Annotated in this window: 48 protein-coding genes (2 of these 48 cut by a window edge); 13 read left to right on the top strand and 35 right to left on the bottom strand. The window is 64.3% G+C overall.

Annotated features, from left to right (window positions below; genetic code table 11):
• From BM279_RS14395 to cysG, 4 genes are all read left to right on the top strand, one after another.
• Positions 1-385, top strand: partial view of a replication-associated recombination protein A gene (locus tag BM279_RS14395; RefSeq protein WP_093504743.1) — the final stretch only. Its footprint begins 941 nt before the window's first position; 385 of the gene's 1,326 nt are visible here — the last part of the coding sequence; the start codon falls outside the window, past its left edge; its stop codon occupies positions 383-385.
• Positions 382-756: a fluoride efflux transporter CrcB gene (crcB, locus tag BM279_RS14390; protein WP_093504741.1), complete on the top strand. Its 375-nt coding sequence runs from the start codon at positions 382-384 to the stop codon at positions 754-756. Before BM279_RS14395 ends, crcB begins: the two co-directional genes overlap by 4 nt.
• A 16-nt stretch (positions 757-772) precedes the next feature.
• The gene (gene serS, locus BM279_RS14385; protein ID WP_093504739.1) at positions 773-2,050 is read left to right on the top strand and encodes a serine--tRNA ligase; all 1,278 of its coding nucleotides are present in this window, start codon (positions 773-775) and stop codon (positions 2,048-2,050) included.
• Between the two features lie 171 nt (positions 2,051-2,221).
• Positions 2,222-3,619 (top strand): siroheme synthase CysG, encoded by a 1,398-nt coding sequence (gene cysG, locus BM279_RS14380; protein WP_093504737.1) that lies wholly within the window; start codon positions 2,222-2,224, stop codon positions 3,617-3,619.
• Between the two features lie 128 nt (positions 3,620-3,747).
• Here cysG and BM279_RS14375 read toward each other — a convergent pair whose 3' ends face one another.
• The 7 genes from BM279_RS14375 to BM279_RS14345 form a co-directional block, all read right to left on the bottom strand.
• Positions 3,748-4,749 (bottom strand): TRAP transporter substrate-binding protein, encoded by a 1,002-nt coding sequence (locus tag BM279_RS14375; protein WP_093504734.1) that lies wholly within the window; start codon positions 4,747-4,749, stop codon positions 3,748-3,750.
• Positions 4,750-4,917: 168 nt separating this feature from the next.
• Positions 4,918-6,204, bottom strand: a complete 1,287-nt coding sequence (locus BM279_RS14370; protein ID WP_093504732.1) for a glycosyltransferase — start codon at positions 6,202-6,204, stop codon at positions 4,918-4,920.
• Between the two features lie 5 nt (positions 6,205-6,209).
• Positions 6,210-6,707 (bottom strand): disulfide bond formation protein B, encoded by a 498-nt coding sequence (locus BM279_RS14365; protein ID WP_093504730.1) that lies wholly within the window; start codon positions 6,705-6,707, stop codon positions 6,210-6,212.
• Positions 6,708-7,019: 312 nt separating this feature from the next.
• On the bottom strand, positions 7,020-8,432 hold the full coding sequence (locus tag BM279_RS14360; protein WP_093504728.1) for an efflux transporter outer membrane subunit: 1,413 nt from the start codon (positions 8,430-8,432) through the stop codon (positions 7,020-7,022).
• On the bottom strand, positions 8,429-11,605 hold the full coding sequence (locus BM279_RS14355; protein WP_093504725.1) for an efflux RND transporter permease subunit: 3,177 nt from the start codon (positions 11,603-11,605) through the stop codon (positions 8,429-8,431). The genes BM279_RS14360 and BM279_RS14355 overlap by 4 nt, the downstream gene beginning before the upstream one ends.
• 100 nt (positions 11,606-11,705) lie before the next feature.
• Complete coding sequence (mexE, locus tag BM279_RS14350) at positions 11,706-12,926, bottom strand: multidrug efflux RND transporter periplasmic adaptor subunit MexE (protein WP_093504723.1); 1,221 nt, start codon at positions 12,924-12,926, stop codon at positions 11,706-11,708.
• A gap of 179 nt (positions 12,927-13,105) precedes the next feature.
• On the bottom strand, positions 13,106-14,023 hold the full coding sequence (locus tag BM279_RS14345) for a LysR family transcriptional regulator (RefSeq protein ID WP_093504721.1): 918 nt from the start codon (positions 14,021-14,023) through the stop codon (positions 13,106-13,108).
• 241 nt (positions 14,024-14,264) lie between these two features.
• On the opposite strand from BM279_RS14345, the gene BM279_RS14340 reads away from it, so the two are divergent.
• Entirely contained in the window at positions 14,265-15,281 is a 1,017-nt protein-coding gene (locus tag BM279_RS14340) for a zinc-dependent alcohol dehydrogenase family protein (protein ID WP_093504719.1), read from the top strand.
• Between the two features lie 114 nt (positions 15,282-15,395).
• On the opposite strand, the gene gntR is transcribed toward BM279_RS14340, so the two are convergent.
• Positions 15,396-16,421: an HTH-type transcriptional regulator GntR gene (gntR, locus tag BM279_RS14335; protein ID WP_093504717.1), complete on the bottom strand. Its 1,026-nt coding sequence runs from the start codon at positions 16,419-16,421 to the stop codon at positions 15,396-15,398.
• Positions 16,422-16,643: 222 nt separating this feature from the next.
• Here gntR and BM279_RS14330 point away from each other — a divergent pair, with 222 nt between their 5' ends.
• Entirely contained in the window at positions 16,644-17,138 is a 495-nt protein-coding gene (locus BM279_RS14330; protein WP_208604540.1) for a gluconokinase, read from the top strand.
• A gap of 118 nt (positions 17,139-17,256) precedes the next feature.
• A complete protein-coding gene (locus BM279_RS14325; protein ID WP_093504712.1) occupies positions 17,257-18,633 on the top strand; it encodes a GntP family permease in 1,377 nt (458 codons plus the stop codon).
• Positions 18,634-19,164: 531 nt separating this feature from the next.
• Here the strand turns inward: BM279_RS14325 and BM279_RS14320 are convergent.
• The gene (locus BM279_RS14320) at positions 19,165-20,073 is read right to left on the bottom strand and encodes a bifunctional GNAT family N-acetyltransferase/nucleoside diphosphate kinase regulator (protein WP_093504710.1); all 909 of its coding nucleotides are present in this window, start codon (positions 20,071-20,073) and stop codon (positions 19,165-19,167) included.
• Between the two features lie 248 nt (positions 20,074-20,321).
• Here BM279_RS14320 and BM279_RS14315 point away from each other — a divergent pair, with 248 nt between their 5' ends.
• On the top strand, positions 20,322-21,428 hold the full coding sequence (locus BM279_RS14315; protein WP_093504708.1) for a YheT family hydrolase: 1,107 nt from the start codon (positions 20,322-20,324) through the stop codon (positions 21,426-21,428).
• 45 nt (positions 21,429-21,473) lie between these two features.
• Here the strand turns inward: BM279_RS14315 and BM279_RS14310 are convergent, their stop codons facing one another.
• From BM279_RS14310 to BM279_RS14290, 5 genes are read right to left on the bottom strand one after another with little or no spacing between them, the layout of a single operon-like run.
• The gene (locus BM279_RS14310; protein WP_093504706.1) at positions 21,474-22,235 is read right to left on the bottom strand and encodes an amino acid ABC transporter ATP-binding protein; all 762 of its coding nucleotides are present in this window, start codon (positions 22,233-22,235) and stop codon (positions 21,474-21,476) included.
• Positions 22,232-23,134 carry an amino acid ABC transporter permease gene (locus tag BM279_RS14305; RefSeq protein ID WP_093504704.1) on the bottom strand — a complete coding sequence of 301 codons (903 nt, stop codon included), beginning with the start codon at positions 23,132-23,134 and terminating at the stop codon, positions 22,232-22,234. Before BM279_RS14305 ends, BM279_RS14310 begins: the two co-directional genes overlap by 4 nt.
• Positions 23,131-24,027, bottom strand: coding sequence for an ABC transporter substrate-binding protein (locus BM279_RS14300; RefSeq protein WP_093504702.1), 897 nt, complete (start codon positions 24,025-24,027; stop codon positions 23,131-23,133). The genes BM279_RS14305 and BM279_RS14300 overlap by 4 nt, the downstream gene beginning before the upstream one ends.
• A 4-nt stretch (positions 24,028-24,031) precedes the next feature.
• On the bottom strand, positions 24,032-25,381 hold the full coding sequence (locus BM279_RS14295) for an LLM class flavin-dependent oxidoreductase (protein ID WP_093504700.1): 1,350 nt from the start codon (positions 25,379-25,381) through the stop codon (positions 24,032-24,034).
• Positions 25,382-25,390: 9 nt separating this feature from the next.
• Positions 25,391-26,701: an MmgE/PrpD family protein gene (locus BM279_RS14290; RefSeq protein ID WP_093504698.1), complete on the bottom strand. Its 1,311-nt coding sequence runs from the start codon at positions 26,699-26,701 to the stop codon at positions 25,391-25,393.
• Between the two features lie 615 nt (positions 26,702-27,316).
• On the opposite strand from BM279_RS14290, the gene BM279_RS14285 reads away from it, so the two are divergent.
• Positions 27,317-28,666 (top strand): sigma-54 dependent transcriptional regulator, encoded by a 1,350-nt coding sequence (locus BM279_RS14285; RefSeq protein WP_093504696.1) that lies wholly within the window; start codon positions 27,317-27,319, stop codon positions 28,664-28,666.
• A gap of 14 nt (positions 28,667-28,680) precedes the next feature.
• On the opposite strand, the gene BM279_RS14280 is transcribed toward BM279_RS14285, so the two are convergent.
• The 7 genes from BM279_RS14280 to xth form a co-directional block, all read right to left on the bottom strand.
• Entirely contained in the window at positions 28,681-29,934 is a 1,254-nt protein-coding gene (locus tag BM279_RS14280; RefSeq protein ID WP_093504694.1) for a hypothetical protein, read from the bottom strand.
• Positions 29,935-29,966: 32 nt separating this feature from the next.
• Entirely contained in the window at positions 29,967-30,695 is a 729-nt protein-coding gene (locus BM279_RS14275) for a hypothetical protein (RefSeq protein ID WP_093504692.1), read from the bottom strand.
• 17 nt (positions 30,696-30,712) lie between these two features.
• A complete protein-coding gene (locus BM279_RS14270) occupies positions 30,713-31,408 on the bottom strand; it encodes a C39 family peptidase (protein WP_093504690.1) in 696 nt (231 codons plus the stop codon).
• Positions 31,409-31,466: 58 nt separating this feature from the next.
• On the bottom strand, positions 31,467-32,282 hold the full coding sequence (locus BM279_RS14265) for a hypothetical protein (RefSeq protein ID WP_093504688.1): 816 nt from the start codon (positions 32,280-32,282) through the stop codon (positions 31,467-31,469).
• Positions 32,283-32,328: 46 nt separating this feature from the next.
• Positions 32,329-32,889 (bottom strand): adhesin, encoded by a 561-nt coding sequence (locus BM279_RS14260; protein ID WP_244154165.1) that lies wholly within the window; start codon positions 32,887-32,889, stop codon positions 32,329-32,331.
• 1 nt (position 32,890) lies between these two features.
• The gene (locus BM279_RS14255) at positions 32,891-33,307 is read right to left on the bottom strand and encodes a hypothetical protein (RefSeq protein ID WP_093504686.1); all 417 of its coding nucleotides are present in this window, start codon (positions 33,305-33,307) and stop codon (positions 32,891-32,893) included.
• A 340-nt stretch (positions 33,308-33,647) separates the two neighbouring features.
• On the bottom strand, positions 33,648-34,448 hold the full coding sequence (xth, locus tag BM279_RS14250; protein ID WP_093504684.1) for an exodeoxyribonuclease III: 801 nt from the start codon (positions 34,446-34,448) through the stop codon (positions 33,648-33,650).
• Between the two features lie 231 nt (positions 34,449-34,679).
• Between xth and BM279_RS14245 the strand changes: the two genes are divergently transcribed.
• The 4 genes from BM279_RS14245 (at position 34,680) to BM279_RS14230 (ending at position 39,546) form a co-directional block, all read left to right on the top strand.
• Positions 34,680-36,056, top strand: a complete 1,377-nt coding sequence (locus BM279_RS14245) for an aspartate aminotransferase family protein (RefSeq protein WP_093504682.1) — start codon at positions 34,680-34,682, stop codon at positions 36,054-36,056.
• Positions 36,057-36,083: 27 nt separating this feature from the next.
• Positions 36,084-37,538 carry an aldehyde dehydrogenase family protein gene (locus BM279_RS14240; RefSeq protein ID WP_093504680.1) on the top strand — a complete coding sequence of 485 codons (1,455 nt, stop codon included), beginning with the start codon at positions 36,084-36,086 and terminating at the stop codon, positions 37,536-37,538.
• A gap of 79 nt (positions 37,539-37,617) precedes the next feature.
• Positions 37,618-38,181 (top strand): cytochrome b, encoded by a 564-nt coding sequence (locus BM279_RS14235; protein ID WP_093504678.1) that lies wholly within the window; start codon positions 37,618-37,620, stop codon positions 38,179-38,181.
• Between the two features lie 156 nt (positions 38,182-38,337).
• Positions 38,338-39,546 (top strand): N-acetylmuramoyl-L-alanine amidase, encoded by a 1,209-nt coding sequence (locus BM279_RS14230; protein ID WP_093504676.1) that lies wholly within the window; start codon positions 38,338-38,340, stop codon positions 39,544-39,546.
• Positions 39,547-39,674: 128 nt separating this feature from the next.
• On the opposite strand, the gene BM279_RS14225 is transcribed toward BM279_RS14230, so the two are convergent.
• From BM279_RS14225 to BM279_RS14160, 14 genes are all read right to left on the bottom strand, one after another.
• The gene (locus BM279_RS14225; RefSeq protein ID WP_093504674.1) at positions 39,675-40,286 is read right to left on the bottom strand and encodes an RraA family protein; all 612 of its coding nucleotides are present in this window, start codon (positions 40,284-40,286) and stop codon (positions 39,675-39,677) included.
• On the bottom strand, positions 40,283-41,053 hold the full coding sequence (locus BM279_RS14220; protein WP_093504671.1) for an IucA/IucC family C-terminal-domain containing protein: 771 nt from the start codon (positions 41,051-41,053) through the stop codon (positions 40,283-40,285). The genes BM279_RS14225 and BM279_RS14220 overlap by 4 nt, the downstream gene beginning before the upstream one ends.
• Positions 41,050-41,841, bottom strand: a complete 792-nt coding sequence (locus tag BM279_RS14215; protein ID WP_013791471.1) for an ABC transporter ATP-binding protein — start codon at positions 41,839-41,841, stop codon at positions 41,050-41,052. The genes BM279_RS14220 and BM279_RS14215 overlap by 4 nt, the downstream gene beginning before the upstream one ends.
• 10 nt (positions 41,842-41,851) lie before the next feature.
• Positions 41,852-42,883 (bottom strand): FecCD family ABC transporter permease, encoded by a 1,032-nt coding sequence (locus tag BM279_RS14210; protein ID WP_093504669.1) that lies wholly within the window; start codon positions 42,881-42,883, stop codon positions 41,852-41,854.
• A complete protein-coding gene (locus tag BM279_RS14205) occupies positions 42,876-43,865 on the bottom strand; it encodes a FecCD family ABC transporter permease (protein WP_093504667.1) in 990 nt (329 codons plus the stop codon). Before BM279_RS14205 ends, BM279_RS14210 begins: the two co-directional genes overlap by 8 nt.
• Positions 43,862-44,773 carry an ABC transporter substrate-binding protein gene (locus BM279_RS14200; RefSeq protein ID WP_093504665.1) on the bottom strand — a complete coding sequence of 304 codons (912 nt, stop codon included), beginning with the start codon at positions 44,771-44,773 and terminating at the stop codon, positions 43,862-43,864. Before BM279_RS14200 ends, BM279_RS14205 begins: the two co-directional genes overlap by 4 nt.
• Positions 44,763-46,634: an IucA/IucC family protein gene (locus tag BM279_RS14195; RefSeq protein ID WP_093504663.1), complete on the bottom strand. Its 1,872-nt coding sequence runs from the start codon at positions 46,632-46,634 to the stop codon at positions 44,763-44,765. The genes BM279_RS14200 and BM279_RS14195 overlap by 11 nt, the downstream gene beginning before the upstream one ends.
• Positions 46,635-46,638: 4 nt before the next feature.
• A complete protein-coding gene (locus BM279_RS14190; protein WP_093504661.1) occupies positions 46,639-47,412 on the bottom strand; it encodes an HpcH/HpaI aldolase family protein in 774 nt (257 codons plus the stop codon).
• Entirely contained in the window at positions 47,406-49,271 is a 1,866-nt protein-coding gene (locus tag BM279_RS14185) for an IucA/IucC family protein (protein WP_093504659.1), read from the bottom strand. The genes BM279_RS14190 and BM279_RS14185 overlap by 7 nt, the downstream gene beginning before the upstream one ends.
• An 11-nt stretch (positions 49,272-49,282) precedes the next feature.
• Positions 49,283-50,710: a DHA2 family efflux MFS transporter permease subunit gene (locus tag BM279_RS14180; RefSeq protein WP_093504657.1), complete on the bottom strand. Its 1,428-nt coding sequence runs from the start codon at positions 50,708-50,710 to the stop codon at positions 49,283-49,285.
• Positions 50,710-51,909 carry a type III PLP-dependent enzyme gene (locus BM279_RS14175; protein ID WP_093504655.1) on the bottom strand — a complete coding sequence of 400 codons (1,200 nt, stop codon included), beginning with the start codon at positions 51,907-51,909 and terminating at the stop codon, positions 50,710-50,712. Before BM279_RS14175 ends, BM279_RS14180 begins: the two co-directional genes overlap by 1 nt.
• On the bottom strand, positions 51,902-53,662 hold the full coding sequence (locus BM279_RS14170; RefSeq protein ID WP_093505104.1) for an IucA/IucC family protein: 1,761 nt from the start codon (positions 53,660-53,662) through the stop codon (positions 51,902-51,904). The genes BM279_RS14175 and BM279_RS14170 overlap by 8 nt, the downstream gene beginning before the upstream one ends.
• Positions 53,663-53,747: 85 nt before the next feature.
• Positions 53,748-55,133 carry a diaminobutyrate--2-oxoglutarate transaminase gene (locus BM279_RS14165; protein WP_093504653.1) on the bottom strand — a complete coding sequence of 462 codons (1,386 nt, stop codon included), beginning with the start codon at positions 55,131-55,133 and terminating at the stop codon, positions 53,748-53,750.
• Between the two features lie 215 nt (positions 55,134-55,348).
• Positions 55,349-57,671: the 3' portion of a TonB-dependent receptor gene (locus BM279_RS14160; RefSeq protein ID WP_093504651.1), read on the bottom strand. The gene runs 119 nt beyond the window's last position; the window shows 2,323 of its 2,442 coding nt (coding positions 120-2,442); its start codon lies beyond the right edge, outside the window; it ends in the stop codon at positions 55,349-55,351.

Raw genomic sequence — 57,671 nt, 5'->3', positions numbered from 1 at the left:
GGAACGACTGGGCAGCCCCGAGGGCGAATTGGCCGTGGCCCAGGCCATCGTCTATCTCGCCTGCGCGCCGAAGAGCAACGCCGTGTACATGGCCTTCAAGGCCGCCAAGCGTGATATCGCCGAGAACGGCTCGCGGGAAGTACCGCTGCACCTGCGCAACGCGCCGACCAAACTGATGAAGGAACTTGGTTACGGCGAGGAATATCGCTACGCCCACGACGAGCCCGATGCTTATGCGGCTGGCGAGGACTACTTCCCCGAGGACCTTGAGCCACGACGTTACTACGAGCCAGTGCCGCGCGGTTTGGAGTTGAAGATACGCGACAAGCTGGCCCACCTGGCCAACCAGGATGCTCACAGCCCCAGGCAGCGGAGAAAGTCATGATCACGACCATACTAGCGGTAGCAGCCGGCGGCGCGCTGGGTACACTGGCGCGTTTTTTCACCGGCAACTGGGTCACGGCCAACTGGCCGCAGCACTTTTATGGCGCCACCTTAATCGTCAACCTCGTCGGCTGCCTGCTGATCGGGGTACTCTACGGTCTGTTCCTGATGCGCCCCGAAGTGCCGCTGCCCGTGCGGGCAGGGTTGATCGTCGGCGTGCTGGGCGGTTTCACCACATTTTCTTCGTTTTCCCTGGACACCCTGCGCCTGCTGGAAGGCAGCCAGGCGCCACTGGCCCTGGCCTATGTGGCAGTAAGTGTCTTGGGCGGCCTGCTCGCCACCTGGGCAGGCCTTTCGTTAACCAAACTCTGATCGACGAGAACCTGAAATGCTCGATTCCAAACTGGTGCGCAGCCAACTGCACGATATTGCCCAGCGTCTGGCCACCCGTGGCTATGAACTGGACGTGACCCGCGTCGAAGCCCTCGAGGCGCAGCGCAAGTCCGTTCAGACCCGCACCGAGCAACTGCAGGCCGAGCGCAACAGTCGATCCAAGTCCATTGGCCAGGCCAAGCAGCGCGGTGAAGACATCGCGCCGCTGCTGGCCGACGTCGACCGCATGGGCAGCGAGCTGGAAGAAGGCAAACACGAGCTGGACGCCATTCAGGTCGAGCTCGACAACCTGCTGCTGAGCATTCCCAACCTGCCGCACGAGTCGGTGCCGGTGGGCGCCGATGAAGACGACAACGTCGAGGTGCGTCGCTGGGGTACGCCGCGGGCCTTCGATTTCGAGATCAAGGACCATGTCGCCCTCGGCGAGCAGCACGGCTGGCTGGATTTCGAAACCGCTGCCAAGCTGTCCGGCGCGCGCTTCGCTTTGCTGCGTGGTCCGATCGCCCGTCTGCACCGCGCCCTGGCGCAGTTCATGATCAACCTGCACACCGCCGAACACGGTTACGAAGAGGCCTACACGCCGTATCTCGTACAGGCGCCGGCGCTGCAGGGTACCGGCCAGCTGCCGAAGTTCGAGGAAGACCTGTTCAAGATCAGCCGTGAAGGCGAAGCAGACTTCTACCTCATCCCGACCGCCGAAGTGTCGCTGACCAACATCGTGGCCGGCGAGATCGTCGACGCCAAGCAGCTGCCGATCAAGTTCGTCGCCCATACGCCGTGCTTCCGCAGCGAGGCCGGTGCGTCGGGTCGCGACACCCGCGGGATGATTCGCCAACACCAGTTCGACAAGGTCGAGATGGTTCACGTGGTCGAGCCTGGCAAGTCTTTCGATGCGCTGGAAGAGCTGACCGGCCACGCCGAGAAAGTGCTGCAGCTGCTCGAGCTGCCATACCGCGTCCTCGCGCTGTGCACCGGCGACATGGGTTTCAGCGCCACCAAGACCTACGACCTGGAAGTCTGGGTGCCGAGCCAGGACAAGTACCGCGAGATCTCCTCGTGCTCCAACTGTGGCGACTTCCAGGCACGCCGCATGCAGGCGCGTTACCGCAACCCGGAAACCGGCAAGCCCGAGCTGCTGCACACCCTCAACGGCTCCGGCCTGGCGGTGGGCCGCACCCTGGTGGCCGTGCTGGAGAACTACCAGCAGGCCGACGGCACCATCCGCGTGCCGGACGTGCTGAAGCCGTACATGGGTGGCATCGAGGTCATCTGAAGCGGGTCTGCGAGAAGGCTTGGGCGCTCCTGGGCGCCCGGGCATTGCAGCGGTGGGCTAATAGAGTGTCTCTACGCGCCCCCGGCCCACCTTACGAATCAGGCCCCGAGCTTCGTCTCGGGGTCGCCATTTTCAATGTCGCTGCCGTGAGCGACTGAAGCGGGACTCGCTATGGACTTCCTTCCCCTGTTCCACAAATTGCAGAACCGTCGCGTGCTGGTGGTCGGCGGCGGCGAAATCGCCCTGCGCAAGGCGCGGCTGCTGGCCGATGCCGGTGGTACGCTGCGGGTAGTTTCGCCCGACGTGGTCAGCGAGCTGCGCGAGCTGGTCGCGCAAGGAGCAGGGGAGCTACTGCTGCGTGGCTATGAGGCAGGCGACCTGCAAGGCGTGTCGCTGGTCATCGCGGCGACCGATGATGTGCCGCTCAATGCGCAGATTTCCGAGCAGGCCCAGGCCCTCGGTATTCCGGTCAATGTGGTCGATGCACCGGCGCTGTGCAGCGTGATCTTCCCGGCCATCGTCGACCGTTCGCCGCTGATCGTCGCGGTCAGCAGCGGTGGCGACGCGCCGGTACTGGCCCGCCTGATTCGCGCCAAGATCGAGACCTGGATCCCTGCCACCTACGGCCAGTTGGCCGGGTTGGCGAAAATCTTCCGTGCCCAGGTCAAGAGCCTGTTCCCGGACGTGCAGCAGCGCCGCGTGTTCTGGGAAGACGTATTCCAGGGCCCGGTGGCCGAGAGCGCATTCGCCGGCAAGCTCGGTGAAGCCCGCCGCCTGCTCGAAGACAAGATCAACGGCGCGGCGCCCCAGGCGCTGGGCGAGGTGTACCTGGTCGGCGCCGGCCCCGGCGATCCCGATCTGTTGACCTTCCGCGCCCTGCGCCTGATGCAGCAGGCTGACGTAGTGCTCTACGACCGCTTGGTCGCTCCGGCCATCGTCGAGCTGTGCCGCCGTGACGCCGAACGCATCTACGTGGGCAAGCGCCGCGCCGATCACGCCGTGCCTCAGGAACAGATCAACCAGCGCTTGATCGACCTGGCCAAGGCCGGCAAGCGCGTGCTGCGCCTCAAGGGCGGCGATCCGTTCATCTTCGGCCGTGGTGGCGAGGAGATCGAACAACTGGCCGCCCATGGCATTCCCTTCCAGGTAGTGCCGGGCATTACCGCCGCCAGTGGTTGCTCGGCCTATGCTGGTATCCCGTTGACACACCGTGACCACGCCCAGTCCGTGCGTTTCGTCACCGGGCACCTCAAGGACGGCAGTGCCGATCTGCCCTGGCAGGAGCTGGTGGCCTCGAGCCAGACGCTGGTGTTCTATATGGGCCTTGTGGGCCTGCCGACCATCTGCCGGCAGCTGGTTACCCACGGGCGTGCGGCGAGTACGCCGGCAGCACTGATCCAGCAGGGCACCACGGAAAATCAGCGTGTTTTCACCGGCACGCTGGCCAACCTGCCGGATCTGGTGGCGCAGCATGAAGTGCATGCGCCGACGCTGGTGATCGTCGGCGAAGTGGTGCTGCTTCGCGAAAAGCTGGCCTGGTTCGAAGGCGCTCAGCACGCAGCCCAGTAGTCGTGTTCTCGTAGCGCAGCGATACCCGAGAGAGGTTATGGCCGATAGCTCACCAAGCGACAAAGAACTAAAAACGACTAAAACGAAAGAGGCCCGCATCACGCGGGCCTCTTTCGTTTGTGGAGCGATCAGTCGTGACGCTTGCGGTTCACCACCTGAGCCGCCTTGATCACGTCGCTGCCGATCTCACCCTCGAACTGCTGCCACACCGGGCGCATCGCCTCGCGCCAGGCCTGACGCTGCTCTGGGGTAAGGGTAATGATCTGGCTCTTGCCGGAGGCTTCGATGCGGCGACGGTCGGCCAGGTTGGCTTCCTCGGCCTGGCGGTTTACCGCGTAGGTGACCTCGTCGATGATCGCTTCCAGCTCGGTGCGGATCTGGTGCGGAATGGCATACCAGAAGCGTGCGTTGCTGATCAGCATGTAGTCGAGCACGCCATGGTTGGTTTCCGTGATGAACGGCTGAACCTCATGCAGACGCTGGCTGTAGAGGTTCGACCAGGGGTTTTCCGCGCCCTGTACCTGGCCGCTCTGCAAGCCTTTGTAGACCTCGGCGAAGGGCATCTTCACCGCGGTAGCCCCCAGTTGGGCGAACTGGGCATCGAGCACCTTGGAATTCTGGATACGGAATTTCAGGCCAGCGGCGTCACCGGGCAGGCGCAGGGCCTTGGTCGCCGACATCTGCTTCATGCCGTTGTGCCAATAGGCAAGGCCGACGATGTTCTTGTCTTCCATCGAGCGCAGTAGCTGGCGGCCCTTGGCGCGCTTCTGGAAGCGGTTGACGGCTTCCAGGTCATCAAACATGAACGGCAGGTCAAACACCTGCAGCTGCTTGGTGTACTGGTCGAACTTGGCCAGCGACGGAGCCAGCATCTGCACCTCGTTGTTGCGAAGCGCTTCCAGTTCGTTGGCATCGCCATACAGTGATGAGTTGGGGTAGACCTCGACGCGTACCTTGCCGTCCAGGCGTTCGTCGACCAGGCGCTGGAACATCAGGGCGCCCTGGCCCTTGGGCGTGTCGTCCGCCACCACATGGGAAAGCTTGATCACCAGCGTGCTTTCCTGGGCAACGGCGGCGTAAGAGGTGAGCGTCAGGGCGCAGGCGGCCGCGACAGCTAGCTTTTTCAGCATGGGGGTGACCTTATTCTTGTCGACTGTTGTCAGGTCGGGCGCTGGTTGGCGGCAACGCCCGCAGGATCCGTAATGGATTGTAGGCGAAGTCTACTGCAGTCATGGCGTCAGATATGTGACGGCCTTCCTAGCTGGGGCAGGACAACCGGCAAAATGCCACCCTAGTGGTCAACTTCCGCGAGCGTTCTTGGCGGCGATCCACTGGGACATGTACTGAGTGCTCTTGTGCTGGTGGTGACGCAGCATGGCGCCCACGAAGTTCAGCTGGCGGTGCTGCTCGCGGTTGTCCATGAGCTGTTCGAGCCTGGCCAGCAGTTCGGCGGCGAGCCGCGGGCGATCGAAACGCTGAGCCAGCAGAGGGGCGGCGTGAGCGCGGGCTTGCGACCAGGCAGCTGGATCCTCATGGAGCTGCACGGCTGCATCGGCAAACCTCTGGGCATCGTCTGCAACAGCGCCTGGCCAGGGCTGCTCGCCGTGCATGCCTTCGCTGCCGATGGCGGTGGTTATGCTCGGTGTACCGCAGGTCATGGCATCAGCCAGCTTGCCCTTGATGCCCGCCCCGAAACGTAGAGGCGCCAGGCAGACCCGAGCCTGGGCCATCACCCGATGCGCGTCGTCCACCCAGCCCAGCACATGAAAGCCCTGCCTGGGGTTGTGCAGCGCCGTGGCCTTGGGCGGCGGATAAGCGCCGTACACGTGCAGTTGCGCCTGGGGCAGGCGCGCGCGAATCAGCGGCCACAGGGCGTTCTTGAGCCACAACACGGCGTCCCAATTGGGCGCATGGCGGAAATTGCCGATGCTCAGAAAATGCGCGCGTTCGGCAAAAGACAGGTCGACCAGCGCGGGCGGGATCAGCATCAGTGCGCAGTCATGTAGCAGGCTCGCCGACACGCCAAACTGTTCCTGCAGCAGCTGCATCTCGAATTCGGAAATCATCAGCGTCAGGTCACAGCGGTAGATCGACGCAACCTCGCGCTGGGCCATATCGGTGCCGGCCATAGCGGCATACAATTGCTGCGCTGAGGCCTGCACCGGACCGACCTGTTGGCGCTGCGCTTCGCTGTCGCAAGCCTGCTGACTGGCCTTGAGCAAGGCGTGACGGGCATCGCGAAGGCAGTGCAGGTCGCTGGTATCGAGCACGCGCAGGGCGTCTGGCCAGGCGCGCTCTACCCGCCAGCCGAACTGTTCTTCGGTGAAGAAACGGTCGAACAGCACCAGATCCGGCTGCAGGCTCGCCACGTAGCGATCGAAGCTGTCGCAGTTCAGGGCGACGGTGACTTCCTCGATTTCCAGCTCGGCGAGATCAGCGCGGTGTGTGGACAGCGCCGCGGCACTGGCGAATATGACCTGCCAGCCCTGGCTGCGAAACACCCCGAGCAATTCCAGCATGCGGCTGCCGGCCGCGGACGAGCGCGGCTCCGGCCACACATAGCCGATCACCAAAACCTTGCGCATGGGCTTCAGCGTTTACCGCGAATGCTGCGCCACAGGGTGGTCAGCACCAACGCAAACAGCGCGGCGATGCTGGCGAGCGTCCATACGGTGAAAGGCAGGCCGAGAATCTTGTAATCGTTCATGCCGCACACGCCGCCGCTCATGAACACGCCCGGCCAGTACTCGTGCAACGGCAGCACTTGGTAATAGAACGGGAAGGGCGAGCAGCTGAAGCTTTCCATGATGCCCACTTCGATCAGGGTGACATGGGCGTTGTCGATCAGCGCCATGCCGCTGGCGGCCAGCAGCAGCGGCCACAGCAGCACCGTCAGCCAGGTCTGGCGCGCCGCCGAGGCGGCGCTCAGCAGCAAGGCGATTGCGGCGGTCAGGCACAGCCACAGGCGGATCTGCACGCACAGGGTGCAGGGTTCCCAGCCGAATACATGCTGGGCAATCAGGGCACCGGCGAGCATCAGGACGCTGGCCAGGGCGATCAGCAGCAACAGCGGGGCGGGGCGGGACATGAAATTCTCCAGGAGGGAAGGCCTACGGCGACAAGGTGCCGTTTGTACCGGAAGGCAGCGTGCCGGGCAATCGAGGATTCCGATGCAAACCATCATTTTTGCAGGCATGTATAGGGGGCAGTTGAAGACCATGCCTGACCACTATCTGTGGGAGCGTGCGGGGACGCCCAGTCCATGCGCGGGAAATCACGGGCATGGCCCGTTCCCACAACAACAGTGCGCGCGCTTTCACGCATCCAAAAAAATCCCCACGCAGAGGGGCGTCCGCGTGGGGCAGGGGGCCGGCGATGCGGCCGGGAGGGAATGGGGTACTCAGGTGGCCGGCTGCCAGCCGCCGCCCAGGGCCTTGTAGATGGCAACGATACCCTGGTAAAGCTCGACCTCGGCCTGGGCCTGGCTGTCTTCAGCCGCCAGGCGTTCACGTTCGGCGTCGAGCAGCACCAGGAAATCCGCCGTACCTTCGCGGTACTGCAACGCGGCTTGGGCGGCAGCGGCGCGGCTGGCCTCGGACTGGCGCACCAACGACAGCAAGCGCTGCTGGCGTTTGCCGTAGTCGCTGAAGGCGTTCTCCGATTCTTCCAGGGCCAGCAGCACCTGCTGCTCGTAGCTTGCCAGGGCGCCGTCCGCATCCGCTTCGGCGCCGCGCAGGCGGGCCCTGACGCTGCCCAGGTCGAACGCGGCCCAGCTGATGGTCGGTGCCACGCCCCAGGCGCGCGCTGCCGAGGAGCCGAGTTGCGAGCCGCGCCCGGCGGTAAAGCCGAGGAAGCCGGACAGGCTGACCCGCGGGAACAGGTCCGCCGTGGCCACGCCGACCTGAGCAGTGGCTGCCGCCAGCTCGCGTTCGGCGGCGCGTACGTCCGGCCGGCGGCGCAGCAGCTCGCCCGGATCACCGATCGGCAGCGCCTTGGCGATGGCCGGCAACGGACGCGGCGCCAGGTCCACGCTGAGTTGCTCCGGACGTTGGCCGAGCAGGGTGGCGATGCGGTTGCGCGCCCGTACCTGCTGCGCCTGCAGTTGCGGAATCGTCGCTTCGGTAGCGGCCAGGCGGGCGTCGGAGCGCAGTACGTCCAGCTCGCTGCCCATGCCGACTTCACGGCGACGCTCGATGATGTCCCGCGACGACTGCTGGTTCTGCAGATCGGAGCGGGCGATGCTTTCGCGCAACTGGGCGCCACGCAAGGTGCCGTAGGCGTCGACCAGCTCGGCGATCAGGCTGACCTGCAGTTGCTGGTAGTCGGCCTGAGCCACCTCGACCTGCGCCTCGCTGGCTTCCAGCTGCCGCTGGATGCGCCCGAACAGGTCGAGTTCCCAGGCCATGTCCAGGCCCAGGTCATAACGCTCGGCATTGACCCGCTGCTCGGTCACACCGGGCTGCTGGGCCTTGCCGATCTCGCTGCTGACTCGGCTGGTCACGGTGGGCAGGCGGTCGTTGGCGACGTCGTCGCGAATCGACCGGGCGGCGCGCAGGCGGGCGTAGGCCACGCGCAGCTCGCGGTTGTCCTGCAGCGACTGCTCGACCAGCTGGTTGAGGGTCGGGTCATCGAACTGCTGCCACCACTGCGCCTCGAAGCGGGCGGTGTCATAGCGGCCCTGGGCCGCTTGCGCCGACACCACGGTGGCGTCCTGCGGCGCCTGGTAGTCCGGGCCGACCGCGCAGGCGCTGATGGCCAACGCCAGGGCGGTGATCAGCAGCGTACGTGGCACGAGGTGAGTCATCGAATTCATGCTTGGGTCTCCTGCAGACGGGCCTGTTGTTTACGCGCCTGGCGCTTTTCCACGAAGCCGCGAATCAGCACATAGAACACCGGGGTGAGCAGCAAGCCGAAGAAGGTCACGCCAAGCATGCCGCTGAACACCGCAACACCCATGGCGTGGCGCATTTCCGCACCAGCGCCGCTGGAGATGACCAGGGGCACCACACCCATGATGAAGGCGAAGCTGGTCATCAGGATCGGCCGCAAGCGCAGGCGGCAGGCTTCCAGCACCGCGGCGACGCGATCCAGGCCGCGCTCCTGCTGCTCCTTGGCGAACTCGACGATCAGGATCGCGTTCTTGCACGCCAGGCCGACCAGTACGATCAGGCCGATTTGAGTGAAGATGTTGTTGTCACCGCCGGACAGGATCACCCCGGTGATGGCCGACAGCAGCACAGTCGGTACGATCAGGATCACCGCCAGCGGCAGGCTCCAGCTTTCGTACTGGGCGGCCAGCACCAGGAAGGCCAGCAGTACGCAAAGCGGGAACACGAACAGCGCGGTATTGCCAGCGAGGATCTGCTGGTAGGTCAGCTCGGTCCACTCGTAGCTCATGCCGTTGGGCAGTTCTTCCTTGAGCAGCTTGGCCATCGCCGCTTCGGCCTGGCCGGAGCTGTAGCCGGGTGCTGCCGCACCGTTGATCTCCGCGGTGATGAAACCGTTGTAGTGCATCACCCGGTCGGGGCCGGAGGTGTCGCTGACCTTGACGAAGGTCGACAGCGGGATCATCTCGCCACGGTTGTTGCGCACCTTCAGCTGGCCGATCTGCTCGGCATCCAGGCGGAAGCGCTGGTCGGCCTGCACGTTGACTTGGTAGGTACGGCCAAAACGGTTGAAGTCGTTGGCGTACAGCGAGCCGAGGTAGACCTGCATGGTGTCGAAGATGTCATCGATGGCCACGCCGTGGGTCTTGGCTTTCTCGCGGTCGAGGTTGGCTTCCACCTGGGGCACGTTGACCTGGTAGCTGGTGAACAATCCGGCCAGCTCCGATACGTTACGGCTCTTGGCGATGATGTTCTGGGTCTGCTTGTACAGTTCTTCGTACCCCAGGCTGCCACGGTCCTGCAGTTGCACGCGGAAGCCGCCAATGGTGCCCAGGCCCATCACCGGCGGTGGCGGGAAGATGGCGATGTAGGCTTCCTGAATGCTGGAGAACTGGCCGTTGAGGTCGGCGGCAATCGCGTTGGCGCTCAGCGAGGCGTCCTTGCGCTGGTCGAAGTCCTTGAGGGTAACGAACACGATGCCGCTGTTCGGGCTGTTGGTGAAGCCGTTGATCGACAGACCCGGGAACGACACGGTGTTTTCCACGCCGGGGTGCTTGGCGGCGATGTCCGACATGCGCTTGATCACCGCTTCGCTGCGATCCAGGCTGGCGGCGTCCGGCAACTGGGCGAAGGCCACCAGGTACTGCTTGTCCTGGGGCGGCACGAAGCCGGTCGGTGTGCTGGAAAAGCCCAGGTAGGTCAGCCCCATCAGCCCCGCGTAGATGATCAGCGCGATGCCGCTGCCGCGCACCACACGGCGCACGGTGCCGACGTAGCCATGGCTGGCCCGCTCGAACACGCGGTTGAAGGGGTTGAACAGCCAACGCCCGAACAGCCTGTCGAGCACCATCGAGAAACGGTCCTTGGGCTCGTGATGACCTTTGAGCAGCACCGCTGCCAACGCCGGCGACAGGGTCAGCGAGTTGAAGGCCGAGATCACCGTGGAGATGGCGATGGTCAGCGCGAACTGTTGATAGAACTGCCCGGTGAGGCCGGAGATGAACGCGGTCGGCACGAACACGGCGCAGAGCACCAGAGCGGTGGCGACGATCGGCCCGGTGACTTCCTTCATGGCCTGGCGGGTCGCCTCCAGCGGCGTCTTGCCGAGGCCGATGTTCCGTTCGACGTTCTCCACCACGACGATGGCGTCATCCACCACGATACCGATGGCCAATACCAGCCCGAACAACGACAGGGCGTTGAGCGAGAAGCCGAACATGTGCATGACCGCGAAGGTGCCGATCAGCGACACCGGTACGGCGGCCAGGGGAATGATCGAGGCGCGCCAGGTCTGCAGGAACAGGATCACCACCAGCACCACCAGCACGATGGCTTCGAGCAGGGTGTGCACCACCGCTTCGATGGAGCCGCGTACGAAGATGGTCGGGTCGTAGACGATTTCGTAATCCACGCCTTCCGGGAAGCTCTGCTTGAGCTCGGCCATACGCTCGCGCACCGCATCGGAAATGGCGATGGCGTTGGAGCCCGGGCGCTGGAAGATCGGCATGGCCACGGCGGGTTTGTTGTTGAGCAGCGAGCGCAGGGCGTATTGCTTGGAGCCCAGCTCGATGCGGGCGATGTCCTTGAGGCGGGTGATCTCGCCGTTCTCGCCGGCGCGCACCACGATGTTCTCGAACTCTTCCTCGCTGACCAGACGGCCCTGGGTATTGATCGACAGCTGGAAGCTGTTGTCGCTGGCCGCCGGTGGCGCGCCCAGGGAGCCGGCCGCTACCTGGCGGTTCTGCTCGCGAATGGCGTTGACCACATCGGTGGCGGTCAGCCCACGGGAGGCGACCTTGTCCGGGTCCAGCCACACGCGCATCGAGTAGTCACCGAGGCCGAACAACTGCACGTCGCCTACGCCATCGAGGCGGGCCAGCTCGTCCTTGATGTTCAACGAGGCGTAGTTGGACAGGTAGAGCATGTCGTAAGCGTCGTTGGGCGAGGTCAGGTGCACGACCATGGTCATGTCCGACGACGCCTTGTCGACCGTCACGCCGAGGCGCTGCACTTCGGTGGGCAGCGTCGGCATGGTTCGGGTCACGCGGTTCTGCACCTGCACCTGGGCGGTATCCAGGTTGGTGCCAAGGGCGAAGGTGATGGTCAGCGTCATGCGGCCGTCATTGGTCGCCTGGGACGACATGTAGAGCATGCCCTCGACGCCGACGATGGCCTGTTCGAGCGGCGAAGCCACGGTTTCGCCGATCACCTTGGGGTTGGCGCCGGGGAAATCGGCACGCACCACCACGGTGGGCGGCACCACCTCCGGGTATTCGCTGATCGGCAGCTGGAACAGCGAGATGGCACCGCCGATCAGGATGATCAGCGAGAGCACGGCGGCAAAGATCGGCCGCTGGATGAAGAACTGCGAGAAGTTCATCGTTAATGTCCTTTTGATGCGGGCACAGCCCAGCCTGCCCACGCCATGGGCGGCGCGAGCAGGTTCTCGGGTAGGAAGTGGGAGAGGGCGAGGGCCGGTGTTACTTGAGGCTGACCTTCAGGGGTTCGTCATTGCGCGCCGAGGCTACGGCCTTGCGCTGCTTTTCCAGCGTCGCCAGGGTTTTCTCGTCGGCCATCGGTACGCTCTGCGGGTCCACGGTGCTGCCCGGTATCGCGCGCTGCAGGCCATTGACCACCACGCGGTCGCCCTTGGCCAGACCACTGCGGACGATGCGCAGTCCTTCGAGCTTGGGCCCCAGCTCCACGGAGCGATAGGCCACGGTGTTGTTGTCACCAAGTACCAGCACGAACTTCTTGCCCAGGTCGGTACCGACGGCGACGTCCTGGATCAGCATGGCGTCGTAGGTGTCGCTACCCACCAGCTTCAGGCGCGCATACAGGCCCGGGGTGAATTGGCCGTCACGGTTGTCGAACACGGCGCGGCCCCGGATGGTGCCAGTGCGCGGGTTGACCTGGTTGTCGAGAAAGTCCAGCTGGCCCAAGTGCGGGTTGCCGGCTTCATTGGACAGGCCCAGGTAGACCGGGCTCTTGCCGCGGCTGTCATGGCCGGCCTTGCGAGCCAGTTCGGTGTACTTGAGGAAGGCGCGCTCGTCGGCGTCGAAGTAGGCGTACACCTTGTCGGTGGAGACCAGCGAGGTGAGCAGCGATTCGCTGGCGGTCACCAGGTTGCCGGCAGTCACTTCGGCGCGGCTGACGCGGCCATCGATGGGCGCGGTGACGCGGGTGAAGCTGAGGTTCAGGCGGGCGTTGTCGAGTTCGGCCTTGATGCCGGCCACCGCGGCCTTGGCTTCCTCGGCGGCGGTTTTGCGCGCTTCGGCCAGCTCGGTGGAAATCGCGTTGCTTTCACGCAAGCGTTCGCCACGCTGGGCTTCCTTGCTGGTGCGGGCCAGGTTGGAGCGAGCCTGCTGCAGCTGGGCTTCCAGGCGTTTGACCTCGGCCTGGAAGGGCCGCGGGTCGATCTGGAACAGCAGGTCGCCTTTCTTCACCAGGGCGCCTTCGGTAAAGCTCACCTTGTCGATGAAGCCGGACACCCGCGGGCGGATCTGCACCGACTCCGGCGCTTCGAGGCGGCCGGTGAACTCGTCCCACTCGTTGAGGGGCTGTTCGATGACTTCGGCCACGCTGACCTTGGGGGTAGGCATCTGCTGTGCGGTTTCCTGGCTCTTGCCACAGGCGGCGAGCACCAGGGCGGCGGTAAGGGCGAGGGGAAATTGCCAGAGTCTTGTAGTGGGCTGTTCCATGATTGAGATCCGCCAGGAGGAGAGAAGTGATGGAGGCGGAGTCTGGTCGCTGCAACATTTCTGAACGAATCGAACGACACGAAGATAAATATCATCACCAATGATGATATTGCCCAATGGAATATAAATAGAAAGCTAGCTATCTATTTGGTCTAGTCCAAATGGCGGAGCGACTTCGCTTATTCCAGGCTGTCAGGATCACCAAAGAACATCTGAATGCGCGAGCGCAGCCAGCGCTCGGCCGGGTCGTTGTCCTGGGCGCCGCGCCAGGCCATGGACATTTCGAAACTGTCGCTCTCGAAAGGCAGGTCCTCGGCGCGCAGGCCACCGGCGGCGGTGAGCGCGGATGCGGTGTAGTCGGGCACCACGGCGATCAGATCGGTACCGGCGAGCAGGGTGCCAAGGCCGTTGAACTGCGGCACGGCGAGCACCACCTTGCGGGTTCGGTCGAAGCGTGCCAACTGATCATCGATGAAACCGTTGAGGTCGCCGGCGAACGACACCATGGCGTGGGGGCGGGCGCAATATTCATCGAGGCTGAGCTTGCCGGGGATGGCATCAGCGCGCAGCAGCTTGGGCTTGCTGCGCCGCAGAGTCTTGCGCTTGGCGTTGGCCGGCAGCTCTTCGGTGTAACTGACGCCTACCGATATCTCGCCGGAAGCCAGCAGGTTGGGCATCAGCAGGTAGTTGGCGCGGCGCACCACCAGCACCACGTTGGGCGCCTCGGAGCGCAGGCGGCGCAGCAGGGCTGGGAGCAGGGCGAATTCGACATCGTCCGACAGGCCGACGCGAAACACCGCATTGCTGGTGGCCGGGTCGAATTCGGAGGCACGGCTGACCGCCGTGGAGATCGAGTCCAGCGCCGGCGAGAGCAGGGCGAAGATTTCCTGGGCCCTGGCGGTGGGCTCCATGCTGCGGCCAGTGCGCACGAATAGCGGGTCGTCGAACAGGTTGCGCAGACGCGACAACGCCGCGCTGATCGCGGGCTGGCCAAGAAACAGTTTCTCGGCCGCACGGGTCACGCTGCGCTCATGCATCAGCGTTTCGAACACGATCAGCAGGTTGAGATCGAGACGTCGCAGGTCGTTGCGGTTCATCCGGGTTCCAAATGTGCGGGCTTGCCAGAGCGGGACGCTAGTGAGAGCCTTGTGCGCCAATAGTACGAGCACTTGAGCGTATTGGGAAAGACACCGGCATATCGGCATAACCACACGTTCTGGCGGCCTATATCACCGCGAGGCATGACGACTATTACTCGTGCCGGGTGGTGTGACATAAGGTCTGCAGATAAAGTCGAGTCCATTGAATGACCCAGTCCGCGATCAGTTGAGGTTGACGATGTCCCGCATGATCCGTTTCCACAAGTTCGGCGACGCCAGCGTATTGCAGTGCGAAGAAATGCCGACACCCACTCCGAACGCCGGGGAGGTGCTGGTACGTGTCCAGGCGCTTGGCGTCAGCTGGGGCGATGTGTTGTGGCGCCAGAACCTGGCGTCCGAAGAAGCCAAATTACCCTCCGGTGTCGGCTCCGAGCTGGCCGGTATCGTAGAAGCCGTGGGCGAGGGTGTTGACGACCTCCCTGTCGGCACGCCGGTCGCCGCATTCCCGGCGAACACGCCCAACCGTTACCCGACCTGGGGTGACGTGGTGGTGGTGCCGCGCTATGCGCTGACCCGCTACCCGGACGTGCTCAGCCCGACCGAAGCCAGCATCCATTACACCGGCCTGCTGTTCGCCTATTTCGCGATGGTCGACCTGGCCAAGCTCAAGGCTGGCCAGCACGTGCTGATCACCGAGGCCTGCCATTGCCTGGCGCCGCAGTCGGTGCAACTGGCCAAGGCGCTGGGCGCCAACGTCATCGTGTCGACCAGCGTGCCGGGTAGCCGTGAATTCCTGCGCGAGCTGGGCGCCGACAAGATCATCTTCACCGAAGAGCAGGATCTGGTGCTCGAGGTCGAGCGCTACACCGAAGGCAAGGGCGCCGAGGTGATTCTCGACCATTGCGCCGGCCAGCAGCTCAAGTTGCTCGGTGACGTGGCCGCCACCCGCGGCAAGCTGATTCTCTACGGCCTCAATGGTGGCAACGACACCGCGTTCCCGGCCTGCGCCGCGTTCAAGAAGCATCTGCAGTTCTTCCGTCACTGCGTGCTGGACTTCACCGGGCACTCGGAACTGGGCATCGAGCAGGATCACGCCGCGGTGCAGCGCGCGCTGGATCACATCAACATGCTCACCGCCGATGGCCTGCTCAAGCCGCGTATCGACCGGACCTTCACCTTCGAGGAATTCGCCGACGCGCACCGCCATATGGAAGCCTGTCCCGATCGTGGTCGCGTCGCCCTGACGCTGGAATGATCCGCCCCTGAACGAAAGAAGCCCGGCACTGACCGGGCTTTTTTCTGGGGTAACACGTCCTTGTGTCGGGTACCGATCATGGCGGCCATCCGTTGCGATTTGATGACCGCGCGCCTAGCTGCTCTCACGCACCCGCAGTTCGAAACCCAGGTCGATGTTGGGCGTGGCAGGACGGCCGTCGAGCATTTTCAGCAGCAGGTTGGCGGCTTCGCGACCGACCTCAGTGCGCGGCGTATGGATCGACGACAGCCGCGGCACGGTGTGCGCCGAAGCCGGCAGGTCGTTGAAACCGACCATCGCCACGCGCCCCGGCACCGCCATCTCGCAGCGCTGTGCTTCGAACAACGCGCCCTGGGCCAGGTCGTCGTTGCAGAAGAAGATGCCGTCGACATCCGGATGGCGCTGCATCAAATCGCGAAACAGCTGGCAGCCCAGGCCGATGGACGAGGGCAGGGGATGCAACAGCTCCAGGGCCGGGTCGTAGACGCCGGCGGCCTGCAAGGCGCGGCGAAACCCTTCGCCGCGTTGCATCACCCGCGGGTCCAGCTGGGCCGCCACATAGGCGAGCCGCTTGCGACCTTGCTGCAACAGATGCCTGGCCGCGGCTTCACCGGCCGCCTGCTGGGAAAACCCGACGCTGGCGATACCCGGCGCATCGCTCAACTCCATCATGTGCACGCAGGGAATACGGCTGGCGCTGAGCAGGTGTCGGGTGCCTTCGGTGCGGTCGAAGCCGGTCAGCAGCATGCCCATCGGTCGGTACGGCAGGTAGTTGCGCACCAGTCGTTCTTCCTCGTCCCGGCAGTAGTGGTAATCACCGATCAGCACCTCAATGCCACGTGGCCGCATCACTTCGTGAATGGCGTCCAGCGGTTCGATGAACAGCTGGTTGGAGAGCGAGGGAATCAGCACCACGACCGAGGTGCTGCGCGCCGATGCCAGGGTTCGTGCCGCGGGGTTGGCCACGTAACCCAGTTCATCGGCGGCCTTGCGCACTCGCTCGGCGAGATCGGCGCCCACGGTAGCCACGCCGCGCAGCGCCCGCGAGGCCGTGATGGTCGATACGCCGGCGCGTTCGGCGACCTGTGCCAGGGTCGGCATACCTAGGGTGCGGGAGTTGCTGTGCGTCGGGGATTTCATCGCCAGGGGTTGTCATCGGCCAGAGTTGCTGGTTAAGGTAGCGCTGTCTCAGGAGTTTGGCAATCGAGCACGATGCGCTTGCCACCTCTGAGCAGCTGGAACCGGCGAATAACAGTTACAACATCTGAAGCCGCTGTCTCGCGTATTGTTTTACTCGCCAAAGATAGCGCTGTCTTCTGCTGGAGTTGCACGATGAGCAAACCGATAACCGCAGTAGTCGTCATGGGCGTATCCGGATGCGGCAAGAGCTGCGTCGGCGAATCGATCGCCAACCATGTCGGCGGTTACCTGATCGAAGGTGACCAATTTCACCCGCCTGCCAACATCGAAAAGATGAGCGCCGGCATTCCCCTCGACGACGACGACCGTGCCGACTGGCTGAGCCGCCTCGGCCAGGAGCTGGTCAGCGCGCTCGAGGCCCACCCGCATCCCGTCTTGACCTGCTCGTCGCTCAAGCGCAAGTACCGCGACCGGCTGCGCGAAGCCGTGCCTGGCCTGGGCTTCGTGTTCCTCGAACTGTCCCGTGAGGAAGCCGCGCAGCGTGTCGGCAATCGCCCGGGGCACTTCATGCCCGCCAGCCTGATCGACAGCCAGTTCGCCACCCTGGAGCCGCCTCACGGTGAGCCTTCGACCCTGGTGCTGGATGCCACACAACCCATCGATACCCTTGGCCGCAAGGCCGCTGACTGGTGGCGGACTTCCAACGACGACCGCTGACCGTAACGACCCCATGCATCTCCCATAACAAAGACAAGTGGAGGCGACATGAATACCAACCATCAGGCTGCACCGTACTTCCTATCCCATGCTGCAGGCATAGAGGAGGGCGCTCACCATGAATGAGGTGACCACCACCCTTGGCGCCGGGCCGCTGCTGTCCATCGCAGCCGGCGCCGTCCTGCTGCTATTGCTGATGATCATCCGCTTCCGCCTGCATGCCTTTCTGGCACTGGTGCTGGTGAGCATCATCACCGCACTGGCAACGCAGATTCCCTTCGACAAGATCGTCCCGACGCTGCTTGGCGGCTTCGGCACCACGCTCGCAGCGGTGGCCTTGCTGGTCGGCCTCGGCGCGATGATTGGCCGGCTGCTGGAGATAACCGGCGGTGCCCAGGTGCTGGCCGATACGCTGATCAACAAGTTCGGGGAACACCGGGCACCGTTTGCCCTGGGTGTGGCTTCGTTGTTGTTCGGCTTTCCGATCTTCTTCGATGCAGGCCTGATCGTGATGCTGCCGATCATCTTCAGCGTGGCCAAGCGCTTCGGTGGTTCGACCCTCAAGTACGCCTTGCCAGCCGCTGGCGCCTTCGCCGCCATGCACGCCTTGGTGCCGCCGCATCCCGGCCCGGTCGCCGCGGCCGAGCTGCTGGGCGCCAACATTGGCCTGCTGGTGATCGTCGGTACCATCATCGCGCTGCCAACCTGGTATTTCGGCGGCTATCTGTTCGGCCTGTGGGCCGGCAAGCGCTATGACCTGAAACTGCCAGCCAGCTTCCTGACCGACGTGCCGCGCGATACCAACGTAGCACCGCCGGCGTTCTCGCTGGTGCTGACCATCTTGTTGATGCCGCTGGTGCTGATCTTCCTGGATACCGGCCTCAATACCCTGACCGTCATCGGAGCCGTGGATGGCGGCAGCAGCTGGGTGCAATTCCTGCGCATGCTCGGCAAAACCCCGGTGGCACTGCTGATCACCGTGCTGTTCGCATTGATCGCCTTCAGCGGCCGCCACAGCCGTCAGCATCTGGAGAAGGTCTGCGAAGGCGCCCTCGGTCCTATCTGCTCGATCATTCTGGTGACAGGGGCAGGGGGCATGTTCGGTGGCGTGCTGCGTACCAGCGGTATCGGTGACGCGCTGGCTGCCACGCTTTCGGACACTGGTATGCCGGTCATCCTTGCGGCGTTCGTGATCTCCGCGGCGCTGCGCGTGGCCCAGGGTTCGGCAACCGTGGCACTCACCACCACGGCCGCACTGGTGGCGCCGATGGTTGCCGCCACACCTGGGCTGAGCGAGTTCGACCTGTGCTTTATCGTGGTTGCTATCGCCGGCGGCGCCACCGTGCTGTCCCACGTCAACGACTCGGGTTTCTGGCTGGTCAGCCGCTTTCTGGAAATGGACGAAAAGACCACGCTCAAGACCTGGACAGTAATGGAAACATTGCTCGGTGGCATCGCGTTCATCCTGGCGGTCATTGGCAGCCTGATCCTGTAGCGTGAAAGGCCGATGCCGTCATGGCGACGGCATCGGTGCGGGATTACACACCGTTCCAGATCTGGAACAACCCGGCAGCTCGCTATGCGGGGTCTGGAACGTGTTCATCTGGTGCCGTACGTAGCGCCAGGTCCTGGCGGACGACCCACGATATTTCTCAGGCACAACGCGAGCTGAAAGCAGAGCGTCAGCCGTGGCATCTTCGACAGCCATATCTGCAAAGCCGTCCAAGTACCGTGTGCACGCAAATGGAGAGCATCTTCGCAAACTAGAGTGTTCTGCATGAGCAGCGGCTACTTGAAGGGGCTGACGATTACGCAGTGAGTTTGCAGCGGATGATTACGAGAATCTGGCAGGAGAACGGCTGGCATTGCTCAGTACATTGGTTCGTATAATGTATATTATGTTAAATTAAGTATGGCGAACGGTCACGCTCATTCAACTTGCACCTCACTCTGCTTCCCAGCTGAGCCACTTCCCTGTGGCTCTTCTATTCACCCGCCATGCAGCGACACGGACTTCAATCTGGCGCTACAGGTGATAGTCGCCCGCCGCCTCCGGCTGATAAAGCACTTTCCTGATCTCGATCTGCCGCGTGCGGCCTGCGATGCGCCAGTCGATGGCGTCGCCTTCCTGATAGCCCAGGATGGCAGCGCCGAGGTCGGAGCACACTGAATGCTTGCCGGCGCTGCTGTTGGCCTCTTCGGGGTAAACCACGGCCACTTCGATCTCTTCGTCGTCCAGTTGCACCAGGGCTCTGGTGTTCATCGTGACGACGGTGCTGGGCACCTGGTTCGGCTCGACGACAATAGCGCGTTCGAGCTCGTGTTCGAGTTGGACGACCGGGCCTTCCTCCAGAGCGATCAGGTTGTCGAGCTTGGCCTTGTCCATTTCGGTGATGTAGATCCCGGGTGCATCGCGGAAGGCATCTTCGCGCAGTAGCTGCAGGTAGCGCCCGGCCGTCATGGCCCATGAGGTCATGGTCGGTGTTTGGCTCTCGAGTTCGAAGCCGCTGCGCAGAAAGGCTTTCTGCGAGCGCTGGTTGTCCGGGTGAATCTTGGCGATGAGCTTCCCGGCGCGCATGTCGAGGAACGCCAGCTTCATGCCTTCGCGGATGGTGCGGGTGCCGAGGTTGCGGCCCCATTTTTCGCTGTCGCCGATGGCCAGGACGATCTCGCACTCGGGGCCATTCTTGATCAGACGGACGAAGCCCACCGGCTCGTCGTACCGGTCATAGGCCATGAAGAAACGGCCATCGCGGTTGAACAAATGGGTCAGGATCGGCAATTGCGTCCGATCGATGGCGTGTTCGATGGACCGGGAAACATCGCGTGAATCGCTCAGGTAGCAGGTAACGCGATCATCTTCCAACCAGTCCATCAGCTTCAGCGCATGTGCCCGAGTGATTTCCGGGCACAGCGAAATGAAAGGCTTGGTCATCTTCACCACACATATTTGAAGGTTTGAAGCCCTTCATGGCTATGGCCATGACGGTTCTTACGGTAACCGGCTAGTTTAAAGCATCAGGCAAGCAATTCCGACCCATCTGGGCGCTCGATCTGGCCTTTGGGTTGGGCAGATAGCGCGCTGTCACTGCCCTCACCCGCCTTCATTAACCCAGACCATGCGGCAGTCCGGCGCCGCAGCCGGTAAGATTGCCCGGCTGACGACGCTCATGGGAGCATTGAATGACAACCGCGATGGTCGCGCTGTGCGTACTTCTGATTGGCTTCGCCGCCTACTACCTGGGCGTCGTCGCGCGTCGCCCTCAGCTGATCTATCAGGCCAACGCCCACAATGCCGAGCTGCTCGCCAGGCTGCCACGCCTGACGCAGCGCTTCTGGGCCACGCCCTGGGCCGTCAACGGGCACCTGCAGATTTTCGTCGCCGGTATCCAGGAAGCGCTCTCCCCTCGCCTGACCTACGACCGGGTCGAGACGCTGCGCATGAGCGATGGTGGTACCACGGCGTTGCACTGGCTGGGCGCCGACTTGCCAGCCCATACGCCGACCCTGGCAGTGCTGCACACCATCACCGGTACACCGCAGAGCATGCGTGTGTTCGTGCGGGACATGCAGCGCCTCACCGGCTGGCGAATCGTGTTGTGCGAGCGTCGCGGCCACGGCGAGTTGCCGCTGACCAGCCCGCGCTTCAACACCCTGGGCGACACCGAGGATCTGCGCGAGCAATTGCGTCGGATCGGCGAACGCCACCCCCACTCCCCGCTTTACGCCGCCGGTATCTCTGCCGGTACCGGCCTGCTGGTGCGCTACCTCGGCGAGCAAGGCGATGACACCCCGCTGCACGGCGCCTTCGCCTATTGCCCGGGTTACGACATCGAGGTGGCGTTCGCCCGCTCGCGAGCACCCTACAGCCGGGTGATGGCGAGAAGGCTGGTACGCCAGTTCGTGACGCGCAACCGCGAGGCTCTGGCGGCCTGGCCAAGCCTGGCGCGGCTTGAGGAGGCGCAAAGCCTCGATGAGTTTCACCAGCACCTGTACGAGTGTGCTGGCTACAACAGTTGGCAGGCTTACCTGGACGGCTGCAACCCGGTGGCGCTGATGGAGCGGATCAGTGTGCCGCTGCTGGTGCTCAACGCCGAGGACGATCCCGTCTGCGTGGCGGACAACGTGCGCGAGCATGAACACGCCATGGCGCGCCTGCCAAGAACGCTGCTGGCCGTGACCTCGCGCGGCAGCCATTGCGCCTACCTCTCGGGGCTTACCGCCAGGCCCTGGGCCCATCACCTGGCGGCGGAATTCCTACAGGCCGTGCACGCCGGCCGGGCGGAATGACGATGCGCCTGGTGATGAGCGAGAGGCTCACCACCAGGCGACGCGTCACAGCACGCTGGCCAGGAACTCGCGCAGCCGTGGATGCTGCGGGTCGTCCAGCAAGGCACGGGCATCGCCCGCCTCCACCACCTTGCCGTTGTCCATGAACACGATGTTGTCCGCTACCTCGCGGGCAAAGCCGATTTCATGGGTGACCACCACCATGGTGATGCCCGAGTGGGCCAATTGCTTCATCACCTGCAGCACTTCGCCGACCAGCTCGGGGTCCAGCGCCGAGGTCGGCTCGTCGAACAGCATCACGTCGGGCTGCATCGCCAGCGCCCGGGCGATCGCCACGCGCTGCTGCTGGCCGCCGGACAGCTCCCGCGGCCAGGCCTGTGCGCGGTGCGCCAGGCCGACCTGGTCTAGCAGCTGCATGGCCCGCGCCTCCACCTCGGCGCGTTTCAGACCGAGGATGCGGATCGGCGCATCGGCGATGTTCTGCAGCACCGTGCGGTGCGGGAACAGGTTGAACTGCTGGAACACCATACCGATGCGCTGACGCTGCCGGGCGACGGCCTTCTCCGGCAGTTCGTAGAGTGCCTGGCTCTTGCGGCAATAGCCGATCAGCGTGTCGCCGACGTGGATGGTGCCGCCGTCGAGCTTTTCCAGGTGATTTATGCAGCGCAGCAAGGTCGACTTGCCCGAACCGGACGGCCCGAGAATCACCGTCACCGAGCCGGCGGCGATGTCCAGGTCGATGCCGTGCAGCACCGTGTTGCCGGAAAACTGCTTGTGTATGCCACGCAGGCGGATGGACTCGCTCATGATTCGGCCTCCTGCGTGACCTTGTTGCGGCGCAACCAACTGCTGCGCGCCGGGCCATTGCCGCGGCTGAACCACACCTCGATGTAATGCTGGAGCACCGACAGCACCGAGGTCATCACCAGGTACCAGAGGGTGGCGACCAGCAGCAGCGGGATCACCTCATAGGTGCGCTGGTAGATGATCTGCGCCGAATAAAGCACGTCCTGCAGGGCGATCACCGACACCACCGCGGTGGTTTTCAGCTGGCCGATCACCTCGTTGCCAGCCGGCGGCAGGATGGTGCGCATGGCCTGGGGCAGCACGGTCTGGCGAAAGATTTGCCCAGGCCGGTAGCCCAGGGCCTTGGCCGCTTCGAGCTGGCCCTGGCCAACGCTCTGGATGCCAGCGCGGATGATTTCCGCCGCGTACGCGGACTGGTGAATCACCAGGGCCAGCACCGCCGCGCTGAACGGGCTGATGATCTCGTTGGTTTCCGCGCTCCACACCTCGCCCACCAGCGGCAGGCTCAGCGACAGCTGCGGATACAGCGCCGCGATGTTGTACCAGAGAAACAGCTGCACCAGCATCGGCACGGCGCGGAAGAACCAGGTGTAGGCCCAGCTGACGCTGACCAGCACCGGGTTGGAAGACAGCCGCATGAGAGCCAGCAGCGTGCCGCCGGCGAAACCGAACACCACCGAGATGACCGTCAGTTCGATGGTCATCAGCACGCCGGCGAGGATCGACTCTTCCGTCAGGTTCTGCGCCACCACGTCCCACTCGAAACGCGGGTTGTTGACCATCGAAGTGGCCACCAGCGACAGCAGCAACAGCACGATCAGGGCGCTGAACCAGCGCCCCCAGTGACGGTGCTTGACGATGCGCAGCCCGGCGATGTCGTCGTCAGGCCGTTGGCTCATTTGAGGTTTTCTGCGTTGAGGCCGGCGGATTCGACGGCGCCGAAGCCGATTTCCCACTTGTCGAGGATCTGCTGGTAGGTGCCGTCCTTGATCAGCGAATTGAGCGCTGCTTGGATCGGCTTGCCCAGCGGCGAATCCTTGGCCAGGGCGATGGACACGATGGTGTCCTCGATGGTGATCTCACCGGCCAGTTTCAGCGCCTTCACCTGGCCTGCCTGGTAGCGCAGACCTTCGTACGGGCCGAAGAACATCGGCACGCGGCCGCTGATCACCGCCTGCACGCCGGCTGGGCGATCCGGGAAGATCGGCACCTTGATGGCCGGCTTGCTATCGGCGACGCACGCCTCGCTGGCCTGCTGCAGGCGCGTGACCTGGGACGTGCCGGCGCCGGCGCCGACCGTCTGGCCGCACAGCTCGGCAAAGCTGTTGAACGGCCCCTTGTCGGAATCCGCACGGCCGACCAGGGCCAGTTTGGAGGCGTTGTAGTAGCCGACGAAGTCGACCTGTTCCAGACGCTTGGCATTGGCGTCGATGTTGGAGATCGCCGCGTCGTAACGCCCGGATTTCAGACCCGGAATGATGTTGTCGAAGCCGCCGGTGTCACGCAGGTCCAGCTTCACGCCGAGGCGATCGGCAACCGCGCTGATGATGTCGATCTCGCGCCCGGCCAGGGTCTTGTTGTCGGCCTGGTAGAACGTGGTCGGCGGCGTGTTCGGGTTGGTGCCGGCGATGATGCTGCCACGCTTCTTGATCGCTTCCGGCAGGCTGTCATGCAGCGCGGCGTCGGCCTCGGGCTTGGCGGTGGCGTTGAAGGGCACGCCCTTGTCGGCGGCCAAGGCGCCGGTCAGGGGCAACAGCGCGAAGGCGGCAGCAGTCAGTGCAGAACGTTTCATGGGCTTATTCCTTCTCGGTTGCCAGCGGGGCAACGGCGGCAAAGTTTTCATCAACGGACGGCAGGCCGAGGTTTTCCCGCAGCGTGCTGTATTGGTAATCGGTGCGGAACAGGCCGCGGCGCTGCAGCTCTGGAATCACCAGCTCGACGAACAGCTCGAGCTGGTCGGGCAGCACGGCCGGCATGATGTTGAAACCATCGGCGCCGCCCTGCTCCAGCCAGTGCTGGAAGTCATCGGCGATATCCTCGGCGGTGCCGACCACCACGCGGTGACCGCGCGAGCCGGCAGCCACTGCTGCCAGTTGGCGCAGGGTCAGGTTCTCGCGGGCGGCCAGCTCGGTAAGCAGCTTGACGCGGCTCTGGCTGCCTTCGGTAGCGGGGATTTCCGGCACCGGGCCGTCGAGCGGATAGGCGGTCATGTCCACGCCGAAACGCGCCGACAGCTGCTCGATGCCGTTGTCGATGTCCACCAGCTCGTTGAGCTGGTTCCAGACTTCCTGGGCCTCTTCACGGGTGCGACCGACGATGGGCATCACCCCCGGCAGAATCAGCAGGTGGTCGGGCTGGCGACCGGCGTCGCGCACGAACTGCTTCTGGCTCTGGTAGAAGGCCTGGCCCTCCTCCAGCGACGACGCTGCGGTGAACACCACTTCGGCGGTTTGCGCAGCCAACTGCTGGCCTGCAGGCGACGAACCCGCCTCGATGATCACCGGGCGGCCCTGGGGCGAACGGGCGATGTTCAGCGGGCCCTGTACCTGGAAGTGCTTGCCCTTGTGGTTGGCCGGGTGGATCTTGCTTTCGTCCGAGTAACGGCCGGTGTCCTTCTCGCGGACGATGGCGCCCTCTTCCCAGCCGTCCCACAGTTTGAAGGCGACATCGAGGAACTCGCGGGCCATTTCATAGCGGTCGGCGTGGGACGGCAGGTCTTCACGGCTGAAGTTGCGCGCCGCGTCGAGGGAGAACGAGGTGACCACGTTCCAGGCGCCACGGCCACGGCTGATGTGGTCCACCGAACACAGCGCGCGGGCCAGGTGGAACGGCTCGTCGAAGGTGGTGGAAGCCGTGGCGGCCAGGCCGATGTGTTTGGTCTGCACGGCCAGGGCCGAGAGCAGCGTCAGCGGTTCCAGGCGCGACATGGTCGACGGCAGGCGGTGCACGCTGGTGGCCAGGGCGTCGCCAACGAAGAACATGTCGAATTTGCCCTCTTCCGCCTTCTTGGCGATCCAGGTGAACCAGTCGATGTCGGTGGGCGAGCCTTTCGCGCCCTCGGCACGCCAGCCGCCCACGTGGTGCCCCAGCGCCTGCACGAACAGGCCGAGGCGCAGTTGACGGGGTGAAGCAGGTTGCACGGACATAACGAATCCTTACTGACAGCTGATGAGTGAAGCCAGGCGATGCAGCGCGGCATCGTCAGCGAGTTGCAGATCCCCGCTGATCGCGGCCAGCCGCGCCTCGGGCAGGGATCGAAGATTGGTGCGCAGCTTGGCCAGCACATCGGTGGGTGCGGCGGCGGTTTCCATGCGGGTCACGCAGTGGCTTTGGGACGTGCCGTCGGCCATGAACAGCGTGACGCGGTGAAAGCGGCGATCCGGATCGAGCTCATCGGCCGGCGCACACGGGTCCGGTACGCGCCTCACCCGTGCAGCCAGCGCGGCGATCTGGGTATCGACCGGTTCTTCGCCGTAACGCTCAAGGGAAATTGCGCCGTTGAGCAGCGCATCGGCGATCACGTATTCGAGGCTGAAGCGCGCCTGCACGCCATTGACCGGCGCGATGATGTTGGGCGCAGTGTCGGCGCCCGGCGGGAAACTCACCTCGATATGCTGCACCGCATGCAGGTCGGCGCCCAGCCGCTCACGCAGCACGAACGCGGCCTCCGCCGCACTGTGGGTTCCACCGCAGGTGGGATAGCGCTTGAATTCCAGGCCGGGCGCGATGATTCGCCAGGGGGCGCCCCACCCGGCCAACAGATCATCCGGGCGTTCGACGCCGTAACCCAGGGCAGCCAGAAATCCCTCCAGCACGCCGTGGCGCTGCGCGGCGAAACCCGCCCGGGCCAACTCGATGCTGTTGACGGCGCCCCGCGCGGCCAGGCCGGCATGCAGGGCCTTGGCCGCGGAGCCGAATTGGGCGCGCAGGCCCGAAGCCTGGGTCGCGGCCAGGCCAAGGGCGATTTCGCTTTGCTCTGGCGTCAGGCGCAGTAGCCGGCAGGCAGCGCCGGTCGCGGCGATCACACCCAGCGTCGCGGTGCTGTGCAGCCCGGCGGCGTAATGGCGGGTACCGATGGCCTTGCCCATACGCCCAGCCAGCTCGACGCCGACGACATACGCATCGAGAAAATCCTCGACCGCCAGGCACGGCTGGTTCGCGAGCAAGGCCAGCAGCGTCGACAGCACCACCGTGGTCGGGTGGCCGCGGAAGGTCGCATGGTAGTCGTCGAAATCCAGCGCGTGGCTCATGTAACCCAGCTGCAGGGCATGATGTTCCGTGCTGCGCGCTGCAGGAAACACTTCACGCACCGGCATCAGCCCCGAGTCCTTCAGCAAACCGAGCTGCACGGGCAGCAGGCAGGCGAAGTAATCGATCACGCCCTCGCGGGCGCGCGTGCGCTCCTCAGATCCGGGCTGACTGTCGGCAAGCGTTCTGGCCAATTGGCCGCTGAGGGATGTGTTCAAAAGGCACCTTTAAAGCAAGGCTTTGACCTGTATCAATAAATTTGTGCAATCGAGCATTTTCCCTTGCCAGCCGAAATAGCTGCAAATATCCAAAATGCATTTGCTTATTTCCAAAAGAAATAATCAGCATGTCGGGCTTGGAGCGCTGCCGTGATCCAGATGGATCAGGCAGCTCAATCCGGTAGCGCCAATTAAAAAGCCGCCAAGAACATAACGCTCCCGAGAAGTTGGTGAACTTATCAACTTACCAACTTCAACGAATCTTTAAACTGGCGCCAAATAAAAAACAGGTAAGACGACTGACAATTTCGAAAGACTAATTTTAATACCACACGCGATGCCTACATATTCCAAGCTTCATGCTCATCGGATAATCTAGCTTTGTCTGAACGACACACCTGCACAACTGCATATATAAGAACGTAGAAAACAAGAAGCGCCCTATGTAGGGCGTTCGATAACGATAGAATCTGGCGTCTTGTTGGCGCCGGTACGCCGCACCGAATCCTCGACGCCATCGCCGACCAGGCTCACAGCCCTCCGGCGACGCGATGCCGTGAGCGTGGAACGACGGTGCACGCACTGCATGACGGCCCATACTGGCAAGGAGTTCGTATGCTAGGTTCGCTGGATTATTCGCACAGGCGTCTGCTGATGGTTGACTCCGTTAGCGACTGTGAACCGCTTATTCAGGAACTGCAGCGCGAACGCTGGCTGGTCGAACGCAGCGGCCTGAACAATAAGATCGAGCCAGGTTACGATGTTTGTGTTATTTGCCTGCAGTCTCACCACCTGAACCAACTTGAACATATCAAACAGCTGATTCATCACAGCCGAAGTGAATGGATCGCTGTGATGAGTGGAGACCTGCGCCATAACACCGGGCTGGCCAACTTCATTTACGAATGGTTTTTCGACTTTCATACCCTGCCCATCGACATCGCTCGCATGCACTGCACCCTGGGCCGCGCGTTCGGCATGGGCCGCTTGCGCCACCCGGACACAAAGCCTAGCGCCATCGACGATGTGCTGATGGTCGGGCAAAGCCCAGCTACCCAGGCGCTATGCAAGCTGATCGGCAAACTCGCAATCAGCGACTCGCCGGTGCTGATCACCGGAGAAAGCGGCACTGGGAAGGAAGTAGTGGCGCGCAGCCTCCAGCGTCAATCGAGGCGTAACAAAGGCCCCTTCGTGACCATCAACTGCGGGGCGATCTCCGAACACCTGATCCACTCCGAGCTGTTCGGCCATGAGAAAGGTGCTTTCACCGGCGCGCATCAGCGCAAGATCGGTCGTATCGAGTCCGCTGAAGGCGGCACCCTTTTTCTCGACGAGATTGGCGACCTACCCTTGGAAATGCAGGCCAATCTGCTGCGTTTTATGCAGGAAATGACCTTCGAACGTGTCGGTTCGAGCAAGCCGATCACCGCCAATGTGCGAGTGTTGGCCGCGACCCATATCAACCTGGAAGACGCCATCGAGAAAGGCCGCTTCCGTGAAGATCTCTATTACCGGCTCAACGTGCTGCAGGTACGCACTACACCGCTGCGCGAACGCAAGGAAGATATCGCCCTGTTCGCCGAACACTTCTCGCAACTCTATGCCGCAGAGATTGGCCGTCGCCCGCGGCGCTTCAGCCGCGAAGCCACCGCCGCCCTGCTCGCCCACCACTGGCCGGGTAACGTGCGCGAGCTGGCCAATCGTGTGCGCCTCGGCCAGGTTCTTGCTGAAGGGCGGGAGATCGAGCTGCACGATATTGGCCTGGCGGCGTCCATAACACCGCCCTGCCGCCCGCTCGACGAGTACCTGCTCAATGCCGAGCGCAAGGCGCTGGAAGACGCCCTGCTGCACTTCGCCAGCAACATGAGCCACGCCGCCCGCTCCCTGGGCGTGTCGCGGCCGACTTTTTACCGGCTGCTGCAGAAACACAATCTGCGCAATAGTCGTGTGGCCCAAGGCGACTAGGCTCTGTACAGAGCCTAGAAGTAGTAAGGGAATTTGATGCTAAAGGTGAAGTCCGGCGCGTCCGGCGTCAGGCCGATCGACAGGTTGGGCACCACGGTGAGTTTGTCGGTGGCGGCGAACGTCATACCGATGTTGAAGTAGGCGGTGTTGGCGTCGCTGCCGGAGACGGTCTGCCAGCTTTGGCCCTCGGCCTTGATGCGACTCTTCTGGCTGATCAGCTCGCTGAACGACATCGACATGCTGGCCCGCTCGTTGAGGGCGAAGGCGACGCCGAGGCCGAATTGGAACCAGTTGCCCAGATCCACCTTGCCCGGCACCTTGACCCCGCGCTGGGGGCTTATGTCGTCGAAGCTGTCTTCCAGGTTGTAGGTGTAGGAGAAGTTGCCGAACACGACCGCCGGATCCAGGGTCTTGACCAGTGAAACGCCCGAGGTGACCGACCATACGCCATTGCCGGTGGGCAGGTCCTCGGGAATGCTCAGGTTGTCGTTGCCGGCCACCTTATCGAGCTTGATACCGTAGGGTTCGACCCCGGTGGGCGCTTTGACGCGCATGCTCAGCACCACGTCGGGTGTGCCTTCACTCTCGTCCAGCAGCTTGTAGGCGAGGCCCACGTTGACATCACCCAGACGTGCATCACTGCTGACGGTCGCCTCGCTGAACGAGGTGCTGGATCCTCCGGCGCCAGCGGACTGATAGGTGCTTTCGCGGTAGACCCACGGCGCATTGACGTCCAGCTGCCAGCGTTGCGCCCAGTTGTAGCGCCCGGTCAGATCGAAGGTGAAGGTGTCGGCATTGATCTGATCGACGCCGATATTGCCGAGGAAGATCGCATCCAGGGCCAGGAACCCGTTGAGGAATAACTGGCGCGAGTCGTAGTGGCTATAGGTGATGCCCGGCTCCAGGCTGAAGGTGCCGCTGCCGAAGAAACCACTGGCTTCCTGGTAAAGGTGCTCGACGCTGGCCGGCGGCGCGGCGTCATCCTTCAATGCCGTCCCGTAACCGGCGGACGAGCCGCTACCGCTACTGGCCACCTGCTGGTTGCCGCTGCGGCTCAATGGCGCCGGGCCGCTGCTGGCCTGGGGCGCGCGGCTTTCGACCTGCCGCAGGCGCTGCTCGAGCACCTTGAGCGCATTCTGCTGGGTTTCGTACTGGGTTCTGAGTGCCTGCAGCTCCTGCTGCAGGGCCTCGACCTGGGACGGATCAGCCGCGAAAGCCGTGTTGAAGCCGACACCGAACAGCATGGCAACGCTGATCATCTGGCGCATAGTCGCAATCCTTTGTGCCACCTTGGCACTGCTCAATAGCCATGGGGGCGCAAGGCCCGAAGTTGCTCGATACAGGTATCCAGATTGAGGCTGCGCGGGTTGTCGCGCAGCGCCACGCTGAGGGTCGCCAGGTTGCGCACCTCGTTCATCGAGCCGGAGATAGCGGCTTGCTGGGCCACCCCGCCGCCGATCTGCTGGCTGCTGAAGCCCTGCCCTTGCCCGGCCTGCAAGGCGATGTTGATGCCGCCGCTGCGGCTGCTGACGTTTACCGTGCCGGCGGCGTTGGCGAACGCTTGGCTGCCGGTCCAGGGCTGGCCTTCGCTGCTAGCTGCGCCATTGTCACCGGTGCTGATCTGCACGCGCAGGTCATTCAGGCCGCTGTTCAGATCGCCGGCGGTACGCACGCTCTGCACGATGCCATTGACCGAATCCAGGCCGTTGCCGCCGGTGATCACCCCGGTTCCGGCGGCAACGGTGCCGCCATTGCCCAGCGAGCTGATCTCGCGAACCTGCAGCGCCGGCTGCACCTGGCCGTTGGCGACGTTCACCGCCACCTCGGCGCCGATCACTTGTCCGGCGCTGTTTTGCCAGGTCGAGCTCATCACCACGCCGAAACTGATGATGCGGTCGGGCAATATGTAGCGCCCGCGCAACTGAGCGAGCTCCTGATCGGCGACTTCTATAGGTTGGAACGGATTGGCGGCGCTCACCGGCAGGCTCGCAGCAAGAATGCTCGCGGCCAGCCATAGCTTGCTGTTCATGACCCTTCCCCTGGCAGTTAGAAAAAATCACTCTGGATGAAGCCGAACTCCATCAGCTCGGCATCTTTCACCGGGCTGAAGCCATCGATGCGCGTCTTGGCGGTCAGTGGCTCCGGCGGTGTCAGCAACGCGTTGGCGCGGTTGTAGCCCGGGCCGATCAGCGCGAAGACAATCCCGTTCCAGCCCTGGCTGAATTCGCTGAGCGGCATCTTCTTGTGCCCCAGCACCGGATCACCGACATAGGCGTAGCCGCGGTAGATGCGCTGTAGCACCACGAAGTGTTTGTAGCCGCGCACGTTGAGCAACACGATGCTGGGAATCTTCAGGTTCTGCAGTTGCTCGGCATCGACCCGGTAACCCCGCGCGCGCAGGCCCAGGGTGCTGGCGTAATTCTTCATGTCGAGCATGGAAAAGCCCTGGGTGCGTACCTGTTCGGCGTCGGCGCTGGCCAACATGCCGCGAATCACCTCTTCCTCCTGCAGCTGCATGCCATAGGCCTGATTGAGAATCGTCGCCATGGCAGCGGCGCCACAGCTGAAGTCGGTCTTCTGCTCGACCAGATTGGCGAAACGCCGCTCACGCATGCTCTCGACCTGCACGGTGGCGAGCGCCCCGCCGGGCAACACAGCCATGCGCATCTCGGCAGCTGTCGCGGCCAGACATAGCGTCACGCAGCTCAAGCCCAGCAGTCGCCTGGCAAGAAATCCAGCCATGGTGGTTCCCCGATAAAACGATGCCGGGCGGTCCCGGCATCGTCGACTGCTTCAGGCCTTAACGTGCGACGCAGGCATTACAGCCAGCGGCAATGGTCAGGCTGTTGCTTTGCTGGTTGCCGCCACCGGCTGCGATGTTGACGCCGACATTGCCCGATACGCCGGCCAGCGAACCGCTCAGGCTGGCGTTGTTGACGCTTGGCGTTTTCTCCTGCTGTGGCTGAGGCCACCAGGAACCGCCGTAGCTGCTGGTTTGCATGGCAAGGGCGGACTCGTCTTCGAAGACAGTGCCTTGGTTGTTATCGGTCACGTTGCCGTTGGAAGCCTGCAGCACGGTGGCCGAGGCGTTGGCCACATAGGCGGTTTCAGACGAAGCGATGGTGGTGTCGTTCTTCTGCTGGTTGTAGTTACCCGCCGCCACGTTGACGCCCAGGTTGCCGGTTGCGCCGTTGGCGCTGTTATTGACCGACGCATTGTTGGGGTTGCCGTAGTTGGTCAGGTTGTTGGAGTACGCCCGCTGCTCGACACCAGTGGTGGCATTGGCGCCGGAGCCGGCGACCGCGACACCGAATACGAAGGCGGTGTCGGCGGTGGCAATGGCGGCCGCGTTGGCCTGCTGGTTGTTGTCGCCGGCCGCGACGTTGACGCCTACGTTACCGGAGGCATTACGCAGCGAACCGTCGACGCTGGCGTTGTTCTTGGTCTCGTGGTTGGTGACACGGTTACCGAAGTTGAGCTGGGTGTCGGAAATCTTTGCCGTGGCGCCGCTGGCGTTGCTGGAAGCACCGCTGCTTGGTTGGGTTGCGTGGGCGGAGGTGGCCAGAACAGCAGCCAGTGCGAATGCCAGAGGGCTGAGCAGTACTGAAAGTTTCATGACGTGTTTCTCCATGCGGTTTAGTGTTGGCCTTGCTCGATTAGGGTCAATCCACAACCCTGATGCTCAGGTGATTGGCGGTTCGATTGCCAATCCCGGAACTCTGGTTCAGCTGCACGACGCCACGGCTTCCCGAGAAGGCCTCGTTGCTCATCTGCGCCCGGCGCTCGCCGACGGGTGTCGCTGAAAAGGATTTGTCGGCGCGAGTCACGCTCTGCGCCAGCACGCTGTCGTCCAGGCTTTGCGGTGCGGCTAGCAACGTCACGCTGAGTACGTTGACCTGCTGGTTGCCGACACCGGCTGCCTGGGTGACGCCGACCACGCCGTTACCGCCGCTGAAGGCGTTGCCGTCGATACTTGCCTGGGTGTTACGGGCAGCGCTGCCAGCGGGTAGCTGGTCGATGCTCTGGCGCACAGTGCTGGCTGAAACACCTGTCCCGCCCACGCTGATGACCCGCACATTGGCCTGCTGCTGCAGATCGCCGGCAGCCTGGTTGACGCTGAGGTTGCCCTGATAAGCGGATCCGGCTGCGTCGATACGCGCGACATCGTCAGCCTGAACCAGCCCGCTCAGGGCCAGGCTTATGAGCAGAATGCACGAGCGCATATCAGCGATCCCCCAGCATCTGCAGAGGCCGCAGGCCCTGCTGCACGCTGCGGTTGACCTGCGAGGCCACACCGTTGCCACCGCTGCCGCTATGGGACGCGCCGAGTCCCGGCATCGATTGCTGCAGCGGCGCTTGCACCTGGTAGCCAAACGAGTTGCCAAGCAGTTGCGCAGGCAAAGCCAGCCCACTGGAAACGTTGGCGAAGTCGCCATCGGCCAGTTCGGCAGTGGCATCGACCACCGAGCGACCAGGGTTCACGGAAAGTGGGTTCGGATCCGGTACCAGCGCTGCCCGGGTAGCAACACGCGGTTGTACGTCACGGGTGATGATCACGTCGCCATCGGCAGCCTGAACGCTGGCCTGCAGCACGCAGGCCAGCGCCAATATGCAGTAGTTGAAGATAACCAGGCGCTTCATGACTTACATCCCCAGGCTCGATCCATCTGAGCGTTATCGAGCCTTGAGCATGCACTGTGCCACTAGATATTTTTTCATATAAAACAAAAGGATAAGTTTTATAGCGGACAAGCCCCCACCGCTATTTGTAACGCTGGCGAGACACCTTCGCGTGCCGGCGTCAGACAGCAATTGCCGCGCAACCTGCGTGGCAACAGGTGCCGCGTGGTAATGGATGAACTGTTAAAGGTTTGAAACAGGAGCCGAGCATCTGCATCCAGATGCGCTTGGCACAATGCGCGCGCAGCTCGCCAAGCCTGCGTGTAGCCTGCATCAGGCGAATCCCGCCAGCAGCTGTCCGCTAATGGCGTTTGCGCTTGCGGCTGCTCAGCTCGATCCAAGCAGGCGCGTGGTCGCTGGGGTGATCCTCGCCGCGCACCCAGGTGTCCACACCGGCGCTCTGCAGGTAAGGAGCCAGCGCCGGGTTGAGTAGCAGGTGGTCGATTCGCAGCCCGGAATTGCTCTGCCAGTGGCGGCGAAAGTAATCCCAGAAGGTGAACAGCTGCTCGTTCGGGTGAAGTGTGCGCAGTGCGTCCACCCAGCCCTGCTCGAGCAACCGTTGAAAGCAGGCGCGGCTTTCGGGCTGCAGTAATGCGTCCTTGAGCCAGGAACGGGTGTTGTAGATGTCGAAATCGGTCGGTACCACGTTGAAGTCGCCAGCCAGCACCACCGGATGTTCGCTGGCCTGTAACGTCTGCGCGTGCGCGATCAGATGCTCGAACCATTTGAGCTTGTAATCGAATTTCGGCCCGGGCTGCGGATTGCCGTTGGGCAGGTACAGGCAGGCCACCACCACGCCCTGCACTGCGGCCTCGATATAGCGAGCCTGGACGTCCCACTCAGCGCCTGGCAGGCCGCGACGAATCTCCAGCGGTTGGGTATCACGGCCGAGAATCGCCACGCCGTTCCACGACGTCTGCCCCTGATACACCACGCCATAACCGGCCGCTTCGATATCACGGGCCGGGAATGATTTGTCCGCTGTTTTCAGCTCCTGCAGACACACCACATCCGGTTGCTCGCGCTCCAGCCAGCTAAGCAGGTTAGGCAGGCGGGCGTTGATGCCATTGATATTGAAGGTGGCGATACGCAGACGTTTCATCGGCCGTTTCCGGGATGTTCATGTTCTGCTTATGACCGGTTTTAGGGGCTGTCGATGCCAAAGAATGATGGGTGGCAGGGCGCAGCGGTGCCAGGCCCCTTTCGTGGCATACATGGTTTGATTGATCGCTGCACCCGTCCTGGACACGCCGGTTGCCGATTTGGGATACCGGCTCTACGCCCACTGAGCAGATGATCGGCTTACCTGAACCGACATCCCGTAGAGGCCGTCATGAGCGAAGCCAAACTCGAATCCCTGCACTTTGCGGACGCCCCGCACATCGTCTCCAGCACCCTGCCAGGCCCGAAAACCAGCGAAGCCCTGGCCCTGTCGGCGCGCACCGAGTCGATGGCCCGTGGTGGCGGCCGCATGCCCATCGCCATGGATCGCGCCTTCGGGGCGACCTTCAAGGATCCGGACGGCAACACCTACATCGACCTGTCCGCCGGCGTAGGCGTGAGCAGCGTCGGTCGCTGTCATCCCAAGGTCGTCGAAGCCATTCGTGAGCAGTCCGAAGTGCTGATGCACGCCCTGGAGATCAACAGCACGCGGCGCACCGAGCTGGCCGCCAAACTCTCTGAAATCGCGCCGCCCGGGCTGCGTGGCGACTGCGTGACCTTCTTCACCCAGAGCGGCAGCGACGCGCTGGAAGCGGCGATCAAGTTCGCCAAGCGCGTCACCGGTCGTCACCAGATCCTCGCCTTTCATGGCGGTTACCACGGTGTCTGGCATGCCTCAGGCGCGCTGACTACCGGCAACGCCTACCGCAAGGGCTTTGGCGCGCAGATGGGTGGCGTGATTCACGCGCCCTACCCTTACGCCTACCGTTTTCCGTTCGACACTACCCACAAGAGTGCCGAGCAGATCGCCGGTGAGTACGTGGACTACCTGCTCAACACGCCCTACACCGCCGCCGACGACGTGGCCGCGGTGATCGTCGAGCCCGTACAGGGTGAAGGCGGTTACGTGCCGCCTTCACCCGAATTCCTGCAACTGCTGCGCAAGGCCTGCGACCGTAGCGGCACGCTGCTGATCGTCGACGAAGTTCAGGCCGGCGCCGGGCGTACCGGCAAGATGTGGGCCGTCGAGCATTCTGGCGTCAAGCCGGACATGCTGACCTTCGGCAAGGGAATCGGCAGCGACCTGCCAATGGCCGGCCTGATGATGCGCTCGGACCTCGCCGCGCAGATCCCCGACGGCTCGATGCCCAACACCTTCGCCGCCAACTCGCTGTCCGCCGTGGTGGCGCTGACCAACATCGCCATCCTTCAGGACCCCGAACTGGACCTGCTCAACCGCGCCCACACCCTGGGCCTCGAAGCCCAGGAGCGTATCCGCGCCTTCAACAGCCCGTTCCTGGGCGAAGTACGCGGCCGTGGCCTGATGATCGGCATCGAGCTGGTCGAGGATCCGGTCACCAAGGAGCCGCTGTCGCGCGACAAGATCGGTCAGCTGATGGGCTACCTGATGAACCACGGCGTGCTGATGATCCCGTGCGGGCGCTACAGCAACGTGATGCGCATCATGCCGTCGCTGACCATTTCACGGGCGCTGTTCTTCAAGGCGCTGGACATCTTCGGTGACGCTCTGGCGTCGCTCAAGGCTTAACAGACTCTCTCATTGGTGGACACGTACATGACTCAGCATCTGCAACACTTCATCGCCGGCGCCGCCGCGGACTCCTCCGATGGCCGTCGTTTCGACCTCATCGACCCGGTGACCGAGAAGGTCTACGGCAGCTCCGCACGCGGCACCACCGAGGACGTCAACCGCGCCGTGGAAGCGGCGCGCAGCCAGCTCGAAGGCGGCGCCTGGAGCCAGCTTTCCGGCTCCCAGCGTAGCCGTCTGCTGAACAAGCTGGCTGATCTGGTCGAACGCGACACCGAGCAGCTCGCCGATATGGACGCCAACGCCATCGGCCGCTCGCCGATGGAGCCGCGCCGCATGGATCTGCCCAACGCCATCGCCAACCTGCGCGCCGCCGCTGGTTGGGCCAACCAGCTCGAAGGCCGCACCATTCCGAGCGGTGGCTATTTCGGCACCAAAACCCTGTCTTACACCGTACGCGAGCCGATTGGCGTAGTCGGCGCCATCGTGCCGTGGAACTCGCCGCTGATGATCACCGTGTGGAAACTGGCCGCTCTGCTGGCCGCCGGCTGCACCGTGGTGGTCAAACCGTCGGAAGAAACCCCGCAGTCGGCCCTGCACCTGGCCGCGTTGGCCAAGGAAGCGGGCTTTCCTGATGGCGTGATCAATATCGTCACCGGCTTCGGCGCCGAAGTGGGCCGCGCCCTGTGCGAACACCCGGACATCGCCAAGATCAGCTTCACCGGCAGCCCCGAAGCCGGCCGCGAGATCCAGCGCACCGCTGGCGTGCTGTTCAAGCGCGTGGCCCTGGAACTGGGCGGCAAGAGCCCGCAGATCGTTTTCGACGATGCGTCTTTCGAAGATGCCCTGTTCGGCTGCTCGCTGGGCCTGTTCGCCAACCAGGGCCAGGTCTGCGCCGCCGGTTCGCGCATCCTGGTGCAACGCGGCGTGGCCGAACGATTCGCGGCGGCATTGGCTCAGGCGGCCAGCTCCGTGAAGGTCGGCGACCCGCGCCAGCCGGACACCCAGATGGGCCCGGTGGCCAAGAAGGCGCAGTTCGACCGCGTCAACCGCTACATCCAGCTGGGTATCGACCAGGGCGCCACGCTGCTGGCCGGCGGCGTGTCCAACCCCGACCAGGGCTTCTTCGTGCGCCCGACCATTTTCGCCAATGCCCGCAATGACATGGCCATCGCCCGCGACGAAATCTTCGGCCCGGTCGGTACGGTGATCACCTTCGACACCGAAGAAGAAGCCATCGCCCTGGCCAACGATTCCAGCTACGGCCTGGCGGCCACCGTATGGACCACCAACCTGGCGCGCGCGCACCGTGTGGCGGCGGCCCTGAAAACCGGCGCAGTGGGCGTCAACTGCTGGAGCCCGCTGGATGCCAACCTGCCCTGGGGCGGCGTGAAGACCAGCGGCATCGGCCGTGAAGGCGGCTTCGGTGGCGCGGTCGCCTACACCGAGGAGAAGGTGGTTACCGTTTTGCTACCCAACTGAGTGTGTCACCCGGGCGACCCGTAGTTTCGCGGGCCGCCCGTAATTCCCAGGCCTTGATGATCATTAAAAAGAGACTGCGATGAATACGATAAGAAAAGAACCAGTCGACCATTACCCAAGATCCTTGCTGGTGCTGCACTGGGTACGTGCAGTGCTGATCCTAGGCCTGTTGTGGGCCGGCTGGCACATGACCGGGATGAGCGACGATGTCGAGAGCAAATTCGTGCTCTATTACCCCTGGCACAAATCCTTCGGCGTGCTGGCCTTTCTGGTGGTGGTGATCCAGATCATCATTCGCCTGAAGACCCCGGTGCTGCCAAAGCCACCGCTTACCTTAGCCAGACACGAACGTTTTCTTGCTCAGTTGGTGCAACGTTCCATGTACGTGCTTTTGGTGCTGGTGCCGCTGATGGGCTATTCGATGTCGAGCACCTACACCATGAGCGACGGCGTGTACTTCTTCGGCGTCAACCTGCCGGAGCTGCTGGCCAAGAACGATGACTGGTTCGTGGTCTTCCAGTGGCTGCACAAAACGCTGGCCTATACCCTGCTTGGCTTGATCGTGTTGCACGTGATCGGCTCGCTGAAGCACCGTTTCTTCGACAAGGACAAGCGCAACGATGTGCTGAAACGCATGTTGTGACGCGCTCTCCAATGAAAAACGCCACCTTCGGGTGGCGTTCGTGCTTGTGCATGAGCAAATTTTGCACGATCGCCAGCGGATATAGGGGCACTTACATTACGACATATTATGAAATAATATAACGTCCAATATCTATCGCTTCGGTAGCGTAGCACCATGCACAGACGTCACCTCCTGCACCTGGCCCTTGCAGGTATCGCCCTGCCCTGGGCCTTCGACGCTTCCGCCACCCAGAAAATCGTGCATGCCCGCGCCTGGGATGACGGCGACAAGCTTAGGCTGGTGTTCGAGCTGAGCGGCCCGGCGAAATATCAGATTTTCACGTTGAAAGCGCCTGATCGACTGGTCGTCGACTTGGCAGGCACCAGCGCCTTTGCCGGCCTCAATGAAATTCCGGCTGGCAACCGCCTGCTCGGCGCCGTACGCAGCGGCCCTCAGGCTGGCGGTACACGTATCGTGCTCGACCTGAAGCAGCCGGCTCGGGTGGAAAGCTTCCTGCTTGGCCCCTCCGGCAGTGAGGGCCATCGCCTGGTGGTCGACCTGCACAGTGCGGCAATGGTGGCGCCGATTGCCAAGGCGCCGCCAGCAGCGGCCGTTGCTGCCGCTAGCAACAAGACAGCCGGGCAGCGTGATGTGGTCGTGGTGATCGATGCCGGGCACGGCGGCAAGGACCCGGGGGCGGTGGGTGGCAACGGCGAGCAGGAGAAGATCGTGGCCCTGGCCATCGCCCGACTGCTGGCCGACAAGCTCAATCGCCAGCGTGGCTTCAAGGCGCAGCTGGTACGCAATCAGGACGTTTTCATACCGCTGCGCAAACGCGTGGAAGTCGCCCGCCGCTACAACGCCGACCTGTTCATCTCTGTGCATGCCGACGCCGCGCCGCGGAGCAACGCCTCGGGCGCTTCGGTGTTCGCCCTCTCGGAAAGCGGCGCCACCTCGACCACCGCCCGCTGGATGGCGGAGCGGGAAAACAGCGCCGATATCCTCGGCGCCCGTGAATTGCTGTCGCTCAAGAACAAGGACCCGATGCTCGCTGGCGTGCTGCTGGACATGTCGCTGAATTCCACCATCACAACCAGCCTGGGGCTGGGCAAGACGGTGCTCGACAACGTCGGCAAGGTGGCTGGTGTGCATCAGAAGCGCGTCGAGCAGGCGGGCTTTGCGGTGCTCAAGTCTCCGGATATCCCGTCGATTCTGGTGGAGACCGGCTTTATCTCGAACTCCGGCGACTGCCGCAAGCTGTGCGACCCGCTGCACCAAAAACGCGTGGCTCAGGCGATTTTCGATGGGTTGCAGACGCACTTCGTGGCGAGCCCGCCGCCGGGTAGTTATCTGGCGAGTCGCAGGGCTGAAGCGATTAGCTGAGGAACCAGCAATTCAATAGTGTGGGAGCGAGCCATGCCCACGATTTTTTCGCGCGCATGGCGCGCTCCCACATTCGTAATCTTTCATCAGGACCGCCGCGCGGTCTCATTGATCGGTTCGGGTGGGCGCTAGCTGCCCACCAACTGGCCCAACCGCGCCTGCAACTCAACACGTCGTGCCGCATCGGCCGCCTCCTTGTTCTGCAGACGCTCCAGCAACTCACCCGCCTGCTCAGGTGACAGCACATAAATCCCATCGTCATCGCCCACCAGCAGATCACCAGGCTGCACCCGCACGCCGCGTATCGTCACCGGAACGTTAACCGTGCCCTGCTCGCCAAGCGGGCGCGTGGTATAGGCGCTGACGCCGCTGCAGAAGATCGGCAGGCCGAGCGTTCGCAGCACGCGCACGTCGGTCACCGGGCCGTCGATCACCACCCCGGCCAGGCCCTTGATGCGCGCCGCGAGGGTGCGCAGCTCGCCCCAGCAGGCGCAGTTCGCCTCGCCGCTGTTGGCGACCACCAGCACGTTGCCCGGTTGGCTGGCGATCAGCGCATCGCGTAGCACGCTGCCATCCGGCGCGTGGATCTGCGCGGTGGTAACGCGGCCGACGATGTGCACATCGGCCACCAGCGGCGGCAGGCCGTGGATGTGTCCTTCCTGCAGCACGTGGCCGATGGTCGACGCGGCGATGCCGCGATAGGCGTCGATCAATGCAGCGGGAACGGATTCGGTAGTCATCGCGGGGCCTTGGGTCGGATCAGTGGGCAGGTGGAGCAATATTCCACCGGGTCGCTGGCCTGGTAGTAGAAGCAGCAGGTGCGGCGGAACCGTACGGCGCGCGCGCCGTCATCGAGCAGGGTCAGCGGTCGGTTGAAATGCTGCAGCGGGTTGTAATCGAGGCCGAACAGGCTGCCGGGAGCCTGCTCGGTCAGCCAGCGAAAGTCTTCGGCGCAGCGCTGTCGCGTCGCGGCGCATTCGAGCTTGGCCAGGCGTCGCTCGTACAGCGAGTAGACGCGCACTGCGGTGTTCTCCCAGAGGATGCGCCGCGACACGCCGGTGAGCCGGTAAAAACTCTCCCATAACGGCTGGAGCAAGCCGGCGAACAGCTGGCCGGCCACCGCCTCGCGCCAGGCATCGCGCGCGCTAGGTTCGGGCCGCGAGACGGCCAGGCTGCGCAGCGGCAGCGACGAGGTCCACAGGCCGTCGTCGTGGCCGTACTCAATGAAGGTGTTGTCCAGCGACAGCTCCAGCCCCTTGTCGTAGGCGGACATGGCGTACAGGCAGGCACCGGTAAGCAGGAACGACTGGCGCTTGCCCAGCAGCGAGGCGGTGATGCGCCGCGACGGCGAGAGAATCACCGGGCCGAGCCTGTCCAACAGCGCCGTGCAGGTGGCTTCGTCGAGCAATTCCCTGGCCGGCAGGCTGCGCGCGAGGTCGCGCTCGCTTTCACGGCGCAGGCGCAGCGCGCCGCACAGGCTGGCCCACTCGGCGTCGCTGAAGCTCATCGTGGAATGTCCCGACCGAAGGGAATGCACAGCGGCGTGTGGAAGAACGGGTCGGGGATGATCCGGCAATCCAGGTCGAACACCGTCTTGACCAGTTCTTCGCTGAGGATGTCCGCCGGCTTGCCCTGGGCGTAGGCGGTGCGCTGGTGCACGGCGACCATGTGGTCGGCGTAGCGACAGGCCAGATTGAGGTCGTGCAGCACCATGACGATGGTCTTGCCCTCCTGACGATTGAGCTCGCGCAGCAGATCAAGCACCTCGATCTGATGGGCCAGGTCGAGAAAGGTGGTCGGCTCGTCGAGCAGCACCAGCTCGGTTTCCTGGGCCAGGGTCATGGCGATCCAGGCGCGCTGCCGCTGACCGCCGGACAGCGCATCGACCGGCCGCTCGGCCAGCTCATCGAGGCCGGTGCGGGTCAGTGCGCGGGCCACCACGGCTTCGTCCTCGGCCGACCACTGCTGCATCCAGCTCTGGTACGGGTAGCGCCCCAGGGCGACCAACTGACGCACGCTGATGCCCTCGGGCGCCACCGGCATCTGCGGCAGGATCGCCAGCTCCCGCGCCACGGCGGCGGTCGGTTTGCGCTGGATGTCGGCACCGTTGAGAATCACCGTGCCGGCCTGCGGCTTGAGCAGTCGCGCGAAGGATTTCAGTAGCGTGCTCTTGCCACAGCCGTTGCTGCCGATCAGCACCGTCACCTGGCCGCGCGGCAACGCCAGGTCGAGGTTGTCGATGATCGGCTGGCGCTGGTAGGCCAGGGTCAGGTTACGGCTGGCGATGGCGGTCATGTCAGGGTCCTCACTGCCGCTGCTTGATCAGCAGGTACAGAAAATACGGGGTGCCGAACACGGCGACGAAGATGCCGGCGGGCAGGTCCAGCGGCAGGAACAGGGTGCGCCCGGCGAGGTCGGCGAGCATTACCAGGTTGGCACCGACCAGCGCTGCCATGCAGGCCTGGGCGGCGAAACCGATGGGGATCAGCTGGCGAGCGATATGCGGGGCGATCAAGCCGACGAAGGCCATGGCGCCGCCCCAGGCGATCGCCGAGCCGGCCAGGGCCACGCTGACCGCCAGCAGCGCGGCGCGCAGCCACTGCACGCGCACGCCGATGCCGCGGGCCAGGCCCTCGTCCAGTTGCTGCACCACCACGTGGCGCGATAGCAGCGCCAGGACCGGCAGCAGACACAGCAGCACGCTCGCCAGCGCCTTGACCTCTCGCCAGCCCGCGCCGTACACGCTGCCAGTCAGCCACACATAGGCCGACAAGGTGGTGCTCAGCGGGCTGAACACCAGCATGAAAGTCGTGGCCGCAGCCAGCATGGCCGATACACCGACGCCGATCAGCACCAGCCGCAGCGGTGACGTGCCTTGCTTCCAGGCCAGGCCGTAGACCGCCAGCGCGGCACTGCCGGCACCGAGCATCGCCGCCAGCGGCAAGCCGCCCATGCCCCAGGTCGCCGCGAAGGCCGACAGGTACAGCACCGCCGCCGCACTGGCGCCGCTGGACAGGCCGAGCAGATCCGGTGAGGCCAGGGGGTTGCGCACGATGGCCTGCAGGATCAACCCGGACACCGCCAGGGCGCCACCGATCAGCCCGCCGAGCAGCAGGCGCGGCAGGCGCAATTGCTCGACGATGAAGTTCAGCCCGGCCCCGCCCTCGCCCATCAGCACGGCAGCGACTCGCTGCGGCGAGAGCATAACTTTGCCCAGACACAGGCCGAGAACCAGCACGAAAAGGCTGAACAGCACGGCCAGCAGCAGGCGCAGTGCGCCGCTGCCTTCGATACGCCGAGAGAACCCGCCCCAGCGCAGGATGCGAGGTCTAGGCATTGCGACCTCCACGGCGCGCTAGGGCAATGAAAAACGGCGCGCCGAACAGCGCGGTCATCACGCCGACCGGCACTTCCTGGGGCAGGATCACCACCCGGGCGAGCATGTCGGCGACCAGCAGCAGCGTGGCGCCGAGCAGCGCGCAGCCAGGCAACATCACCCGGTGGTCGATGCCGACCAGACGACGCACCATGTGCGGCACGATCAGACCGATGAAACCGATGCTGCCCGCCAGGGCCACCGCGCTGCCGGCCAGCATCACCACCAGCACGCCGAGTTGCAGGCGGATCAGACCGGTACGCTGGCCCAGGCCGATGGCGATCTGCACGCCGGCATTAAGCACGTTGACCTGAGCGCCGAGCAGGCAGGCCACCAGCAGCGCCACCAGTGCACAGATCAGCAGCGGCACGGCGGTGGCCAGGCTGCGCTCGCTGAGCGAACCGGCCAGCCAGAACAACACGGTATCCAAACCTTGTTGGTCGATCACCAGCAGCGCCTGGCTGAACGCCGTGAACAGCGCTGTGATCGCCGCCCCGGCAAGCACCATGCGCAACGGGTTGAGCGCGCCCTGCCCGCTGTTACCCACCGTCCAGACCAGCGCACCGGCCACGGCGGCACCGCAGAAGGCGCTCCACAACCATTGCTCAGGCGCATTCAGGGAGAACAGCGACAGGCTGACGATCAGCGCGAAGGTCGCCCCGGCGTTGATGCCGAACAACCCTGGCGAGGCCAGCGGGTTGCGGGTCATGGCCTGCATCAGCGCCCCGGCCACCGCCAGGCTGGCGCCGACCACCACCGCCATCAGGGTACGCGACAGCCGGGTGGTATTGACCAACAGGTGATCGACGTTCAGCGGATCGGCATGCAGCAAGGCGTTGAACACCGTGTGCGGGGCGATCCAGCGGGGGCCGGTGGACAAGCTCAGCACGCAGCAAGCCAGCAGCACGAGCGAAACGATGATCAGTTTGCTCCACGCCGTCATGCCGCAGCGCCCTGCAGCAGGGTGCGTTCGATATCGTCGAGAACGCGATTGGCGCCGAGGATGCCGCCGGAAAATATCCAGGCCACACCATCCACCCACCACACCTGCCCGGCTTTGGGCGCGCTCATGCGCTGCCACAGCGGATGATGGGTAATCGCCTGGTAATGGCGCTGCACCGCCGGGCTGTCGGCACGGCCGAACACGAAGAACAGGTCGGCGTCGGCCACTGGCAGGCTTTCGCGGCTGCGCAGCTTGATGGAAACACCGGTGGCATCGCGGCTCTGGCGGTTCCACACGAAGCCCAGTTCGGCCAGCACGCTGCCGGCGAAGCTGTCGGGCAGGTAGCTGCGCACGTGGTCTTCACGGACGTCCAGCACCGATACGCTGAGCGGCCAGCGCGCGCCGAACTTCGCGGCCAGGCGCGTGCGCATCGCGCTGATGCGTGCATCCCAGCGTACTTGCAAAGCCTGCGCCTCGACGTCGCGCGCCGTGGCGGCGCCCATCACGCGCAGGGTGTGGCGGAATTCGAATACTTCATCGAGCATCACCACCGGGCACAGCTGTTCGAGCAGCCCCTTGATCCGCTCGTGGCGAAAGCGCGAGGCGACGATCAGGTCCGGGGTGAGCAAGGCGATGTCCTCCAGGCTCGGCTGGGTTTCCAGGCCGATGTGGGGCACGCCTGCCAGCGCCGGGCGCAGGTAGCGATACATGGGCTTCTCGCTCCACGAATCGACCACGCCGGCTGGCCGAATGCCAAGCGCCACCGCAGTGTCGGTGGCGCCTTGAAACAAGGTGATGACGCGTTGCGGTGCATGCCCGGCTTTCGCCAGGGGCATTGCACCGGCAGCGATAACGCCCAGGGAAAGGCGCATCAACGTGCGCCTGGACAACGATCCACTAGGTTGCAAACTCGATCCTTTGTAATGGATTGACGACTAACCCCTTGCCGAACGGCATGCTGCCCGGCCCACCGGCCCGTTCGATCATCGGGCGCAGCAGGAGTTTCTGCGGCCAGGTGTCGGACTCGAACAACTGGGCACGCAGCACGGCGCGCGCGTCGTCGTCGAACGGCACAGCGGCGATCCGCTCGCTCAGGGCATCACGCAACACCCGCCAGGCCTGCACGGCCGGTACGTCGTAAACGCGCACCAGGGTATCGATGATACCGCGCAGGTTGACCTGGATGCCCAGGGTCTGCAGCCAGAACAGCAAGTCTTCGGGGCGCTCATGGTACAGCGTCTGGGCATGACCTTTCTTGATTCGGTACTGCGGATCGAGCATGCCGTTGCGCTCCAGCCAGGGCACGTACAGGCGCAGCGAGTCGTGATCACGCAACAGCAGCCCGCTGACCGTGCCGGCGTCGTACACCAGCACGGCGTTCTGGCCGTGCACTTCGCCGAGCATGCCGAGGCGGAACATGCGCAGGTTGACGTCGAAGAACAAGGTGCACAGCTCGCCGAACAGTTGCAGCACCGACGCCGGGCCGACGGGCAGGCCGCGCTGGCGAATGCAGTCGTCGAAGAAATGCCGGTCGCTGTCGGGCAATGGCGTCCCCAGCGCGGCCATGGGCAGCAGGCGCTTGGCAGGGTCTGCGAGCAGCGCTGGCGGGTAGCCACGGACCATGGCCGAGAGATGCCGCGGCGCCTCGTCGAACAAGGTGCCGCCGTCGGGCATGTAGCCCCACCATTTGCTCTCGTCGCAGATGTGCAGCGCCTCGCGCAGCACCTCGTCGCGCTCGCGGCCCTGGCGCAACAGCGCCTCGCTCAGCCCGCCGTTGATCATCTTCACCGCCGGCAGGTAGCGGGAGGCGCCGAGGGAATACACCGCCATCGGCAGCTTGATGTGATCGGCCGGCGCCGCGGCGCAGGCCAGCGAACGCAGCGACGAGGTGGGATTGAAGCGGCCTTCCTGGAAGCTCAGGCGCCGGCACTCGCCCCGCTCGAAAGCCGCGCCGAGCTGCGCAGGCAGCACCTGCTCAAGTTGCCAGGGGTGCACCGGCAGGGCGACGTGGCTATCGGCAATGCCTAGGGTGCGCAGCTCGGCGTCGAGCTTCGCCTGCTGCTCAGGCTTGAGAATGAACTGGGCCGGCTGGCAGCGCGCCAGGGCCTCGATACCGGCACCGAAGGTCAGGCAGCTTTTGGCCACTGCGACCCAGTTGAGGGCCAGGGGCTGGTCGAACTCGGCCTGGTACTGGCGGTACTGCTCGTCATCCAGGCCCTGCTTGGCCTTGGCCAGGGGATGGAACGGCCGGTCGCGCAGCGAGCCCCACTGCTCCATGGCCAGGAAAAACGCGGCGCCGTCCTTTTCCAGCAGGCCTTCGGTCGGCACCTGGTGGTCGAGGGACAGCGCGGTCTGCCCGACGCTGGTGCGCAGCACGTCCATGAACAGCTCGATGCCCTTGTCGTTGTCGACCGCATCGGCTTTCACGCCTTTCAGGGCCAGGGCCATGAAGGCATCCGGGGTGAGTGGCCGGGTGCTCTGCCCCTGCACGTCCAGCACCGGCGTGCCGGGCACCTTTTCCCAAGCCTGGGTGATGCCGGCGCGCAGGGCGACCGCCAGGCCGCGCTGTTCGGCGGCGTCGTAATGCCAATGCCAGATTTTGTGCGGCGCCTGCAGATCGGCGAACGCTGCATCCGGATGGGCGGCGCGCCAGGCGGTGGGCTCGACCAGATGGGCATCGAGGGCGCCGAAGAAATCTTCGGCCAGCAGGCAGTCGACCAGGTCCTGCATCACCAGGTCAGCGGCAATCGAGTGGTTGGTATGAGTCATGGAATCAGTTTCCTCGCGTCGAGGTGGCGGCCAGCTTGGCCTGGAGGGCGCGAAACGCGATGCCGCGTTCGTCACCCAGCACGAAAGTGTTGACGCCGCGTTCGAGCCACCGCAAGTGGTCGTCGGGCTGGCGTGGAATGGCGCAGTACGGGATGCCGGCTGCCTGGGCGGCGCGCCAGGTGTCGAGCAGCGCTTGCTGCACCACAGGCCCATCGATCCGCCAGGGCTTGCCGAACGACTGGGACAGGTCGGCAGCGCCTTCGAGGATCATGTCCAGCCCCGGCACGGCGGCCAGCTCGGCGGCACGGCGCACGCCCTCGACGCTTTCGACCATGGCCACGACCATGATCTGCGCGTTGGCCAGGGTGACGTACTCGGCCAGGCTGGCCTTGCCGAAGGCGCCGGGGCGACCGGCATTCAGGCTGCGCTCACCCAGCGGGTGATACTTGCAGGCACGGATCGCCGCACTCAGCTCCTCGGGGCGCTCGACCTGCGGCAGGACGATACCCTGGGCGCCGCCATCGAGCAGGCGCAGCATGCGCTTGGGCGCAAAGTCCGGTACCCGCACCAGGGGCGTGAGCGCATAGCTCTCGGCCGTGCGGATCATGTGCTCGACGGTTTCCGGGTTGATCAGCACGTGCTCCATGTCGATGATCACGAAGTCGTAGCCGGCTTCGGCGATCAGCTCGATGGACGCCGCCGATGGAATCGAGGCGATCAACCCGCGCACCGCCTCGCCGGCAGCCAGTTGCTGTTTGAGTCGGTTGGTTCTCAGCATGGACGTGGTCCGTGGCGGTGCATGGGATTGGGTACGTGCTTGAAGCGCCGCTCGCCGTCGCCCAGCAGCCGGCGCTTGGTCAGTTCCTCCACCTCGTATTCGGCGGCGAACACGTCGAAGGCTGCAAAGCGCGCGGCGTGCTGTGGGTGCTCGCGCTGATAGTCGAGCACCACGTCTGCGGTCATCCGCCAGAACTCGCCTTCGTCCAGGCCATAGTGCTGTCGCAGGAAGATCGCCATCTCGGCCAGGCAGATGAAGAAGAAGGCGTCGCAGGAGAAGTCGCGCACCGCGTTCAGGTCATCGGTGAGGATGAACGAGTTGCGGTTCAGCTTGGCGTGGCTCGCTGGCAGCGGCACCAGCTCTGGCGCCAGTTCAGGGCGAGCCAGGTGCGCCGGCGAGTACCGCACGCCGTCGTGGAAGTCCTTCAGCGCGATACGCTCGGGCCAGCCGTCACGGTGGATCAGCACGATGTTCTGGCCGTGGGATTCCATGCCGATGCCCTCGGCATACAGCATGTGCACGATGGGCGCCACGCTGACGCGCAGCAGCTGCCGCACCCAGGCGTGCAGGCCGTATCCGGCGATCCAGGCATCGATGAACGGGCGCTGCTCGCCCTCGCCATAGCGGTTCTCGACATGACTGAGGCCGTTGAACGGCACGCCCTGCTCGCCCGGCTTCAGGTAGCGGCTGAGGTTTTCCCGCCAGATCGCGCCGAGGGTGCCGTAGGCCTGGCTCTGACGGATGGCGGGCAACTGGGCGTAGTCGAAACTGACCCCAGCCACTTCGCCGAGAACCACGAAACCGAGCTTCTGGGCGGTGGCGTCACTGGCGATCAGTCGTTGCAGCCAGTCATTGATGATCGGCCCGTTGAGCACCGTGTGCCGCGCCAGGATGCGCGTGCTTGAGGTGTTGGTCATGCTCAGGGCGAGCTTCACGTACGGCCGGTCGGGCTGCTCGACGTTGGCCAGGGTGCGGATCGACTGCTGGGGGCGATAATCCGGGCCGGACGTGCCCAGGTACAGGAGCTCGCAGCGGGCCAGCTCGGCCTGGAAGTTCGGCACGATGACCTGCTCCCACTGCCAGGGGTGCACGGGAATCGGCCAGTAGTCGGCGAGCGCGCGGCCCTGCTCGGCCAGCGCACGGTCGATCTCGGCCCAGCGCCCGGCGCCGAATTCATCCTCGAGAAAGCGCTGCAGGTCGATGCCTTGCGACTGGTTCACCGAACCCAGCCTGCGGGCGATGCCCAGCCAGACCACCGCCAGCGGCTGGCCGAACTCCGGGCCATAACGACGGTTGTCGTCCAGGGAAAAGCCGATTCGCGACTTGTAGCACGGGTGGTAGCTGTGGGCATCCATGAAGTGCCGCTCCAGGCTGTCGGCATCCAGGGTGTGTGGCGCTGCAGCGGGCCGGTAGTCCTGGCTGCGCGACTGCAGATCCTTGAGCAGCGTCTGCTCAAGTTCCTGGATGAAGCGCGGCATGTGCGGGCCGTCGGCCAGGTCGCCGAGCAGCTCGGCGATGGCCTGGTGCAGATCCGGCTGAGTGGCCTGGCCCTGGGCGTCGATACGCTGCAGGCTGGCCGAGTCGAGGCGGATGATGGCGAAGCTGTCGCTGAGCAAGCCATCGCAGCGGTACTCGACCGCTGCGCCCTGCTCGTTAGTGCCGGCGACGATAAAGCGTTGGCGACCATCGCCCAGGGGCTCCTGGCGATAGCTCAGCACGTCCTCGTAAAGCAGGGTTTGCAACAGTTGCCCGACCACCCGTTGCGACACCTGGCGGTAGCGTTGCGGGTTGGCCGGGGTCAGCCATGCGTGGGCATGGGCGATCAGTTCGGGCATACGAAGGGGAGAAAACGAAGACATTGATAGACACCTCATGAACGGTGTTCGGACAGCGCCGAGCCGGGCTCGGCGCCGTCACTGGAAAGAGGAAAACGCCAGGCGAACGGCAGGGCGAGAAGGATCAGCACGGCGGTGGCGATAAACACTTCGCCGACGGCGCTGGCGGTACCGGCGTGGGCCGCGCCAGCATGGGCTGCCCCCCAGTCATCGCCCAGGCGAACCTGCAGCCACAGCGACGCCAGCACGATGGCCAGGGACGACAGCAGGCGCCGGGAGATGTTGTTCATCGCCGCGCCCTGGGTGATCAGCGCCTCGGGCAGCACGTCCAGCCCGGCGGTGGTCACCGGCATGTACGAAAGCCCCAGGCCGGCGCCGCGCACCACCATCAGCAGGCAGATGGCGAGCATGCCGACATCGTGATCGATGGTGCCCAGAGCGAAGGTCGCCAGGCCGGTCAACAGCAAACCGGTAGAGACGATGCCGCGCGGCCCGTGGCGATCCAGCAACTGGCCGCCGAAGTGGCCGAACAGGCTGGCCGACAAGGCGGTACAGAGCAGCGCGATACCGGTCCAGATGGCGCTGTGTCCCATCACCATCTGCACCAGCAGCGGCACCAGCACCAGGCACTCGAACATGCCGATGGACTGCACCACGGCGATCACCACGCTGGACCGGTAGCCCTTCAGCGCGAAGATGCGCAGCTCCAGCAAGGGCGTCGGGTGGCGCAACTGGTGCCGCACGAACGCCACCAGGCAGAACGCCGCCAGCAGCAGGCCGAGCAGGTTGAACGGATCCTGCAACGCTTGCAGGTCGTGCAACCGCCCCACGTTGATCATCAGCACGCCGATACCGATCGCGACCAGCAGGTAGCCGGTCAGGTCGAACGCCTTGGCGGCGCCCGCCTCGCTTTTCGGCAGCACGTTGACGCCCAGGCCCAGGGCCAACAAGCCGATAGGCACGTTGACCAGGAACAGCGCGCGCCAGTCGTACCACTGCAGCACCAGGCTGCCGCACAACGGCCCGACCGCCGGGGCGAGCATCACGGCGGCGCCCCACAAGCCGGTCACCGCACCGCGCTCACCTTTCGGGTAAACCGAAAAGATGATCGCCAGCGACAGCGGAATCATCAGCCCGCTGGCGACGCCCTGCACCACCCGGGCAGCGATCACCCAGGCGATGGAGCCGGCCATGGCGCCCAGCAACGAGCCACCGATGAACAGCCCCAGGCCAGCGAGATACAGTGGCTTGCGGCCTGCACGCTGGGCCAGGTAACTGGTCAGCGGCATGGTCATGCCCATGCTCACCATGAACGCCGCGACGATCCACGTGGCCATCACCGGGCCCAGCGCGAACGCCTCGATGAAGGCCGGCAATGCCGGGTTCAACGAGGTGTTGTTGAGGCTCACGGTGGTGGTGCCGAGAATCACCGCCACGACCACCAGGCGACGTGACGCCAGCATCAGCCATCACCTCGACCGACGAACACCTGCTCCGGGCGCGGATGGCAGAGGAAGTCGGCGTGGGAGATGTTGTAGCCGTACGCGCCGGCCATGGGCAGCACCAGCAGGTCGCCAACGGCCGGATCGACCAGTTGGCGACCACGGCTGAGCACGTCCTTGGGCGTACACAGCTGGCCGACCACACTGAAGGGCCGCGACACGCCGCTCGGTTCACGCCCTGCCGCCGGCAGATGGATCACCGGGTGATCGTGGCCCTGGGCGACCGGCAGGCGGAACTGGTGGGTACCGCCGCGGCAGACCAGGAAGTGCTGGCCGTGGCTGGATTTGCTGTCCAGCACCTCGATGGCGTAATAGCCGCAGTACGCACTGATGAAGCGCCCTGGCTCGAAACGCACCACCGGCGCATCCGCCAACGCACCGAGCCGGCGCTCCAGATGGCGACACAGCCGTGGCCAGTCGAAACGCTCGCCGCTCAGGTAATCGACGCCAATGCCGCCGCCGACGTTCAAGTGGGTCACGGTCTCGGGCCGATTGGCCAGGGCCTTCCACTGCGCCCAGCGTTCCAGGTAAAGGTCGAGCAGCTGTTCATGGCGCTCGACTTGCTGCTGGTGGGACATCGCATGCACATGGAAACCCTGCAGGCGCAGGTGGCTGCTGGCCTCCACCCGCTTGACCGCCTCTGCCACCTCGGCTTCGTCCAGACCGAACGGCGTCGCTGTACCGGCCATGGCCAGGCGACTGGATAGCGTGGCCGGCAACTCCGGGTTGATGCGGATGAACACCGCCTGCACCCGACCCAGCTCGACGGCGATGCGTTGCAGGCGCTCGATTTCGCCCAGGCTCTCGACGTGAATGGCCGCCACGCCCTGGCTCAGCGCGGCGCGCAAGTCGGAGTCCAGCTTGCCCGGCCCGGAAAACACGAAGGGCCGGTCGCTGGACGCCGCCTGCAGCCGTTCGATCTCGCCACCGGACGAGATCTCGAAGCCATCCACCAACGGCGCCAAAGTGCGCAGGATAGGCGCTTCGCTGTTGGCCTTGATCGCGTAGAGCAGCTCGACACCGGCCGGCAGCGCGGCCATCACCTCGCGCACGTGCTGCGCCAGGGCGTCGAGGTCGTAGACGAACACCGCCAGGGGATCGGCCGCGCGGCTGCGGGCCTGCTCGATGGCAGCCAGTACGCTGGCGGGCAGCTTATCCATGGCTCACCTCCTCCGCCCACGGGCACGCCAGCCTGACGTAACCGGCGTGCCGGTCGGCCTGGGCCGACAGACGTACCTTGAGATTGGTCTTGCAGGCGATCGGCTCGCCGGCCAGCAAGGCGTCCAGCTCCGGCGCCGGGCGCACCAGCTCGCGGCGCAGCGCCTGCAGCTGCCGTTCGACCCGCTGCCACATGGCAGCGGCCAGGTGCGGCCGCTCCCAGCTCAGCGCCAGGATGGCCTCGGACAGGTTGTTGACGAACAGGCAGTAGCTGATGCGCTTCCAGCCCTGCTCGCGGGTGTAGGTCAGCGACTGGCGAACGCGCTCGGCGATGCCTGCTTCCAGGTGATTCACACCCAGGTCGTCGGTGAGCTTCACGCCTTCGAAGTCGCGCAGCAGCAGTTGCGCCGGCCAGCCGTTGTCGTGCACCAGCACGGCGTTCTGCAGGTGCGGTTCGAGCACCACGCCGTGATTGAAGAACAGCGCCAGCACCGGGCGCAGCAACAACGCCTGGTAGGCCTCGAACCAGTCCAAGAGGTAATCGTCGCTCGGTTTGCGAGCCCCCGGTTGTTGCACAAAGCCCTGGATCAGCGGGCGCAGCTGCAGGTTGCGGGCAAACAGCGTGCCGGCCATCAGGCAGGATTGCGGCGCGGCGTGGCGACAGAAGTTCTCGCGCAGGATGGCGCCGGTCTGCTCGCGGAACCAGTGCGTATCCTCGGCATTGCTGCCTGCCGGCGCCCAGCTCAACGCTCCCGGTTCGCTGACCAGGGTGGCGCCACCGATGGTCGCCTGATGCTCACGTTGCAGGCGGCTGAACAGGCGGTCGATGAACAGCGCGCTGTCCAGCTCGTACCAGGCGTTCTTGCGCACGCAATTGGTGATGCGCACGTTGAGTGAGCCCTTGAGGAAGTAGTCGCGGCCTTCGCCGTACCAGGTGCGCATCGACGCGGTCGGGCTGGCCAGTGGGCCTTTCTGACCGAGGTCGACGATCTCGCCGCTGGCGACCAGCGCCTTGACCCGCGGATCGGCCAGGAACAGCTCGGCCTGTACCGGGTGCAGGCCGATCACCGCCCGCCCGCTGCGGGCCAGGCGCTGGTCGGCGAAACCGGCCAGCACCTGCTCGTCGCTCAGGCCATTGCCGCGCAACTGCAAGCCGTCACGCGGGACCTCGAGCATATGCAGCGGTACCCGTGCGCGGAACTCCGGCGCGTAGGTTTGTTGGCCCAGGTGCTCTGGCCACAATCGGGCCTTGGGCGCCGGGTGGTTGGGGTGGCCGAACCACAGGCCCTGCTCGCTCGCCAGATAGTCACGCAGCGGGTCGTTGCCCTCGCTCTGAAAGGCGTGATCGACGATGGCGGCGGTCACGCCCTGGCTCTGCATCACCTGTTCGAGCAATTCCTCGTTACGCGAGCCGGTCAGTTGCTGGCAGGCCTCGAGCAGGTGCGCGGCGAATTCGGCGAACGGCGGGCAATGCCAGTCGCCATCTCCCTCGCGCTTATACAGATCGCTGAGATAACGCTGGCTGCCGAGCGGGTCGCGACGATCCACCAGTACCAGAAACTGGCAATTACCTGGCAGGTCGATCAGCAGCGGCAGGCCCTTGCCCTGCATCGCGCGCAGGTAATTGGCCGGCGCGATGCCGCGCACATGGGCCGGCCAGGCATAACGGGCGCGGTTTTCCGGCAGCGCGAATTCTTTGATCAGGCAGTTGAGCAAGGCATGGGTGGCGGCCATTTCGCTGATTACCCGGGCCATGTTGCCGCGCACCGAATCGATGCGGGTGATGCTGGCCGCTTTCTCGAAGGCGGTCGGGTAGGCACGCGTGGCGCGTGCGGTTTGCTCAGCCACGGGCACCTCCCAGCGCTGCGACCAGTGCGCGCTCGAAACGGGCGACCACCTCGGCGCACTGCGCCTCATCGATGATCAACGGCGGCAGCAGGCGAATCACGCTGCCATGTCGGCCGCCGCGCTCGAGCAGCAGGCCGTGCTTGAAGCATTCGCTCTGGGTGGCCGCCGACAGCGCGGCGTCCATGGGATGGGCGCCTTGTGCATCAGCGCTCTGGCGCTCGTCGACGATTTCCAGCCCCAGCATCAGCCCGCGGCCACGCACCTGGCCGATCGCCGGATAACGCTCGCGCAGAGCATTCAGACGCGCCTTCAGCCAGTCGCCGCGCACACGGGCTTGCTCGGCCAATTCGTCACGCTGGATGATCTGCAGGGTGGTCATGCCGCTGGCCATGGCCATCTGGTTGCCACGGAAGGTGCCGGTGTGGGCACCGGGTTGCCAGGCGTCGAACTCGCGCTTGATGGCCAGCACCGCCAGCGGCAGGCCGCCGCCGACCGCCTTGGACATGACGATGATGTCCGGCTCGATACCGGCGTGCTCGAAGGCGAACATCCGCCCGGTGCGGCCGAAGCCGGCCTGCACTTCATCGACGATCAACAGGATGCCGTGGCGTTGGGTTACTTCGCGCAGGGTGCGCAGCCAGGCGTTGGGCGCCGGGTTGGCACCGCCCTCGCCCTGCACCGCCTCGACGATCACCGCCGCCGGCAGGCTGACGCCGCTTTCGACGTCCTGGATGAACTGGGTGAAGTAATGGGACAACGCCTGCACGCCCGCCTCGCCACCAATGCCCAGCGGGCAACGGTATTCATGGGGGTACGGCATGAATTGCACGCCGGGCATCAGCGAGGCCACGGCGTCTTTAGGACCGGTATTTCCGGTCACCGCCAGGGCGCCATGGGTCATGCCGTGGTAGCCGCCGGAAAAGGCGATCACGTTGCTGCGCCGGGTCACCGTCTTGGCCAGCTTGAGCGCGGCTTCCACCGCATCGGCGCCGGACGGCCCGCAGAACTGCAGGCAATAGCCGTTGGCCGGCAGCACGCCCAGCAGGGTTTCACTGAAGGCGTCCTTCAGCGGCGTGGTCAGGTCCAGGGTATGCATCGGCACCCCGGAGGCCAGGAAGCTCGACAAGCTGTCGACGATGGCCGGATGGTTGTGGCCCAGCGCCAGGGTTCCGGCCCCAGCCAGGCAATCGAGGTAGCGGCGCCCCTCGACATCGGTCACCCACACGCCCTGCGCCTTGGCGATGGCCAGGGGCAGCTTGCGCGGGTAGCTGCGCACATTGGATTCGAAGCGGTCCTGGCGTGCCAGGTAATCCGCGTTGTTGCTGTGTACCGCCTGGAGATCGGATCGCTCCAGCGGCAGGGTACGTTCACTCAACATATGGTGCTCGCCTCTATCTGTTCGAGGCTCCGGATGGAGCCGTTGAAAGTCGTCAGCACTGCACTCATCAGTAACGGCATATCAGTAACGGCAGGTCACGCCGAATGCGGGGCAGCCTTCTGCGAGGCGTCCCGCTTCATCCCTGAATGGTTGGTTTTATTGTTTGCAGCGAACGCCCGTTACCAGGCGTTCGCTGTGGAGGTGCAACGGAAAAATCAGAAACCGAGGGTGGCCGACAGCACGAAGGTGCGTGGAGCGGAGAGAGTCAAACCCGCCTCGCTGTCGTCGGAGGCGCCGGCGGAGATCCAGTCCCGGGAATTGGCCACGTTCTCGACGGTGCCGCGCAAGGTGACATCGGTTTCATCGACCTTGAAGGCATAGCGTGCGCCCACGTCATAGCGCGTCCAGGAGTCGATTTCCTTGGTATTGGCCTGATCCAGGTATTGGGAGCTGCTGTACATGCTACGCGCGGTCAGGGTCAGGCCCTTGACCGTCGGCACGTCCCATTCGGCGCCGAGGTTGGCGTTGTACTTGGGCGTTGCAGGGGCGCGGTTGCCGTCGTTCGCGCCACCGTTGTTGGTGTCTTTCAGGTTGCTGTCGATATACATCACACCGCCAAGCAAGCGAAAACCGCCGAGTGGTTCGCCGAAAACGCTAAGTTCGACACCGTCGTTGACTCGCTTGCCGTTAGGCCCAAATTCCCGTGTTGTTGGATTGGTTTCATAGGCAGGCTGTTTGATGCGGAATACTGCGGCAGTAACAGCAAACTTGCCCATGTCGTACTTCGCACCAGCTTCCACTTGGCGGCTGATAAAGGGTGGGAAGATTTCGTCAGGCCGCAGTGAGTTGGTTGGAGAAATCTTGCCCTGGCTCAGGCCTTCCATGTAATTGGCATACAACGAGAGTTGGTCAGTGGCTTTAAACAGTACGCCCATCGACGGTGACAACTTTTCCTCGTCATAAGCAGTTTTACTCTTAATACCGTCTTTCCAATCATCGACTTTCACTCGTTGCCAACGAGCGCCCAGAGTCAGTAACAAGCGATCTTCCATAAAGCCAAGCGTGTCAGAAAGTGCCACGCCGCTGAAACGGTTCTCCGTGTAAACCTTGTCGTCAAGTCGGGAGGGGGTTGTAAGCTCCGGCCTGTCGACGGGGTTGTAAATATTGCTCCCGCCTGCGCCAGCTGGGTATTGATACCGTGCCCCACCGTTCTCGAAGTCCATCGAAAAGTAATCAGCAGCTAAATTCACTTCATGACTGACCGAGCCAGTCTGGAACCACTTACGCACACCGGCATTCACTGTGCGTACATCTTCGTCTCGGGTGAAATCACGCGGCTGAACGGTGAAATCGCCAGCAGCATTGGTTACCGTCACGTTATGACGCAGGAAATCATGGCGGCTTTTACGGGCACCGACGGCACCATAGACCATCAACGAATCGTCGATATCATACTCGCCACGTAGTGCGCCGAAGGTGTCATTGGTTCGGGCCTTGCTCCAGGACTGAGCATAGTTATGGCGCACGTCATCAGCTTTCGGCACGGGCGCAGTGTCCGCCACCAAAATGCGTTCCTGCGGCGCATCGGTATCGCGCTCGGTATGCCCCACATCCATCGACAGGCGCAGGCGCTCGTCGCGGAAGTCGAGGCCCACCACGGCCATCTCGCGGTTGACCTTCTGGTGATCCCACTCGGTATCGCCGGATTGCTTGACGCCGTTGAAGCGGATGCCGAAGCGGTTGTCCTCGCCGAAGCGGCGACCTACGTCCACCGCGCCGCCGACCTGGCTGTCCGAGGCGTAGGTGCCGGTGAACTCGGTGATCGGCTTGTCGGTGGCGCGCTTGGGCACCACGTTGATACCGCCGCCGACGCTACCGCGCGGGGAGATGCCGTTGACCAGTTGGGTCGGGCCGCGAAGGATGTCGACGCGGTCGGCCATTTCCATGTCGATGGAGTACGTCGGCATGATGCCGTACAGCCCACCGTAGGACACGTCGCTGTTGAACAGGCTGAAGCCGCGAATGGTGAATTGCTCGAAACGACCGCCCGCCGGGTTGGTGGAACGTACCGCCGGGTCGCTGGCGGTCAGGTCGGCCAGGGTGCGCGATTGCGTGTTCTTCACCGCCTCGCTGGTGTAGGTGGTCATGCTCAGCGGCGATTCCATGAAGTCCCGCGAGCCCAGCAGCCCCTGGGAGCTGCGACGGGCGACCTGGCCGCCGGCGTAGCGCTCGCCTTCCAGGCTTTCCGAGGGAATGGTCACCCCGGTGATGGCGGTGGGGGCGATTTCCATGGTGTCGGCACTGTCGGCGGCCGGCGCGATGGTATAGGCCGAATCGCTGACCGGCTGCAGGCGCAGGCCGCTGCCCTGCAGCAGACGCGCGAAGCCTTCATCGACGCTGTAGGTGCCGGACAGCCCCTGGCTGCTGCGCCCGCTGACCAGCGCCGGATCCACCGACAGGCTCACCCCGGCCTGGCTGGCGAAGCGGCTCAGGGCTTCACCCAGGCTGCTGCTCGGCACGCTGTAGGTGCGCTCGGCG

Source organism: Phytopseudomonas straminea, from assembly GCF_900112645.1.
GTDB classification, from domain to species: Bacteria; Pseudomonadota; Gammaproteobacteria; order Pseudomonadales; family Pseudomonadaceae; genus Aquipseudomonas; species Aquipseudomonas straminea.
The sequence above is the reverse complement of the archived record's forward strand: the minus strand, read 5'-3'. Positions and strand labels throughout refer to the sequence as shown.

Bases quoted from the DNA above. Each gene is read 5' to 3' on its own strand.
- crcB (WP_093504741.1), top strand. From the start codon at position 382: ATGATCACGACCATACTAGCGGTAGCAGCCGGCGGCGCGCTGGGTACA.
- serS (WP_093504739.1), top strand. From the start codon at position 773: ATGCTCGATTCCAAACTGGTGCGCAGCCAACTGCACGATATTGCCCAG.
- cysG (WP_093504737.1), top strand. From the start codon at position 2,222: ATGGACTTCCTTCCCCTGTTCCACAAATTGCAGAACCGTCGCGTGCTG.
- BM279_RS14375 (WP_093504734.1), bottom strand. From the start codon at position 4,749: ATGCTGAAAAAGCTAGCTGTCGCGGCCGCCTGCGCCCTGACGCTCACC.
- BM279_RS14370 (WP_093504732.1), bottom strand. From the start codon at position 6,204: ATGCGCAAGGTTTTGGTGATCGGCTATGTGTGGCCGGAGCCGCGCTCG.
- BM279_RS14365 (WP_093504730.1), bottom strand. From the start codon at position 6,707: ATGTCCCGCCCCGCCCCGCTGTTGCTGCTGATCGCCCTGGCCAGCGTC.
- BM279_RS14360 (WP_093504728.1), bottom strand. From the start codon at position 8,432: ATGAATTCGATGACTCACCTCGTGCCACGTACGCTGCTGATCACCGCC.
- BM279_RS14355 (WP_093504725.1), bottom strand. From the start codon at position 11,605: ATGAACTTCTCGCAGTTCTTCATCCAGCGGCCGATCTTTGCCGCCGTG.
- mexE (WP_093504723.1), bottom strand. From the start codon at position 12,926: ATGGAACAGCCCACTACAAGACTCTGGCAATTTCCCCTCGCCCTTACC.
- BM279_RS14345 (WP_093504721.1), bottom strand. From the start codon at position 14,023: ATGAACCGCAACGACCTGCGACGTCTCGATCTCAACCTGCTGATCGTG.
- BM279_RS14340 (WP_093504719.1), top strand. From the start codon at position 14,265: ATGTCCCGCATGATCCGTTTCCACAAGTTCGGCGACGCCAGCGTATTG.
- gntR (WP_093504717.1), bottom strand. From the start codon at position 16,421: ATGAAATCCCCGACGCACAGCAACTCCCGCACCCTAGGTATGCCGACC.
- BM279_RS14330 (WP_208604540.1), top strand. From the start codon at position 16,644: ATGGGCGTATCCGGATGCGGCAAGAGCTGCGTCGGCGAATCGATCGCC.
- BM279_RS14325 (WP_093504712.1), top strand. From the start codon at position 17,257: ATGAATGAGGTGACCACCACCCTTGGCGCCGGGCCGCTGCTGTCCATC.
- BM279_RS14320 (WP_093504710.1), bottom strand. From the start codon at position 20,073: ATGACCAAGCCTTTCATTTCGCTGTGCCCGGAAATCACTCGGGCACAT.
- BM279_RS14315 (WP_093504708.1), top strand. From the start codon at position 20,322: ATGACAACCGCGATGGTCGCGCTGTGCGTACTTCTGATTGGCTTCGCC.
- BM279_RS14310 (WP_093504706.1), bottom strand. From the start codon at position 22,235: ATGAGCGAGTCCATCCGCCTGCGTGGCATACACAAGCAGTTTTCCGGC.
- BM279_RS14305 (WP_093504704.1), bottom strand. From the start codon at position 23,134: ATGAGCCAACGGCCTGACGACGACATCGCCGGGCTGCGCATCGTCAAG.
- BM279_RS14300 (WP_093504702.1), bottom strand. From the start codon at position 24,027: ATGAAACGTTCTGCACTGACTGCTGCCGCCTTCGCGCTGTTGCCCCTG.
- BM279_RS14295 (WP_093504700.1), bottom strand. From the start codon at position 25,381: ATGTCCGTGCAACCTGCTTCACCCCGTCAACTGCGCCTCGGCCTGTTC.
- BM279_RS14285 (WP_093504696.1), top strand. From the start codon at position 27,317: ATGCTAGGTTCGCTGGATTATTCGCACAGGCGTCTGCTGATGGTTGAC.
- BM279_RS14280 (WP_093504694.1), bottom strand. From the start codon at position 29,934: ATGCGCCAGATGATCAGCGTTGCCATGCTGTTCGGTGTCGGCTTCAAC.
- BM279_RS14275 (WP_093504692.1), bottom strand. From the start codon at position 30,695: ATGAACAGCAAGCTATGGCTGGCCGCGAGCATTCTTGCTGCGAGCCTG.
- BM279_RS14270 (WP_093504690.1), bottom strand. From the start codon at position 31,408: ATGGCTGGATTTCTTGCCAGGCGACTGCTGGGCTTGAGCTGCGTGACG.
- BM279_RS14265 (WP_093504688.1), bottom strand. From the start codon at position 32,282: ATGAAACTTTCAGTACTGCTCAGCCCTCTGGCATTCGCACTGGCTGCT.
- BM279_RS14260 (WP_244154165.1), bottom strand. From the start codon at position 32,889: ATGCGCTCGTGCATTCTGCTCATAAGCCTGGCCCTGAGCGGGCTGGTT.
- BM279_RS14255 (WP_093504686.1), bottom strand. From the start codon at position 33,307: ATGAAGCGCCTGGTTATCTTCAACTACTGCATATTGGCGCTGGCCTGC.
- xth (WP_093504684.1), bottom strand. From the start codon at position 34,448: ATGAAACGTCTGCGTATCGCCACCTTCAATATCAATGGCATCAACGCC.
- BM279_RS14245 (WP_093504682.1), top strand. From the start codon at position 34,680: ATGAGCGAAGCCAAACTCGAATCCCTGCACTTTGCGGACGCCCCGCAC.
- BM279_RS14240 (WP_093504680.1), top strand. From the start codon at position 36,084: ATGACTCAGCATCTGCAACACTTCATCGCCGGCGCCGCCGCGGACTCC.
- BM279_RS14235 (WP_093504678.1), top strand. From the start codon at position 37,618: ATGAATACGATAAGAAAAGAACCAGTCGACCATTACCCAAGATCCTTG.
- BM279_RS14230 (WP_093504676.1), top strand. From the start codon at position 38,338: ATGCACAGACGTCACCTCCTGCACCTGGCCCTTGCAGGTATCGCCCTG.
- BM279_RS14225 (WP_093504674.1), bottom strand. From the start codon at position 40,286: ATGACTACCGAATCCGTTCCCGCTGCATTGATCGACGCCTATCGCGGC.
- BM279_RS14220 (WP_093504671.1), bottom strand. From the start codon at position 41,053: ATGAGCTTCAGCGACGCCGAGTGGGCCAGCCTGTGCGGCGCGCTGCGC.
- BM279_RS14215 (WP_013791471.1), bottom strand. From the start codon at position 41,841: ATGACCGCCATCGCCAGCCGTAACCTGACCCTGGCCTACCAGCGCCAG.
- BM279_RS14210 (WP_093504669.1), bottom strand. From the start codon at position 42,883: ATGCCTAGACCTCGCATCCTGCGCTGGGGCGGGTTCTCTCGGCGTATC.
- BM279_RS14205 (WP_093504667.1), bottom strand. From the start codon at position 43,865: ATGACGGCGTGGAGCAAACTGATCATCGTTTCGCTCGTGCTGCTGGCT.
- BM279_RS14195 (WP_093504663.1), bottom strand. From the start codon at position 46,634: ATGACTCATACCAACCACTCGATTGCCGCTGACCTGGTGATGCAGGAC.
- BM279_RS14190 (WP_093504661.1), bottom strand. From the start codon at position 47,412: ATGCTGAGAACCAACCGACTCAAACAGCAACTGGCTGCCGGCGAGGCG.
- BM279_RS14185 (WP_093504659.1), bottom strand. From the start codon at position 49,271: ATGTCTTCGTTTTCTCCCCTTCGTATGCCCGAACTGATCGCCCATGCC.
- BM279_RS14180 (WP_093504657.1), bottom strand. From the start codon at position 50,710: ATGCTGGCGTCACGTCGCCTGGTGGTCGTGGCGGTGATTCTCGGCACC.
- BM279_RS14175 (WP_093504655.1), bottom strand. From the start codon at position 51,909: ATGGATAAGCTGCCCGCCAGCGTACTGGCTGCCATCGAGCAGGCCCGC.
- BM279_RS14170 (WP_093505104.1), bottom strand. From the start codon at position 53,662: ATGGCCCGGGTAATCAGCGAAATGGCCGCCACCCATGCCTTGCTCAAC.
- BM279_RS14165 (WP_093504653.1), bottom strand. From the start codon at position 55,133: ATGTTGAGTGAACGTACCCTGCCGCTGGAGCGATCCGATCTCCAGGCG.